The sequence below is a fragment of the Dokdonia pacifica genome, from assembly GCF_900188275.1.
Lineage (GTDB): Bacteria > Bacteroidota > Bacteroidia > Flavobacteriales > Flavobacteriaceae > Dokdonia > Dokdonia pacifica.
Map to the genome: position 1 here is coordinate 1 of NZ_FZNY01000006.1, position 57,671 is coordinate 57,671.

A 57,671-nucleotide genomic window follows, 5' to 3' on the forward strand; every position below is an offset into this window, starting at 1 on the left:
ACTGGCACAACAATTATACAGTTACCAGTATCTAATGTAAGTAAAGGACCATATATCCTTCGATTAGAAACAGATATGGGATCATTTACAGAAAAGCTTATTATTTATTAGAAGTATTTGAAATAAATTATATTAGCAATGTAGATAACCTCCTAATTTTAGGAGGTTATTTTTGTATATATAGTATCCTATATTTAAGAAATAAAAAAGCGTTTAGAATATTGATTCTAAACGCTTTTTAAAAGTATATAAACTCTTTATTAGATAGACTTAAATAAAGATTCCATTTTTTGTTGTTCTTCAGTAGCAAGTACGCTATCTACTAGGATACGCCCACTGTGCTCATCAGTTATGATTTTTTTGCGACTCGCAATCTCAACTTGTACTTGAGGTGGTATTGTGAAGAATGAACCTCCAGACGCACCACGCTCAATTGCAACTACAGCTAAACCATTGCGTACATTAGAACGTATACGCTTATAAGCTTTAACTAGACGTTCGTCTATTTCTTTTTCAAAGTCGTCACTCTTTTTGATAAGTGCTTTCTCTTCTTTCTCAGTTTCAGCTAGAATTGCGTCCAATTCACCTTTCTTGTGTTTAAGGTGTTTTTCACGTTCTCCTAAACGTTCTTTAGTCGTGGAAATAACTTCGTTTTTCTGCTCAATCTGAGCTTTAAATTCACGAATATTTTTCTCTGCAAGTTGTATTTCTAATTCTTGAAACTCAACCTCCTTACTAAGTGCATTAAACTCACGGTTATTACGTACGTTTTTTTGTTGCTCAGAATATTTCTTAATAGAAGCTTTTGATTCTTCTATTTGAATTTTCTTTGCCTTGATTTGATCTTCAATAAGGGATAGTTCATTATCCAATTTTTCAATACGCTTATTTAGACCAGCAACCTCGTCTTCAAGATCTTCGACTTCTAGAGGTAATTCTCCTCTTACATTACGTATTTGATCTATTCTAGAATCTATAAGTTGTAAATCATACAAAGCTCTTAGCTTCTCTTCGACAGTTGACTCCTTTTTCTTTGCCATACTTTATAAATAGTTGATGGGATTGGTATTTTCTTCAGATAAAACGACTGCAAAATTACGAATTTTTTCTGTAAGATAATCGGCTATAATGGTTTTTGTAAAGCATTCGCTTTCAAAATGACCAATATCAGCCAATAAAACTCGTTTTTCAGCTTTATAGTAGTCATGATATTTAAGATCTGCAGTAATATAAATGTCGGCACCACTTCGTATTGCCTGTGATATACCAAAAGCACCACTTCCTCCCAAAACAGCTACTTTTTTAATGGGCTTTCCTAATAAGGCAGAATGTCTAATTCCACCTGTTTTGAATGTATCTTTAACGTGCTTTAAAAACGCTACTTCTGAGATAGATTCTTGAAGAGTCCCTACCATTCCTAGACCAACATTTTGAAGAACGTTTTGCAGTGAAGTTATTTCATAGGCAACTTCTTCATATGGATGATTAGAAAATAATGCTTTTAAAATTTTTGATTCGTGATGTTTCTCATAAATGACATGAAGTTGTGTTTCCGGTTCTTTATGTTGTACTCCTATATCTCCAATGGTGGGATTTGCTTTTTTGCTTGCGCGAAAAGTACCTTCTCCGGAAACCCCAAAACTACACTGATCGTAATTTCCTATTTGCCCAGCCCCAGCTTTGAAAAGGGCTTCTTTAATATTCTCAACAGAAGCGTGAGGTATATAAGTGACTAATTTATTAATATGAGCTTTTTTAGGAATAAGAATTTTTGGATTTATAAGCCCTAATGCATTTGCCATCCCATAATTCACGCCATGGGATACATTATCTAATGCTGTGTGCAAGGCATAAATTGAAATGTCATTTTTAATGGCTTTTAAAATGGCTTTTTCTACATAATTTGAACCAGTTATTCTTTTTATGCCTGAAAATAAAATAGGATGAAAACAAACAATGAGATTACAATTCTTATCAATTGCTTCCTGAACTACATTTTCTAATGCATCATGAGTTACTAGAATATTTGTTAAGTTAGTAGAAGCATCGCCTACTAATAAGCCCACATTGTCAAAGTCTTCTGCATAGGGCAATGGAGCCCATTCTTCAAGTATATTGATTACATCACGTATTGTCATAATTGTATCTTAAAAAAGTAAAGATAAAAATTATACCTTCGCTCTTTATGAAACACCTACGTAAAATCTTATTTCCTTTCGCAGGGCTCTATTATATCATTACTTTATTACGAAATAAGGCATATGATAATGGGTTTATGTCCTACAAGAAATATCAACTACCTGTTATTTGTATAGGGAATTTAAATACGGGAGGTACTGGGAAAAGCCCCATGACCGAATATCTTATTCGGATTTTAAAAAATAATTATAAAGTCGCAACATTAAGTCGTGGGTATGGTAGGAAAACAAAAGGGTATTTTCAAGTAAACTCAAATAGCCTTGCCGAAAATGTAGGTGATGAGCCGTTACAGTTTGCAAAAAAATTTGATGATGTTACAGTTTCTGTATGTGAAGATAGACAATCAGGAATCTCAAAACTTTTACAATTAACGCCTCCATTAGAAGTAATCATTCTAGATGACGCCTATCAACATAGAAAAGTAAAAGCCGGGTTTCAAATTTTGCTAACGGCTTACTATGATTTGTATACAGATGATTTTTTATTACCAGCAGGAAATCTTCGCGAAGCTAGAAAAGGAGCTCATAGAGCGCATAGTATCATTGTGACAAAATGTCCAAAAAGGATTTCTCAATCGGAAAGAGATGTGATCATTTCTAAACTAAAACCTTTACCTCATCAAAAAGTATATTTTACAACTATAAATTATAGTGATATGCTTATGTCTGATACATCTCATTTGCCCGTCTCAGAATTAAAGAATCGTGCATTTACATTAGTTACAGGAATTGCAAACCCTAAGCCATTGGTAACGTATTTGCAAAACCTAGGATTGAATTTTGATCATAAAATCTATGGAGATCACCATAATTTCGCTTTAAGCGAAATAAAAGAGTTAGAAATGCTTGATCTTATCGTAACTACAGAAAAAGATTATGTGCGTCTATCACCCTTATTGGTTGATAAGAGTTTGTACTATCTTCCTATTGAAGCTTCGTTTATAGACGAAGCATCTATCTTTGATAACCAAGTGTTGAGTTTTGTCAAAGACTTTAATTAAAGACTTTAGCCTGCTTTAATCCATTATGTATTTTTTGGAAGAATTCTTCAACTTTATATGGTTTAGGAATTATATCGTTAAAGCCAGCTTCATGGAATTCGTCTATATTTTCATCTATAGTAACAGCAGTTAATGCAAGGATAGGAATCTCTTTGTCAAACAAGCGTATTTGTTCTGTGGCTTCTATACCACTTATACCTGGCATGTGGATGTCCATTAAAATAAGATCAAAATCTTGATTTCTTGCTTTTTCTACAGCAATTTCTCCATTGTCAGCAACATCACATACCATCTTATTTTTCTCCAAGATTTTACGTGTAATCATTTGATTAATCTTATTGTCTTCAACAACTAAGATCTTTCTGTTTTCTAAAGCCACATAATCTATATCATAGATGATATTATGTGGATTTGATTCTTCCCCAGCTTGTTTTGTAAGGTTGTATTTTATGTCAAAAGAAAACTTAGATCCTTTCCCTAAAGTACTTTCTAACTCTACTTTACTACCTAGTAAATCTAATAGGTTCTTAACAATAGATAATCCTAATCCAGTACCTCCAAATTTTCTATTGATTGCAACAGATCCTTGTGTGAAGTTTTGGAAAATATTTTTCTGTTTCTTTTTTGAAATACCTTCTCCTGTATCTTCAACTTCAAAATGTAGATGGGCTTCACTCTCTGTTTGACGTATTTTTTGAACGCGCACATTTACATTACCGTCACGAGTGAATTTAACAGCATTACCTACAAGATTGATTAGTATTTGAGAGATCATTAATGGGTCTCCTAAAACTTCTTCTGGAATATCTTCATCAAATTCAAAGTTTAATTTATTTCCTTTGTCTTTTGCAGATTTTCCTAGTGCAAATAATACATCTTCAATACGCTTTTTAAGGTTGAAAGCTGTTTGTTCAACTTCTACTTTGTTAGCCTCTAGTTTATTGAGATCTAGTATATTATTAATTAAGGATAGTAAATATTCTCCAGAAAACTTAAGAGAATCTAGATGTTTCTTTTGTTCAGGAGTAGGGTTTTCACTTAATAATAAATGAGTAAGCCCTGTCACTGCATACATTGGTGTACGTAGTTCGTGAGTAATCGTAGATAGGAATTGAGCTTTAACCATAGAGGCTTTCTCTGCATTGTCTTTTGCAACGATTAACTCTGTATTTTTTGCTTGAAGTAATTCGTTTGCCTTCGTTCTAAGGTTATTATTTTTATATAACGACAGAATTAATAATGATAAAATAGTAATCATAGCAATACTTAATACCGTAGTAAGTGTATTTGCTTTAGACGACCTAGCTCTTTCTAATTCTATGTCTTTTTTAAGTTGATCATTTAATGATTGATTGTCATTAAGTTGATTGATAGAAATCACTAAATCTTTATTCTTTCTATTTTTCTCGATGTAATTATTGTAAAGTGTAATATGCTCATATGCTTTAGGAATGTCGTTCTGTTCCTTAGCGATATGACTACTTATTCTATAAGATTCTGATAAAAGTGAAGGGTAATTTTCTGCAATACTTATTTCTTGCGCAGTATTTATTGCAGTACTAGCATCATCAATTTTTTTCTGAAGTAGTAATACTTCTGCTTTTTGGATATTGCTTTTTGCAATAAGAAATTTACTTCCAGCATCATTGGCTTGTGAAGTTGCCATATCAAATAACTCTCCGGCTTTTTGCGTGTTGTTTTTTGTTAGTGCAATAATGCCTTGGTTTAAATATATTTTAGAAAGCAATTCAGGGCGTCTTTTGTTTTTTAAGACTTCTGTTGCTTTTTCAAAATATTCAGAAGCTTGCGGATAGTTTCTCTCGTGTAATTCTATTTTTCCAGCTGTAATATAACTTTGCCCTAAATTTTCTTCATAATCAGTAGAGCCAAGTTGCATTTTGATAGCAAGCTCATTTTCTTCTTTTGCTTTCTTTATATTACCAGTAAGGAGGTATAAACGTGATAAAGCACTTGAGGTGATACCTATTCTACCTTTATTATTTGTTTTTTCTGCTAAGATTCTGGCTCTTGTCATAATTTGAGCAGAAGTATTGTAATCATTGTTCTCAATAGCAGTAGCAGCTACAGTAAGTAGGGAGTCAATTTTTTGATTAGTAACCTTTTGAGTAGCAAGGTCTATCTCTTGTGCCACAAGGGTTGTGGGAAGATTAAATAGCATGAAGAGCAGAATGCGAATTAAATACTTGCTCATATAATAAGTTACATTTAACAAATACGAATATATATTATTTCCTGCTAATGGATAAAATTAAATCAATAATTCGACTAGAATATCCAATTTCGTTATCGTACCAACCTATAATTTTTACCATTTTGCCAATAACAGAAGTCATCTGAGAATCAAAAACACAAGAATGTGTGTTGCCAATAATATCTACAGAAACTATAGGTAAATCAGTATACTCAAGTATTCCTTTTAGGTGTGTTTGAGATGCTTCTTTTAATGCTTTGTTTACTTCTTGAATAGTTGTGTCTTTTTTTACATTAAAAGTAATGTCTGTAAGAGACCCATTGGCTATAGGGACTCTAATACCACAACCTCCTATAACATCTGCTAGGTGCGGAAAAACCTTAGTTAGTGCTTTTGCAGCTCCTGTCGTAGTTGGTACAATACTTTGTCCAGCAGCTCTTGCTCTTCTGAGATCTCTATGTGGTTGGTCATGAAGACTTTGATCTGTAGTGTATGAGTGAATAGTGGTGATGTATGCTTGCTCAACACCACAGAGTTCATCAATAACCTTGATCATAGGAGCTGCATTATTTGTTGTACAGGATGCATTAGAAACAATGGTTTCTGAATGATCTAAAATATGATCATTCACCCCTAAAACTACCATTTTAATATGGTCATCTTGGGGAGGCACTGCTAAAATCACTTTTTTGGCCCCATTAGAAACATGATGTTCTAATTCTGGTGTTGTTTTGTATTTGCCTGTAGATTCAATAACAATATCTGGTGCAACCGTATGCCATGGGATATCTTTAATATGAGCATTATTAAATAAAGGAATCTCTTTAGTGTCTACAATAATTGTAGAAGGGCTTTGTGCGCTTTCGCGAAAGCTTACATCTGCATTAAAAATTCCGTGAATGCTGTCAAATTTTAATAAATGACTTAGTGTCTGAGCGTTTGCCAAATCATTTATAGCAACTACTTCAATATTTTTGTGATTATGAAGTAATTTGAAAAGATTACGACCTATGCGTCCAAATCCATTAATAGCAACTTTGATAGTGCTCATATATATTTAAGTAAGATGCTTTTGAGCTTTATATGATGAACGTACAAGAGCTCCACTCTCTACATGTCTAAAGCCCATATCAAGTCCGATCTCTTCATACTTTTTGAATTGATCTGGTGTGATAAATTGTTTGACAGGTAAATGTTTTTTGGAGGGTTGTAAATATTGTCCTATGGTTACGATATCTAGATGTACAGATCGCAAATCTTTGAGGGTTTGAATAACCTCTGCTTCAGTTTCTCCAAGGCCTAGCATAATACCGGACTTTGTTCTAGAAATACCGTTATCCTTAAGATATTTTAAAACACCTAAACTACGTTCGTATTTTGCTTGTATGCGTACTTCACGAGTTAATCGTTTTACGGTTTCCATATTATGGGAAACAACTTCTGGATGTACATCAATAATTCTATCAAGAAGATCTTCTCTTCCTTGAAAATCTGGAATAAGAGTTTCTAGTGTTGTATCTGGATTCATACGGCGTATAGCTTTTACAGTTTCACCCCATATAATCGTTCCCATATCTTTAAGATCGTCTCTGTCTACAGAAGTTATAACGGCATGTTTTATTGCCATGATTTTTATAGAACGAGCTACCTTTTCAGGTTCTTCCCAATCTACTGTTTCTGGTCTCCCTGTTTTTACACCACAAAAACCACAAGACCGTGTACAGATATTTCCTAAAATCATAAAGGTGGCTGTACCTTCACTCCAACATTCTCCCATATTTGGACAACTACCTGAAGTACATATGGTGTGTAAATCATATTTATCAACAAGACCTCTAAGTTCTGTATATTTTTTTCCAGTAGGAAGTTTGACACGTAACCATTTAGGTTTCGGTTGTCTAACAGGTGATACAATTGTTTCTTCTTGCATAGCTTTTATAAAGAATAACAAAGATACAAATAAAACAATTTTAGATAGGCGTTCTATTATGATAACCAAACGTTAAAAACATAATTCTAGTTCTTTTAGATCATATTCATTAATACGATTGTCTTCTTCTAGTAAAAGAAGTTTTCCTTGATCAGTTACTCCTTGGATAATGCCTACAAACTGCTCTTTATTAGCATTTAAAAAAGTAGAAGGTTTATCTTTTCTAAAAAGGAAAGACTCATAATCTTCTTTGATTTTCTCTAAATCTCCATCAAGTAGCATTTTTACATAAAAATGAAATTGTTCAAGAAGCATATTTAATATTTCTTGAAGATCAAAATGAATCCCTGTTTGTGTTTTAATAGAAGTAGCTCGAGGTACATTTTCCCAAACGGTTTGATTGACATTTAGTCCGACACCAATGACCATAGCATTTAATTCTCCTTTTTTTATGACATTTTCTATAAGAATGCCGCATATTTTTTTCTTGTCTGACAATATGTCGTTAGGCCATTTTACAGCTACATTTTTAATCAATAATTTTTTTAAAACATCTTTTACAGCTAATGATGCTGCCATTAATGCATAAAATTGTTGATCAATCGTGATTTGTTGGATTTTCCTGAAAACACTGAAAGTAAGGTTTTTACTTGGTTCTGTGGCCCATTTGGTTCCCATTTGGCCACGTCCATTAGTTTGTTCTAATGCCCATACTACAGTGTCTTCCTCGAGATTTTCTTCCTTAGCTAAAGACTTTAGATAGTCATTAGTTGAATCGGTGGTATGAAGTTTGACTATACGCATATAAGTTTTTATGTTATTTAAACTTATGTTAAGAAGGTTGATAAACGTAAATTTGTAATAACTTTGTGTAAATAAAAGGATTTAATGACAAAAAAGGAAACGAACGCAGATCAATTAATTGCAAAAATTATAGAAGGGATAGAGGAAGTAAAAGGGCAAAATATTGATATTCTTGATTTAAGGGATATTGAAAATACGGTTTGTGATTATTTTGTTATTTGTGATGGTACTTCAAATACTCAGGTAGCAGCTATAGTAAATTCTATTCAAAAAGTTGCCAGTAAAGAATTAAAAGAAAAACCTTGGCATGTAGAAGGGCTGGATAATTCTGAATGGGTACTTATGGATTATGTGAATGTTGTAGTTCATGTGTTCCAAAAACACACAAGAGAGTTTTACGATATAGAAAGTCTATGGGGTGACGCAAAGATTACCTCTATAGCAACTAGTTATTAATAAAAAAACACTGAATGTCTAAAGAAACGAAAAATACCCCCCCGGCTAATAAACCTAAATTTAGTAATTATTGGATTTATGGATTAATCATAGTCATTTTTATCGCTATTAGTATGTTTAGCGGTAATGGAGGTTTTGGAGAGCCTAAGAAAATAAATAATTCTGAATACACACAATATCTTAAAAATGGAGATATTGATTTAGTATTTATAGTTACTAATAGAAAAGAAGCAAAGATTTTCTTAACTCCAGATGCAAAGCAAAAGGAAATACACAAGAAAAATAAAGGAACCCAATTAATGCCGAAATCACAAGGCGTAGCAGATTATGTAATTAGCTATGTAGATGGAGGTGATTTTGTAAAATCTTTTGATGAAACTGTTGAGAAATATAGTTTAACGGCTACTAGAAATGCAGACGAAGAGCATAGTTTCTTTGACATGATAGCTCCTATTTTACCAATTATATTGATTGTTGGAATTTGGATTTTTATCATGAGACGTATGTCAGCTGGTTCTGGTGGAGGACCTGGAGGACAGATTTTTAATATAGGTAAGTCAAAAGCGAAGCTTTTTGATGAAAAAACTGATGTTAAAACTTCTTTTAAAGATGTCGCTGGATTAGAAGGAGCAAAAGAAGAAGTACAAGAGATTGTAGATTTCCTTAAAAATCCAGAAAAATATACAAGCCTAGGGGGTAAAATTCCTAAAGGAGCGTTATTAGTAGGGCAACCTGGAACAGGAAAAACATTACTTGCTAAAGCAGTAGCTGGAGAAGCGAAAGTTCCTTTTTTCTCTCTGTCAGGATCTGATTTTGTTGAGATGTTTGTAGGGGTTGGAGCTTCTCGTGTAAGAGATTTGTTCAAACAAGCAAAAGAAAAATCACCAGCTATTATTTTTATAGATGAGATAGATGCTATTGGTAGAGCTCGTGGAAAGAATAACTTTTCTGGTTCTAATGATGAAAGAGAAAATACACTGAATCAGTTATTAACTGAAATGGATGGTTTCGGCACTAATACTAATGTGATTGTATTAGCCGCTACTAACAGAGCAGATGTACTCGATAAAGCATTGATGAGAGCTGGTAGATTTGATAGACAGATTTATGTGGATCTTCCAGATGTAAGAGAACGTAAAGAAATTTTTGAAGTGCATTTACGTCCTTTAAAGAAGATTGATGACGAATTAGATATTGATTTTTTAGCAAAACAAACACCAGGATTCTCTGGGGCTGATATTGCTAATGTTTGTAACGAAGCCGCTCTAATAGCTGCGCGTAAAGGAAATAAAGCAGTAGGGAAGCAAGACTTCTTAGATGCTGTAGATAGAATAGTAGGTGGTCTTGAAAAGAAAAACAAGATCATTACACCAGATGAGAAAAAAGCAATTGCATATCATGAGGCTGGACATGCAACAGTAAGTTGGATGTTAGAGCATGCTGCTCCTCTTGTAAAGGTTACTATCGTTCCTAGAGGGCAATCACTAGGAGCTGCTTGGTACCTTCCAGAAGAACGTTTAATTGTTCGTCCTAAGCAAATGCTAGATGAAATGTGTGCAGCACTAGGAGGAAGAGCTGCAGAAAAAGTCATCTTTAATGAAATATCTACAGGAGCACTTAGTGATTTGGAAAAAGTAACTAAACAAGCTCGTATGATGGTTACAGTTTATGGGCTTAATGATAAAATAGGAAACCTTACCTATTATGATTCTTCAGGTCAGTCTGAATATAACTTCAGCAAACCTTATAGTGAAAAAACAGCCGAATTAATAGATAAAGAAATCTCTGCTATTGTAGAAGAGCAATATCAAAGAGCTATTGATTTACTAAAAGAGAATAAGGAAAAACTAAGCCAATTGGCAGATCTACTTCTAGAAAAAGAAGTCATCTTTAAAGATAATTTATTAGAGATTTTTGGAGATCGTCCATTTGGAAAGAAAGAAGATGTTGAAGTAATAGCATAAACTTTTCTTTAATAACAGAATTAAAACTTGATTTAATTTATCGTTAAATCAAGTTTTTTTATATTTGAAGAACTTGTACGCTCGAATCTAAATCTCACCATGAGTCTATTTAGAAAGTTATTTAAAAAAGAATCTAAATCAGACAGCACTCGTCCAGATAAAAATCATGACGAGCGCAGTAAGTATATGCCAGATATTCACACTCCGGCTGATGAGCGTTTTACAAAAAATTTTATTCTTAATGGTGGTAAGTTTTTATATGCGGTTAATTTAGAAGAACTCAAAGAAAACTTTGATGATATCTTACTGGAAAATGATTGGTATGAGCAAACAGCGTTTTGCTTTGATGAGCACTTAGAAGATACTTTTAAAGGATATAATCTAGAATTTACTCAAAAAAAAGATGCCTCATTTTTTTTAACAACATGTGAGAGCCTTATTGCAGATAATGGGTCTATACTCGTAAGTTCACACCAATTAAAAGAATTAAAACTTCAAGAATTTCCTAAATCTATGGTGGTGTTTGCCACAACAAGCCAAATTGTAAATAATATTGGAGAGGGGTTGCGACTTATTAAAAATAGAAATAAAGGAAATATACCCAGTAATATTACAACAATAAAACATTTTGAAACAGATGAAGAGGAAAAAGACTTTATGTCTTACGGAAGCAGTACAAAAAATTTATATTTGCTACTGTTAGAAGATTTATAATATGCGTGAAGTTTTCATAAGGGCACTTTCTGGATTGTTGTATGTAGCATTTTTGTTACTTGCAATATTTTCTTGGGAAACTAGCTATCTAATTTTGATATTGATTTTAGGTTGCGTGTGTATGTATGAGTATTTGAAACTTGTGCAAATAAAATCATATTTACCTTATTTTCTTCTAATTGCAATTGTACTAGCTTTATGTTATTGTGAATTGCCTAAAGAAGTAACCTTAGCTTTCTTGTCTCTTACTATTATGACAAATCTCTACCTTATTAAAAACTTAATAAGGCCATCAGAACGTTATATAACAGTAGCTCAAAAATACATATACCTTCTTTTTTATATTATAGGTGGTTTTGTATTTACAATAGTACTTCCATCATATAAAGGGGAATATACTTCATATCTAGTGGCAAGTGTATTTGCTTTAATTTGGATAAATGACACATTTGCTTTTATTGTTGGGAAAAGTATTGGAAAACACAAACTTCTAGAACGTATCTCTCCCAAAAAAACTGTAGAAGGATTTCTAGGCGGACTCGTTTTTTCTTGTATTGCTAGTATTTTTATTTATAAATTTACAGCGCTTTTAAGTATCCAGTTATGGATGACGGTTGCTGTTGTGACTTCAGTCTTTGGAACACTAGGCGATTTGATACAGTCTCAGTTAAAAAGGCAAGCCGGTGTAAAGGATAGCGGACAGTTAATGCCTGGACATGGAGGTATATATGATAGATTAGATAGTATCATTTTTGCAAGCCCATTTATTTATTTGTTTTTAATAGTATTAGATTATGTTTCATAAAGAAGGAAGTAAAATTATCACTATTGCATTAGGTCTTTTTACCATTGGGCTATTAACTGCGAGTAGATTTTTAGAGAAAGGATGGTTGTTTTACTTGATCATAACAACACTTATAGTGTTATTAATACTGATTCTTCAATTTTTTAGAAACCCAAGCCGTATTGCGCCTAATGATGAAGGGGTTATTGTTTCTCCAGTAGATGGTAAGGTAGTTGTGATAGAAGAAGTATTTGAAAAAGAATATTTTAAAGATAAGCGTCTACAAGTATCAGTTTTTATGTCTCCGCTTAATGTTCACGTAACAAGGTATCCAGGAGCAGGAGAAGTTACATTTAGCAAATACCATCCAGGTAAATACTTAGTAGCATGGCATCCTAAGGCCAGTGAAGAAAATGAGCGAACAACAGTAGTTGTAAAAACAGAAAAGTTTGGAGAGGTTATGCATAGGCAAATAGCAGGAGCATTAGCTAAGCGTATTGTAAACTATGCAGAAGAAGGAGATGCTGTTGAGCAAGGAGGTGAAAGTGGTTTTATTAAGTTTGGATCTCGTGTTGATATTTACCTTCCTGTTGGGACCAAAATTGCTGTAGGATTGAATCAAAAAGTAAAAGGTGCGTCATCTATAATAGCAACCGCATAATGGAAAAGGAAGCACTCCATACTGCATTTTGGGAGGCTTTTAGAAAAGTAGGTGAGGCAAAACAAGCGTTTCCGCCTGACGTATTATTGAGATTTTATGCACTTTATAAGCAAGCTACACAAGAAAACACCTTTAGTTATCAAAAAGGAGAACATGAGTTGGTGAGTGCATTTAAAATGAATGCGTTATTGCAAGTCAAATCAATGACAAGTGATGAGGCGAAATTGGCTTATATAGAGCAGGCAAATAAATACGTGAAATAAAAGATATCATTCATAAAAAAAAGCGCTTATTTCTATAAGCGCTTTTTTTTATGAATTTAATATAGTGAGATTAAGATAAGCTCTTTAATCTTTTTTCTAAGGTTTCAATTTTTGCTTCTGCATCGGCTTGTTTTTGTTTCTCAATGGCAACTACTTTTTCAGGAGCATTATTCACAAAACGTTCATTGCTTAGTTTTTTAGAAACAGATTGTAAGAAGCCTTTTGTGTATTTTAATTCTTCTTCAATTTTAGCGATTTCAGCGTCTACATCTATGGCTCCAGCTAGTGGAATAAAATATTCATTAGATTTTACTCTAAATGAAAGGGCTCCGTCTAATGGCGCTTTCGCGAAAGCAATCTCAGAAACATTACCGAGTTTAGCAATAATGGCATCAAAATCTGAAGAAACGTTATCATTGTTTATAACGTGTAACGCTATAGCATCTTTAAATGCAATATTCTTGCTTTTACGTATCGTTCTAATACCAGAAACAACTTGAGAAGCATAATCGAAATCTGAAATAATTTGCTCATTTATATCACTATGCTTTGGCCAGTGATTAATAATCAATGCTTCTTCTGGAGTACGATCTGTGATTGTTTGCCAGATCTCTTCTGTTGCAAAAGGAGCAAAAGGATGTAGGATACGTAGATTATTCTCAAAAGCTACTATTACGGCATCGTATGTTTTGCGATCTATAGGTTGTTGATAGGCTGGTTTAATGATTTCTAATAACCAACCGCAGAAGTCATTCCATACTACTTTATATGTTGTCATAAGTGCATCAGAGATGCGATACTTTGAGAAGTGATCTTCTATTTCAGTTAGAGCTTCATTAAAACGATTTGTGTACCATTCTAATCCTAGAGCACTATGTGCAGGTTGAGGTATTGTGTCATCTACTTCCCACCCCTTTATGAGGCTAAAAGCACTTAAATTTTTTGTTACTAGCCCTTTCCCTTGTTTTAGAAGGTCTTCATCAAACATCAGGTCATTTCCAGCAGCACTACTTAATAGTAATCCTACGCGTACACCATCAGCTCCATAATCTTCGATGAGCTTTAATGCGTCAGGAGAGTTTCCTAATGACTTAGACATTTTACGACGTTGCTTGTCGCGTACCAATCCAGTTAGGTATACATTTTCAAATGGACGTTGGTCTGTATATTCATATCCAGCAATAATCATACGTGCTACCCAGAAAAATAAGATATCTGGACCCGTTACCAAGTCATTGGTAGGATAGTAGTATTTAAATTCTTCATTGTCAGGATTACGTACACCATCAAAAACGCTCATAGGCCATAACCAAGAAGAAAACCATGTGTCTAATGCATCTTCGTCTTGACGTAAGTCTGTAAGCTTTAGGTTTTCATTCTGAGTACGCTTTCGCGAAAGCGTTAACGCCTCTTCTGCAGTTTCGGCGACTACAAAATCTTCTTTCCCATCTCCATAATAATACGCAGGAATTTGCTGTCCCCACCATAATTGACGAGAGATATTCCAATCACGAATGTTGTCCATCCAGTGACGATATGTGTTTTCAAACTTTTTAGGGAATAACTTTACTTCACCCGTTTCTAAAACCGCTTTCAGTGCTGGCTTTACCAAATCTTCCATTTTAAGAAACCACTGGTCTGAAAGTCTTGGTTCTATGACTGCTTTTGTACGTTCTGATGTTCCTACCTTATTGGTGTGGGTTTCTGTTTTTACAAGATGCCCTTTTTCTTCTAGTTCTTTTTTGATATTCTTACGGCACTCAAATCGATCTTGACCCTCGTAATGAAGTCCAAAACTATTAAGGGATGCATCTTCATGAAAAATATCAATTACTTCTAGGCTGTGTTTGTCACCTAATACTTTATCATTTTCGTCATGTGCAGGCGTTACTTTTAAACACCCTGTTCCAAACTCAATGTCTACATATTCATCTTCTATAATAGGAATCACACGCCCACAAATAGGAACAATTGCTTTTTTTCCTTTTAAGTGTGTAAAACGTTCGTCATTTGGATTGATACAGATGGCAGTATCACCAAAAATAGTTTCTGGACGCGTAGTGGCAATTGTTAAGAAGTCTTCAGAACCTTCAATTTTATAATTAAGATAGTAAAGTGTTCCTTGTCTTTCTTCGTGAATTACTTCCTCGTCAGAAAGGGTTGTTTTTGCCTCAGGATCCCAATTTACCATACGATATCCTCTGTAGATAAGTCCTTTATTGTAAAGATCTACAAAAGTTTTAATAACCGCTTCAGACATATCGGGGTCCATCGTAAACTTTGTGCGTTCCCAATCACAAGAAGCACCTAGTTTTTTAAGCTGTTCTAAAATAACACCACCGTACTCTTCTTTCCACTCCCAAGCATGCTTTAAAAACTCCTCACGCGTAAGGTCAGATTTTTTAATACCTTTTTTAGCTAGTTTTGCAACTACCTTAGCTTCAGTAGCAATAGAAGCATGATCTGTACCTGGTACCCAACAAGCATTCAAACCCGTAAGACGTGCACGTCTTATTAATACATCTTGAATAGTATTATTAAGCATATGCCCCATATGCAATACTCCAGTGACATTAGGAGGAGGAATCACAATGGTGTATGGTTTTTTTTCATTGGGTGTAGAATGGAAATAATTGTGTTCCATCCAGTACTTGTACCACTTGTCTTCTACCTGTGAAGCGTCATATTTTGAAGCTATGCTCATAGTTTGGTCTGATTATTGAATATTAATCAGCAAAAGTACTGATAACAGTAGGATTAATAAATAGTGTAAGTGAAATTTTTAATGATAAATATATTCGGTCATATCAGTTGATTGTTAATATCATTATTTGGTAGAGGCCTTATTTCTAACTATTTTTAGCGTCCTCAAATATTGGAAATTATGAAAAAACTAATGTTATTGCTGTTTGTAGGTCTGATGACTATGACCGTAACAGCCCAAGAGAAAAAAGCCGCCATTACTTTTGAAAGTGATGTTGTAGATTATGGAGAGGTAGATTATGGATCAGACGGTGTACGTGAATTTAAATTTACAAATACAGGAACAGACGTGCTTATTGTGGCTCGTGTATATTCAACATGTGGGTGTACAATTCCCAAAAAACCAAAAGATCCAATTCAGCCAGGAGAAACTGGAGTCATTGAAGTAAAGTATGATACAAAGCGCCCTGGGCCTATTAGAAAAACAATTACAGTATACTCAAATGCTTCTGAAACTCCTTATACACTTAAGATAAAAGGAGTTGTTAAACCACAAGCAGGAAAGTAAAGATGTAAAAAATTATTATGTAAAAAGCCACTCATTGAGTGGCTTTTTTGTTTCTATATTGGGGTGTTATTTTTTATATATGTAGTCTGTAAATACCAATATAAATTTGCATTTTTGTAATGCAAAAAATAAAATTACGATGCCAGCAATTTCTAATAAAGGGCAGATCATGCCACAATCTCCTATCCGTAAGTTAGTACCTTATGCAGAAGCTGCAAAAGCTAGAGGTGTAGAGATACACCATCTTAATATAGGACAACCAGATATAAAAACACCACAAGTAGCACTAGAGGCTGTTAAGAATAATGCTATAGATGTATTAGCATATTCACATAGTGCCGGTTTTGCCTCTTATAGAGAGAAGCTTGCTGCCTATTATAATAAAAATGGTATTGCTGTTACTTCAGAAGATATCATTGTGACTACAGGAGGTTCAGAAGCTTTGCTTTTTGCGATGGGAAGTGTTACCGATCCAGGAGATCAAATCATTATTCCAGAGCCATTTTATGCAAATTATAATGGATTTGCAACGGCAAGTGGAGTAGAGGTAGTCCCTGTGATTTCTGATCTTGATTCCGGATTTGCATTGCCACCTATTGCAGATTTTGAAAAACTAATCACTTCCAAAACAAAAGCAATTGTTATTTGTAATCCTGGAAATCCGACAGGATATTTATATAGCGAAGAAGAAATAAAACAACTAGCAGCACTTGTAAAAAAGCATGATCTGTTTTTAATTGCAGATGAGGTTTATAGAGAATTTGCCTATGATGGTTTAAAGCATCATTCTGTGATGACACAACGAGATATAGATGCGCATACCATTATGATAGATTCTGTATCAAAACGATATTCTATGTGTGGCGCTCGTATCGGATGTATAGTAAGCAGAAACAAGGAATTAATTAGTACAGCAATGAAGTTTGCACAAGCGCGATTGAGTCCGCCTACTTTTGCACAAGTAGCTAGTGAAGCAGCATTGGAAACACCTGCTTCCTATTTTACAGACGTGATAGATGAGTATGTGTCTAGACGTAATACATTAGTAGAAGGACTTGAAACAATTCCAGGAGTAAAAGTGGCAAAACCAAAAGGGGCTTTTTATTGTATCGCAGAACTTCCTGTTGAAAATGCAGATGCTTTTGCACAATGGTTATTGGAAGACTTTCAATTAGATGGAAAAACAATCATGGTAGCACCAGCTGCAGGGTTTTATTCAAGTGAAGGAGTAGGATTGAATCAGGTGAGAATTGCCTATGTCCTTGAGGAAAATTTATTAAAAGAAGCAGTGACCATTTTACGAGAAGCTTTACAACAGTACAATGCCTAATCTATGAGTGAGCAAAAGAAGTTTTCCTTAAAAGAATATAATACGTTTGGTATAGATGTAAAGGCACTCGCTATTTTGTCTGTAACATCAGTATCAGATTTGCAAGATGTTCTTCAAGAAAAAGAGGCTTCTGAATTATTTGTTATTGGAGGAGGGAGTAATATGCTCTTAACAAAAGATATCAATAAATATGCTGTACACATTAATATAAAAGGATACACTATTGTTGATTTGCCTTGCGGCGAAAATGAAATTATTCTCAAAGTTGCTGGAGGTGAAAACTGGCATGACTTCGTTTTATATTGTATCAATCATGGATATGGAGGTGTTGAAAATTTATCGCTTATTCCTGGTAATGTAGGTACAGCTCCTATTCAAAATATAGGTGCATACGGAGTAGAACTTAAAGATGTGTTTTATGAATGTGAAGCTGTTTCAAGAGATGATGGATCATTAAAAACTTTTTCTCTTGAAGATTGTGCCTTTGGATACAGAGATTCCATATTTAAAACGACTTTAAAAGACCAGTATGTGATTACCTCAGTAACTTTTAAACTGACTACAAAAAATCACGAAGTAAAAACAGCCTATGGCGCTATTGCTGATACATTACGCGAACAAGGAATTACAACACCTACGATAAAGGATGTATCAGATGCTGTTATTAAAATACGCCAAGCAAAACTTCCAGATCCTAAAGAAATAGGAAATAGTGGTAGTTTTTTTAAAAATCCAGTTATATCTCAAGCTGCCTTTTCTGCTTTGCGTAAGAAATATCCAGATGCTCCCTATTATCCAGTAGGTTCAGATCAAATTAAAGTCCCAGCGGGTTGGTTGATAGAACAAGCAGGCTTTAAAGGAAAGCGATTTGGAGATGCAGGAGTACATGATAAACAGGCATTGGTGTTAGTTAATCATGGAAATGCTACAGGGAGTGAAATATGGGATCTTGCGTTAAAAATTCAAGATAGTATAAAAGTAAAATTTGGATTGATCATTACTCCAGAAGTAAATGTTTTCTAAAAAGCTTGAATGATTACTAAAAACAGAAATAGCTCTATTTGTAAAATCAAATAGAGCTATTTTCTTATAAAAAGTACTTACCTACTATTTATTTAGGCAGCACGACGCTGTCTATCACATGGATTACTCCATTAGAAGCTTTTAAATCTGTTCCTGTTATAATAGAGGTATTTCCATTACCATCTATTAATACAACTTTGTCTCCCTTTAAAGAAGCGGTAAGTGTACCACCATTAACGGTTTTGATAGTAAACTTACCACCCCCTTTTTTAATAGCGGCTACAACATCGGCAGCTTTAAAGTTTCCAGCTACTACATGATACGTAAGAATAGAAGCTAATTTGCTTTTTGATTCTGGCTTTAAAAGGGACTCTAAAGTTCCTTCTGGAAGCGCATCAAATGCAGCGTTTGTAGGAGCAAATACAGTAAACGGTCCCTCGCCTTTAAGTGTGTTTACAAGGTCTGCGGCTTTTACTGCTGCCACTAGTGTAGTGTGATCTTTAGAAGATAATGCCACATCTACGATGTCAGATTGTGCAATAGATACTGTTGAAAAACAGAATGTTAACATGGTGAAGATTAAAACGATCTTTTTCATAATAAATTTTAAATTGTTGAGTTAATAATTAAAAAGTTGTTTTCATTTGTAATAGATACGCCGTAACTTTAAACAATGGATTTCTATGCATTCACAAACTTTTGTTAAATCAAAAACCAGCCATTTTTGAAACCATTTATAGAACAACATATCGTTGAGCTTCTTAAGGCTCAAGACGAGCGTGCTATAGGATTACTATATGATCATTATGCAGACGCATTATTTGGAGTTGCTATAAAAGTGACAAAAGATGAGGTGCTTGCACAAGATGTATTGCAAGAATCGTTTGTAAAAATCTGGAAGAATGCTCATAAATATGATTCGAGTAAGGCGCGTTTGTTTACGTGGCTTTTTCGTGTAGTTCAAAATACCGCTATAGATGCTGTACGAAGTAGGCAAAGAAAGACTACAAAAGAAATCCAAATAGAAGAATCTAACGTATATAGTATACCAAGCACAAAGTTTGCCATAGAGCATCTTGACATCGCATCGCATGCAGATGGCCTTGAAGATAAATATAGAGTTGTTATAGACGCACTATTTTTTCAAGGAATGACACAGCAAGAAGCTAGTGATGAGTTAAATATCCCACTAGGAACTGTTAAATCAAGATTAAAAATAGGTTTAAGAGAATTACGCAAGCTTTTTGGTATAGTGATTGTATTTTTGTCGATATGAATGAGAGAGTAAAGATATTTTTGGATGGAGATTTGCTGGAGCGCTACTTAATGGACGCCACTTCCCCTATGGAGTCTAAAGAAGTAGAACATTATATAGAAAAATATCCAGAGGTAAAGAAAACATATATAGAATTACAGGAGAACTTAGAAGAATATGCAACTTCATTTGCAGTACCGGCTCCTTCAGAACTTAAAGATAAGATTTTAAAAGAGGTTCAGTCAAAACCAAAGTCAAAAACATCTATCCCAATACTAGCAATCACAGCATGTGCTGCGACTATTCTTTTTGGAATGATGACATTTATGATTTGGAATCAAAATCAAGAATTGCTCAATGATAGAAGAGTAACCACACAACTTATTCAAGAACTTAATGAAGACATTGTTTCTAATAGAGAAACATTACAATCTGTAGAAGAGCAGTTTATGATTCTTAATAATTCTTCTACAGAAAAATATGTATTACGTGGAAATACAAAAGCTAGAAAACTAGAAACTGTTGCCTATGTAAATATGCTAGAAAAGAAATCATATGTACATGTGGTAGCACTTCCAGAATTGCCAGATGATCAAGTATATCAAATGTGGGCAGGTGTAGATGGTCATATGGTTCCTTTGGATATTCTGAAAATTACTAAAGAAAATCTAGTTGAGATTCCATATGAAGAGCGTATGGCAAGTCTTAATATCACCATAGAGCCAAAAGGAGGTAGTGAAGAAGCTACTGTAGATAATTTGGTTGCGAATATCTCCTTCTAATTTTATGTTTTTTTAAAGGATTCATCTTTTATAATCTTTGTATATTTGCATAAAATATATCCTATGAAATTACTCCTTCTTACCCTAGGACTTTTAAGCCTCGCTGTTGCAGGAATTGCAATAAAAATATGGGCAAAAAAAGATGGTAAATTTGCTGGAACATGTGCAAGCCAAAACCCCTTTCTTAATAAAGAGGGCGAAGCATGTGGGATGTGTGGGAGACTACCATCAGAAATGGGAGATTGCAATAATGATCAGTAATCGCTGACGATATTGGAAGTACTACTAACGTATTTATTTTATACTTTTATAGGGATAGTGGCTATTAATACAAGCTACTATTTGTTCTTTTATGTGTTTGCTTTCGCGAAAGCAAAAAAAACCACACCCTCATACCTTCCACCAGTTTCTCTTATTGTATGCTCAAAGAATGAAGCAGAAAACTTACGCCGAAATATTCCTCATTGGTTAGCACAGAAATATTCCAATTTTGAAATTGTACTTATTAATGACGCTTCTATAGACGAAACAAAAGACGTTATAGAAACCTTTGCAGAAAAACATCCTAATATTGTGCAAGTGCATGTAGAAAACAATGAAGCCTTTTGGGGGAGTAAAAAATATGCACTGACTTTAGGTATTAAGAAAGCAAGTTATGAGCATTTGCTTTTTACAGATGCAGATTGTACACCCGCATCAAATTATTGGATTCAAGAAATGGCAAATCATTTTGTAGGCAAGAAAGAACTGATTTTAGGATATGGAGCCTATGAAAAGATAAAAGGATCCTGGTTGAATAAGTTGATTCGTCATGAAACAGTGCTCACCGCTATACAATATTATAGCTATGCTATTGCAGGTAGACCGTATATGGGGGTAGGACGGAACTTGGCATATACAACCCATCTCTTTTATGAGCAACGTGGTTTTATAGATCATATGAAAGTACAGAGTGGTGATGATGATTTATTTGTAAATCAGGCAGGAACTAAAGAAAATGTAGCTGTAAATTTTCACCCCGATAGCTTTACTATATCAACCCCAAAGAAAACATTTGGGCAATGGTATACTCAAAAACGGAGACATGTAAGTACAGCCTCTCATTATCGTTTTAGAGATAAATTCTTCTTAGGATTATTTTATATCAGTCAGTTATTATTCTTCATTTTTGCTATTGGATTATTGGCTATTACCTATCAATGGGAGTGGGTTGCTGGTGCAATCGGAATACGATACCTATGCTCTTGGATTGCTATTGGAGCTAGTGCTAGTAAACTCAAAGAAAAAGATGTAATACTTTTATATCCAATAAACGAACTATTTTTATTATTTTTCCAATTGAGTATTTTTATCACAAATTTGATATCAAAACCTAATCGTTGGAAATAAACCCCGATACAATTCTTTCAGAAATAGAAAAAGCAAAAGAAGGCAAACAAAGTGCTTATAATTTTTTGTTGAATACCTTTTGGAATGAAGTGTATAAGTTTCAATTAAAACGAACGAAGGATGAATATGAAGCAGAAGAGATCACTATTCAGACCTTTTCAAAAGCCTTTGATAAGATACATACGTATAAAGAACAATATAAGTTTAATACGTGGCTCATTACCATATCCAAAAATATTCATATAGATCTTCTGAGGAAAAAAGAATCTTCTATTCGTTCTCAAATTACAAGAAAAGAAGAAGGAGTTTATAAGATACCTGATGAAAATCCAACCCCAGAAGATGCATTGATTAAAGAACAAAATCTAGCACAGCTTTTACGATATATTAAAATGCTAAAACCTCATTATCAAGAAATGATCAACTTGCGATATTTTCAAGAGATGAGTTATAAAGAGATGGAGGAAACGCTAGATGAACCTATGAATAACGTAAAAGTAAAATTACTGAGAGCAAGAAGACTTCTTGCAGACATTATTCAAAAAGCAGAAGGATGAGTGGTATTTCTCTTAAAAAATTAGGGCCAGGACTCCTCTTTGCAGGAGCGGCGATAGGGGTTTCTCATTTAGTACAAAGTACAAAAGCAGGAGGGTATTATGGATTTGGATTATTATGGGCTTTACTACTTATTAATATTATAAAATATCCTTCATTTCAGTTTGGGCCTCGATATGCTGCGGCAACAGGTAATAGCTTATTACATGGTTATCACAAACTAGGGAAAGGAGTACTGGTTACATATTTCATTCTGTCATTACTTACCATGTTTACAATCCAGACGGCTGTTACTATTGTAACTGCAGGATTGGCCGTACAACTTTTTGGACTTGATTGGGATATCGCTGTTTGGAGTGTTGTTATTACGCTGTTTTGTGCAGCAATTTTAGCATTAGGACGTTATAAGCTTCTGGATAATCTCATGAAAGTGATCATTCTAGTATTAACTGTGAGTACGTTATTTGCTGTTTTATTCGCTTTTCGCGAAAGCATAGCCACAGAGGGTATGGGTTCTTCCGATGGTTTGATACAATTACTACCTACAGATGCTGTAGGAATTGCATTCTTAATAGCATTTATGGGGTGGATGCCTGCTCCTTTGGATATTTCGATTTTCCATTCTTTATGGACTGTAGAAAAAGGGAAAACTCAAAAAAATGATGTCAAAACATCACTTTTTGATTTTAATGTGGGATACCTAGGTACTGTAGTATTAGGAATCTGTTTTGTGACGCTCGGTGCCTTAGTGATGTTTGGAAGTGGCGATACATTTTCAGATAAAGGCGGTGTTTTTGCAGGACAACTTATCAGTATGTACACGACAAGTTTAGGAGATTGGGCAACCATACTTATAGGCGTTGCTGCTTTTACAACCATGTTTAGTACTACCTTAACTACCTTAGACGCCTCTCCAAGAGCGATGTCTACAGCAACAAGCCTTTTAGGAGTGAAAAGTATATTTAAAAGCTATTTATTTTGGTTGATCCTACTTATTGTTGGAACCTGTATCATCCTATTCTTCTTTGTAAGTGAAATGGGACTATTAATTAAAGTAGCTACGATATTATCATTTTTGACAGCACCATTTTATGCAATTTGTAATTACTTGGTGTTTAAAGATCCTGATGTCCCTGAAAAAGCACGATTGGGCATACCTATGAGAATCTATAGCATTGTAAGTATCGTACTTTTAATAGCTTTTAGTGGTTATTATGTGAGTACGTTGCTTTAACTCAGCTGGCAAATCATTAATCTTTTTGCTAAATCTATGAGAAGGTGTGGTCAACACAATGACCTTCTTACTATTCCTCTATTCTTTCATTGATTTTTAAAGCGTGATTTTTCAAGATTTTGATGCGTCGCTTTTTTGAGTATGTAGCTGTGAGACTAATAGCTAATAAGATGTATAGAAATGTTAATTATACACTCTGTTTTAATTAAGGTTTGGTAGAAATTTCTGAAAATCAGGTGTTTTCACTCGATTTTATATACATCTTTATTAAGAGATTTGTGGAAATGACTTACACCAAAAAGCAAGTATTATGACTAAAGCAGAATTAAACAGCCCTGATTTTCCATCTATTATCGCCGAACCCGTTTGGGATAATGAAGTTCAATATTTCTTTGATGAGCAAGATTATAATTGCATGATGCATGCAGATAGTGGCAATAGGACTATTGATCTTAAAAGTTATTCTCAGGTAAGTGGCTTGAGTGCCAAAATATATTATTATGTGTATTATAAACTCATGCCTATGGGAAAGACTAAATGGAACCAGAACAAGTTGTTCTCTTTTCGAAATTGGCTTACTCATGGTTGTCCAGAAGATCAAGCAGCTTTAGAAGCATTTAAAGACAAACAAACGGCTATAGCTCAAGACACTAGCCTACGACAGCGAAAAAATATAAATGATGTCCAAGGTACTGAGAAGGAAAATCTCATTAAAGCGTTTCAGGGCATTATGGCACTAGATAATGATGATCCGAATAGTTTTTACCAATTAGGAGGAATCCATTGGTATCCAGGCACCACCTATTGTGAGCATCATATCCATCCATTTTTAGCTTGGCATCGCGCCTATATTCTCCAATTTGAAAACGCACTACGCTCTATTCCAGGGTGTGAAGATGTGACGTTGCCATATTGGGATATTTCAGATGATCAATATCCTGAAATCTTTTCAGAAGCACCATTTAATACATATACAGTTCCACAGGAATTTCTTGATCAGTACCCATTTGAAGCTGGTGCTGGGAATCAGCCATTTACACCAAATGGAACCATTAAGAGATATGATGAAGCAACATACAATACGAAAAAATGGACATACTTCAGAGATGCAAATCATAATCCTACAGACAAGACTAAAATAGATTTAGCTAAACTCGTTCATTTTCCATCATGGAATACTTTTAATGGATTGGATACAAATGGAAATTTTCTAGGTACGTTAGAATCCTTAATGCATGCGCATGATGTAATCCATGATATTAATGGACTTACTACCGCTAGTCAGGATGTGACTGGTTTTGAACCTGTATTCTGGTTATTCCATGCAAATTGGGATCGTATGATGTGGCAATGGCAAAAGTTACAGAATACAACAACTGTAGAAGGGTTTAAGCAAAATGTAAAAGCTGCTGGTGATAGTACTGATTGGATTGACGGAGCTGGATTAAATATTATAGATCCTTTTACAAAAACCTTAGGACTAACTTTAGATCAGACCATCAATCTAAATGATATGGGGGTCAACTATGTGGAACCTGCACTTCCGCTTACAGCGCCTGAAAATTTTTCAGAAGATGAAATAGCGTTACATCGTAAAACTAATAAAGGACAGTCCAAAAAAAGTAAATTTAAAATAAATGATTTCTCTCATGTATCGCTGAGAGTGAAAAATGTAGACCGCCTTAAAATACCTGGTGCTTTTACAGTTTCCTTGTATTTAGGAGGAGAATTATTACAAAAGAGAGCCTTTTTTCAGGCAACAAAACCCGGAAATTGTGCAAATTGTGTAAAACAAGCACTAGTGAGCTTTGATTTTGAATTTGAAAAAGAAAGACTGCAAGAAGCAGATGGAGAAGTGAAGGTAGAGATACAGCTTTCACGAGCAGATGAAAATGGTAAACGTCCTGTAATTCCTTTTAGAGAAATAGGCAATCCTACTATTAATATTCGCCTCATTCATTAATAATTATAACATATAAGAAGTAAGATGTTTATTTCGCTTTAAGCGAAAATGGATAATTCTTTACATATAACATAACTATAATATCAAATATCATCTATTATGAGACGCTCTTTTGATTTTAAACGAATACCTATTTTACGTACAACCAGCCTAAGCATCGTTTGTGTTATGTTGGTAAGTATGGCTTTCTTCTCATGTGAAAAAAATGAGGGCTATGATAAAATTCCAGCACCTGTGGCATTTTCACCTACTATTCCAGTAGATGTAGATCCAGCACTTCAGGATAAATTAAAACAAGCAGGAGATATCTACCAGCTAAATGAAGTTTTCAACGAATACAGTTGGCAGGCCTTTGTGGCGATTCATTGGCCATTAGACGCAGACGGAAATCCAATGCCGAACTTTACGGATCAAGGAGCACCAACATGGCTAGGTTGGAAAGAAGCATTTCAAGTATATCGTGCCGATGGACAGAAACCAGCACCTTGGGGAGCCCCAAGAACAGCATCAGGTTTAGGACTTCCTTCGCATTTAATTGGAGAAGCTCAATCGAGACTAGTGTTGTCTTCTAAGACACCCACACATCCTGGAAATTTCAATATCGCTGATGAAGTAGATCAAGCATTTGCAGGAGAATTGTTCGATCAGAATGGGAATCTTGTGGTATACGAAGTGCTTATGAATAAAGAAGAGTTTGACTATGTGGTAAATAATTCATTGTATAATATTAATGGACAGATTAATTTTTCAGAAAAGAACGATTCCATTGCTAATTTTCCTAAAGGGAATTATGAAAATGGTGAATTAGGAGCTATCGAGATTAAGTTCGCATGGAAAGTACTAGAGAAGACCGATATCAAAGAACGTTATTATAGTGAAGAAGGTTATGTAATTGGTCCTGATAGTGTGCTTGTAAAAAAAGATTTAGGAATGATTGGAATGCATATTAGTCAGAAAACCCCAACAGGTAAACAATGGGTTTGGTCTACGTTTGAGCATGTTGATAATTTAAGACAGAATGTAATTGAAAAAGATGGTAAGAAAATTATGATCCATCCTACCTTACGGGATCCAGATTGCGAAATTTGTCCAGCTAATCTAGATCTAACGAATAGTGTTAGTTACGAATTTATTGATGATAATGACCGTCCTCACTGGTTAGTAAAAACACTAAATCCTAACGATCAGAAAGATACGATTAGCACGAAATATTTCTCACCAACAAACATAAAGAAAACTCAGGCTAAAAGAATGGTGGATATACCTGTTCGTGTACAAAATATCAATAAAATGATGCAAAAATATTTCCATCAACAGAATAGTGTTTGGCAGTATTATGAATTGATTGATACGCAATACCCATTGGATCAAAATATACTACCTGCACCAAATTTAGCCTCTAATTATGTGTTACCAACATCGGTAACTAATAAACCTGGTGGCGATCCAAACATTGCTTTATTAACGAATATGACTATGGAAACCTTCTTTCAAAAAGGAGGGCAAGGAGCAGGAGGGCTTATTGAAAATGGTGATCCAGCGGTAGAGGATATTCAGATTTTTGGAACAGAGAGTTGTATGGGATGTCACTCTAGTGCTGCTATTTATGATGGATATTACTTTAAAGGAGATGTCCTTAAAACCAGATCTGCAGGACAAACCTCAGGAGATTTTAGCTGGTTATTAGGAAAAGCAAAATGGAATCAAGATTCTATCCCCGTTATTAGTAATTAAGTAGTTTGGAGATTTTTTGCCATACTTAGTAGTAGGGTAGCGATTCTTTCTTTAGAAAATTAATTTAAACAGAAAATGCTATGAAAGTAACAGCTAAAAAAAATGCCTGTGACTGCGGTTGTAGTACTTCAGAAGAAACAAAGCCAAAAGGAGCTAAAAGCATGAGTATGCTAAATATAGGAACAGGTATTTTATTTTTCCTGTTTCCAAAATGCCCTTTTTGTTGGGCGGCCTATGCTTCTTTTTTTAGTTTTATTGGGTTAGATACCGTAGCTTATAATTCAAGCTGGAAGTATATTATATTATCTATTTTTCTAGTAGGTAGTCTCTTTGTATTGTGGCGACACTATCGCAATAAGTCTTGGCTCAATATCATTTTATATACAGCAGGGTTAAGTCTCTTAATGGTTACTTACTATTTGAATTTCAATCAAACATGGTGGTTGTATGTAGTGGCGGTGTTAATGTTGCTGAGTAATTTAAAAATGCAAAAAATGAGTCAGCTATTTGGATTTGGCGCTAATCATTAAAGTAATATAGAGACTGTCTCAACTTTTTAGACAGTCTCTATTTTTATAGACAGATATCAGAAAACTATTCTTAAACACGCAATTCTTAGAGCGTTTGTTTATTTCTTAGACATCTATCTATAGTTATTAGAATATGACACATCTTCCATTATCTGGACCAGAATTTGCTCCAAAGTAGCAACGGTCTGTTCCTGCTGCAAGACAGTCAAAAATGTTAGAACATCGTATATTAGTTATAATGAAGTTACTACCTCCGTTAATAGAAGTTTGTTCGCTCTTACTCAATTCTTGAGCTCCGTTTAGTTTTAAAATGTTTTTTAACATAATTAAAAATATATTAGTTAATAAAGTACCTACTCTAGTAAAAGGTTTTCGGCTCCCCCTTATTAAAAACTGGTTGTTAACAATACCCTGATTTTGATACTAAAGTAGTTTAGACTGAAAGGCTAGGAAAGTAATGTATCCGTATTTTAAACAAAATACCGTATGAAAATGTGCTGTAAATCAGTGCTTTTTAAAATAGTTCGGTACTTTTAAAATTTTGAATGATTAGAACCTTCAAACGAATTCCTCTCTACAACCCAACCTCTCTTTAACGAGATTTTATTAAAACAGCTATAGCACATCGTATTTATAAAAACTATCTTTGCGCTCTATGCAATTTGACCTTCTTACAACAGATCCTGCAAGTAAAGCCAGAGCAGGAAAGCTTACAACAGATCATGGAGTGATTGAAACTCCTATTTTTATGCCTGTAGGAACAGTAGCTTCTGTAAAAGGAGTACACCAACGTGAGTTAAGAGAAGATATCAATCCAGATATTATTCTTGGAAATACTTACCATTTATACTTACGTCCAGGAACAGGAACTTTACAAAAAGCAGGAGGCTTGCATAAGTTTATGAATTGGGATCGACCTATTTTAACAGATAGTGGTGGTTTTCAAGTGTATTCTTTGTCTAATCGTAGAAAAATTAAAGAAGAAGGTGTGCGATTTAAATCACACGTAGATGGATCCATGCATTTATTTACACCAGAAAATGTGATGGAAATCCAGCGTCAGATAGGTGCCGATATTATCATGGCTTTTGATGAATGTACACCCTACCCATGTGATTATAGATATGCAAAACGATCTATGCATATGACACACCGTTGGTTGGATAGATGTATTACACACTTTGAAAAAACACCTGCATTGTATGGATATGAGCAAGCCTTATTTCCAATCATTCAAGGAAGTACCTATAAAGATTTAAGAACACAATCTGCAGAGTATATTGCAAACTCAAATGCATTTGGAAATGCTATAGGTGGACTCTCAGTAGGAGAGCCTGCTGAAGAAATGTATGCCATGACAGAAGTGGTGACCGCAGTATTACCAGAAGAAAAACCAAGATATTTAATGGGTGTAGGAACGCCTATTAATATATTAGAAAATATAGCCTTAGGGATTGATATGTTTGATTGTGTCATGCCTACACGAAATGCACGTAATGGAATGTTATTTACAGCCCATGGAACCATTAACATCAAAAATCTAAAATGGGCAGAAGATTTTTCTCCTATTGATGAAATGGGTATTACGTGGGTAGATACAGAATATAGCAAAGCCTATTTACGCCATTTATTTAAATGCCATGAGTTATTAGGTATGCAAATTGCAACCATTCATAATTTAGGTTTCTATCTTTGGTTAGTACGAGAAGCTAGAAAACAAATTCTTGCGGGGACTTTTACAGCATGGAAAGATAAGATGGTAAAACAAATGGATAAACGATTATAAGTATATACATGAAAATTCTAGATTGGTATATTTTAAAACGTTACGTCGGGACTTTTGTCACGATGCTTTTGCTATTTATACCTATTGGAATTACTGTAAATCTTGCAGAAAAAATTGATAAGATTTTAGCCAATGAAGTTCCATTTATAGAAGTCGCTATCTATTATTTAAACTTTACGGTATATTTTGCCAATCTCTTATTTCCACTATTTCTTTTCCTTTCTGTAATTTGGTTCACCTCCAAACTAGCTAACAATACAGAAGTGATAGCCTTTTTGAGTAGTGGGGTTTCCTTTTGGCGTTTTTTACGTCCGTATATGATAGGAGCTACCTTAGTTTGTTTTGGAGCTTTTGTTCTAGGTGCCTATTTAGCACCAAAAGCAAATAAAGGCTACAATGAATTTATTTATGAGTATCTCAAAAGTCAACAGAAAAAGAATAAAGCACAAAAAACCAAAGATGTATATCGTCAGATAGCCGAAAACGATTATATCTATGTGAGTTCGTTTAGTACTAAAACAAAAACAGGACGAGACTTTACATGGGAGCATTTTGAAGACAATATAATGACCTACAAAATCTCTGCTAGTAAAATAAAATATAACCCTAAGGATACAACGTATACCTTGTTTACCTATAAAAAGCGTACCGTTGGAGTAGATGCCGATATTTTAGAAACTAGAGCCAAAGTAGATACCACATTTGCTTTTGATATAGACGATTTAACACCGGTAGAATATATTGCAGAAACTTTGGCTACACCAGAATTACGTGAGTTTATTAAAAAAGAAGAGTTAAGAGGCTCATCCTATATAAGCCGTTATAAAGTAACCCTTCAAAAGCGCTATAGTTTACCCGTTGCTGCATATATACTTACCATTATTGCGGTAGCCGTATCGGCGATGAAGCGTAGAGGAGGGATGGGGGCCAATCTAGCTTTTGGGATCATGCTAGCCTTTATTTTTATCTTTTTTGATAAAGTATTTGGTACACTTGCAGAGCAATCAGATTTCCCACCCTTTATTGCAGTGTGGTTTCCTAACTTCTTGTTTGCTATTTTAGCAGTATATCTATTGCGCAATGCAAAACGCTAAACTTCGCAGTTATCTCCATTTTCATCTCATTGTATTCATATGGGGTTTTACCGCTGTATTAGGATCTCTTATTAGTATAGATTCTGTGCCGCTGGTGTGGTTTAGAATGGGAATAGCCTCTATCTTTATATTTATATATATCAAATGGAAAAAAATAGATATTTCGCTTTCGCGAAAAGCGTTCCTTTCCTTTTCCATTGCGGGAATCATCATTGCAGTACACTGGCTCACTTTTTTTGGCGCCATCAAAGTATCTAATGTCTCTATTACATTGGCTATGATGAGTACAGGTGCTTTTTTTACAGCTTTATTAGAGCCTATTTTCTATAAACGAAAACTTATTTGGTATGAAGTCTTATTTGGCGTGATTGTTATTGGGGCACTTTATCTCATTTTTGAAGTACAACCCGAATATCGATTAGGTATCGGGCTCGCATTACTATCTGCGTTACTTTCGGCGATATTTACATTAGTCAATGGAAAATTTGTGCATGACCATAACCCTACTAAGATTTCGTTTTATGAACTAGTAGTGGGTACCCTTTTTATTACGGCGTATTTAGCTTTCGCGAAAGCGGACACCTTCTTTTCAACGTCCTTTTTTGATCTCCCTTATACAGATTGGATCTATCTCTTCATACTTGCATCTGTTTGTACGGCCTATGCATTTATTGCTTCGGTCAAAGTGATGAGACATTTGAGTCCGTATACCATAATGTTAACCATAAACCTGGAACCTGTTTATGGGATTTTACTAGCATTTATGGTGCTAGGAGATAAAGAGCAAATGAGCCCAGAATTCTATTATGGAGCGATTGTGATCCTACTCGTGGTGATTGCAAATGGAATTCTGAAAAATAGAAATCTTTTACGTTCAAAAAAAGAGACAGCAGTCAAATAGAAACTATTATATTTGTAAGATAAACCTAACAACTCATTACGAGCAATCGTAATAGGTAATACACTGAAAATGGAATATTTAGATTTCGAATTACCCATTAAGGAGCTAGAAGAACAACTAGACAAATGCGTTATTATAGGAGCTGAGAGTAATGTAGACGTAAGTCAGACCTGTAAGCAAATTGAAAAAAAGCTCGCACAAACTAAAAAAGATATTTATAAAAACTTGACAGCATGGCAACGTGTACAATTGTCAAGACATCCTAACCGTCCATATACATTAGATTATATCAATGCGATTTGTGGTGATACATTTCTTGAACTACATGGAGATCGTAATGTAAAGGATGATAAAGCAATGATCGGAGGTCTTGGTAAGATTGGTGATCAGAGCTATATGTTTATAGGACAACAAAAAGGATATAATACAAAAACTCGCCAGTACCGTAATTTTGGAATGGCAAACCCTGAAGGATATCGTAAGGCATTACGTCTTATGAAAAGCGCAGAAAAATTTAATGTACCTGTTGTAACGATCATAGATACTCCAGGGGCGTATCCAGGATTGGAAGCAGAAGAACGAGGCCAAGGAGAAGCTATTGCTCGTAATATCTTAGAGATGACACGTCTTAAAGTACCTATTATTGTACTAATTATAGGAGAAGGAGCCAGTGGAGGAGCTTTAGGGATAGGTGTAGGTAATAAAGTAATGATGCTTGAAAATGCATGGTACTCTGTAATCTCTCCAGAAAACTGTTCTTCTATCTTATGGAGAAGTTGGGAGCAAAAAGAAATTGCTGCCGAAGCATTAAAACTTACCGCAAAAGATAGTCTAAAACTAAAGGTAATTGATTCTATTATTAAAGAACCTTTGGGAGGTGCGCATGCAAATAGAGAAGAAACATTCAAAACCGTAAGAGAAGCAATTGCGTCTTCTTTTAACGATTTGAAAAACTTATCACCAGAAGAATTGGTGAATGATAGGATGAAGAAATATTCAGAAATGGGAGTCTTTAAAGGCTAGTCCCCATTTTTTCACTTACTACCAAATCCGAAGCTATTTGAGTTTCGGATTTTTTTATGACTATTAACAATAAAAGAGAGTTATTAACAGTTGAATTGTTAATGAGGTGTGGAGATTCATCCCTTAGGAAGGGTTTCAACCACTTAACAATTTGTTTACATTCGTAGCCATGGAAAAAATCAAGCCCACTCCAGCATATAATGTATCTTCAGGACAAGTAATTTCTTTGGAAAAAGGAAAAATACCACCACAAGCACTTGATTTAGAGGTGGTTGTGCTTGGTGCTTTAATGATTGATAAAAAAGGAGTCGATGAGGTGATCGATATTCTTTCACCAGATGTTTTCTATAAAGAACAGCACAAACACATTTTTGAAGCCATTAGAATTCTCTTTGAAGAAGGGCAACCCGTTGACTTATTAACGGTTTCTGAGCAATTGAAGAAAATGGCAAAATTGGATATCGTAGGGGGGGATTATTATTTGATTCAGCTTACGCAAAAAGTAGCCTCTTCTGCTCATATTGAGTATCATGCACGTATTATTTTACAGAAATATATTCAACGCTCTTTAATTAAGATTTCGAATGAAATTATTGAAGAAGCCTATGATGATACTACTGATGTTTTTGATTTACTAGATACCGCAGAAACCAAACTCTATGAAGTAACACAAGGAAATGTAAAACGTAGTAGTGAGTCTGCACAAAACTTAGTAATCCAAGCAAAGAAAAAAATTGAAGAGATTTCTAATAAAGAAGGACTTTCTGGAATTCCTACAGGATTTACTAAAGTAGATGCCTTAACCTCTGGATGGCAACCTAGTGATTTGATTATCGTAGCAGCACGTCCAGGTATGGGTAAAACAGCAATGACCTTGACTATGGCACGTAATATGGCTGTAGATCAAAATGTGCCTGTAGCATTCTTTTCGCTGGAGATGTCCTCTGTACAGCTAATTACGCGTTTGATTTCTTCAGAAACAGGATTGTCTTCAGAAAAATTACGTACAGGTAAATTAGAGAAGCATGAGTGGGAGCAGTTAAATGTAAAAGTAAAGAGCTTAGAAAAAGCTCCTTTATTTATAGATGATACACCATCGTTATCTATTTTTGACTTGAGAGCAAAGGCGAGACGTCTCGCTTCTCAATTTGGAATTAAGATTATTATGATTGATTACCTGCAGTTAATGACAGGTGGATCTGCACAAAAAGGAGGTGGAAATCGTGAACAGGAAATCTCGATGATTTCGCGTAACCTAAAAGCATTAGCAAAAGAACTTTCAGTTCCCGTAATTGCACTGTCACAGTTATCACGTGCGGTAGAAACCCGTGGAGGAAGTAAGCGTCCGTTACTATCGGATCTTCGTGAATCTGGAGCGATTGAGCAGGATGCCGATATTGTATCCTTTATTTACCGTCCAGAATACTACAAGATAGAAGAATGGGATGATGAAGAGCGTAGCCCAACTGAAGGACAAGGAGAATTTATTGTAGCTAAACACCGTAATGGTGGATTGGATAATATTCGTTTGAAATTTATCGGACACTTAGGTAAGTTTGATAACCTCGATGATTTTAGTACACCGTACGAGTTTGCAAGTAGTATGAATGCTGCGGCCAATGATGATACCTTTAAACCAGATAGTCTCCCTTCGCCAGATCAAGCTTTTGGTAGCGAAGAAGAAGATGATGGGGTTCCTTTTTAATTAAAATCGTATAATACAATAGAAATAGAGTAGTATTCTAATGTAGAGTATTACTCTATTTTCAAAACGTGATTTCCCCTCATTACTGAAACGAGTTCAGCACAGGCACTAACCTTCTCCCCAAGGAGAAGGGATTCATTAGAATTAATAATGAGATTTGTGTTTAGTCTTGATTCTTTAAATACAGTACAACTGTTAACTAGATGCTAATCTCTGAACATGGCATCACTTTTGTCATAAGAAAACCGTATTTTTAAACGTTACATACTATATGAATACCTAGTGTGTATTATTGCTTATGAAAAGAATAGTTACAATACTTCTGTTGGTGCTGTCGTGCCATTTCGCGCAAGCGTCATATATCTTAATACCTATGGATGTAGACAGTCAGCGAGAGCACTTAAAGGCATATGGGATTACCTATTGGACGCTCGATCAACAAATCAAAGTAAAATGGTTACTCAATTATAGAGGAGGTTCCTTTTTAGTGCCCGATACTGAAGAGATTCGAAGAGAATGTACCATCCGAGGTGTTTCCTATGAAGTTCTCTCTGATGGAAAAACAGAAGAGTTACTTACCATGATTAGTAGTCCTTCTCAAAACATGGAGGCAGTAGTACTTGAAAAAGCACCTAAAATTGCCGTATATACTCCTGATAGTAAAGTACCATGGGACGATGCCGTGACAATGGTATTGACGTATGCTGAGATTCCTTATGAAACTATTTATGATGAAGAAGTGCTCAGTGACCAGTTGATACTTTATGATTGGTTGCATTTACATCACGAAGATTTTACAGGACAATTTGGAAAGTTTTATGGCGCCTACCGAGCAGCACCTTGGTATATAGAAGAAAAGAAAGCTGCTGAAGACTTAGCTACAAAACTAGGATACGATAAAGTATCTGAAGCCAAAAGAGACGTCTCTTTAAAAATACGCGACTATGTAGTAGGTGGTGGTTTTATGTTTGCTATGTGCAGCGCCACCGATAGTTTTGATATTGCATTGGCGGCCGAAGGTGTAGATATTTGTGAGCCTATGTTTGATGGAGATGCATCTGATGCCGATTACCAATCTAAAATTGATTTTAGTAAAACCTTTGCCTTTAAAAACTTTACGCTAGAACGCTCACCAACAGTATATGAATTTTCATCTATCGATATGACACGTAAACGTCGTATCCCTTTTGAAACCGATTACTTTACCCTAAAAGATTATAGCGCAAAATGGGATCCAATTCCTACGATGCTGTGTCAAAATCATACTGCTTTAGTAAAAGGATTTATGGGGCAAACAACCTCATATGATGCTAATGTCCTGAAGTCAAATGTACTTGTGATGGGAGAAAATCTTACCAATGGAGAGGCGCGTTATATTCATGGAATTAAAGGAAAAGGGTTCTTTACTTTTTATGGTGGACATGATCCAGAAGATTACCGTCATCGTGTAGGTGATCCCAAAACAGAATTGGAATTACACCCTAATTCTCCGGGATACCGTTTAATACTAAATAATGTACTCTTTCCAGCTGCTAGAAAGAAAAAACAAAAAACTTGATATGAGCACACGACACTATAAAGTACTTGGGATCGCATTGGTGATACTATGTTCTTTTACAGTAGCACCAGAGCGTATTGCGTGGCAACCGAATAAGACTTTATCTTGGGCAGATTTTAAAGGAAGTCCTAATGGAGATGGCAGTTTTGTAGCAAGCACTAGTAGTGGAATGAGTCAGTCGTATGTCATAGATGGTAAAGGAATGTTAGATAAAAATGAAACCTATGTAGTAGCTCATTTCTACCCAGAATATTCTTGGTATAGAGAAAAAGATACGACGGCACGTTTATTAAAGCATGAGCAAACCCATTTTGATATTACAGAGATTCACGCGCGATTATTAAATACCCGTATTCAATCCTATAATTTTACTTCAAATTCTAAAAGTGAAGTAAAGGCATTGTATGAAGAAGTAGAAAAGCAACGACGTGCCATGCAACGAACTTTTGATGAAGAAACCAACCACTCTATAAACAGGGAAGTCGAAAAAAAATGGGAAGAAAAAATCGCTAGATTATTACTTCCTCAATAGGTAATTATTAGTTCCGTCAAGCTGAACTTGTTTCAGCTTCGCATTACAATAAAATTTCTTCCAAGACTTTAAAAATTTTTGACGAAAACACCTTGTTGTAGATTAGAAAAAGAGGCAATACTAATATCTAATTACGTACTTAAAATACCAACTACGCAAAATCATTTCGTTGTTACAAGCTACTATTGCCATTTTAAAACCAATAGTAACGAAAACAAATGAATGATTTATACGATAGAAAAAGCAAACTTAGTTGCAACACAATTAAAGAAGTTTACTACAGGATATGCGCATCATGTAGTAGGGCAGTATGCTAATATTGACTTTTGGCTAGAAGAAGTCATTACAGCTCAAAGAACCATAGATGCATATAGATATCGATTTAATGATATGCGTGATGCTCAGAAAGAATGGGTAGAAAAACACGATACACAAGTATTTAGTTACTGTCATATCTGTAGAGGGAAATGTGAACTAATTGGCGATAATCCGCTACCGCCATCACCGCCTAAGCGTATGTCTAGCGCTGTATTGGATACGACACGAAAAGAATTGGTCAATGCAATGTATTATTTTTTAACCCGCTGTTATAGAATGGGACTTCTAAATGATATACAGTTAAAGCAAAAATGTGACAGGATAGGTACGAGTATTGATCCAAGTGATTTAGAAACATAAAAAAAGCCTTCCAAAATGGGAAGGCTTTTTCTATATAAAAAATGTGTTTCTTAGTTGTAGAAAGGCACTTCAACAAGTGTCATGTCCCATCCTAATACCATATGGTATCCTTTGTCTACAGGCTTAAATCCAATAGAAAATGCTTCTATAGTCTCTTTTGCTTGTGATACAGGTACTGTGATACGAGCTACATCTTTACCTTCATCATATGAGTATGCACCCCAAGAATCAAGATCAGAATTAATAATAATTGTCCATTCTTTTTCTCCAGGAATTGTAAATAAAGAGTATGTTCCCGCTTTTACGGTTTTGTCTCCAAATTTATAATCCTTCATTAATTTGATTTCAGTAGCTTCATCTGCACCTGTACGCCATACTTTTCCATAAGGCTCAAGTTTTCCAAAAATCTCACGTCCTTTTTTCTGAGGACGACTATAGATTACTTTAATAGTTGGTTTTGCACGACGATCTGCTTTTGCATAAGCAATATCTGTTGGGCTTTTTTGAAGACCTGCAAACTGAGCGTTAACCGAAGGAGCAACCATAAAAGCCATAGCTATAAGAGCTAGTGTAAATAATTTTTTCATTGTGAGTTTAATTTTGGTTTAAAGATACTATAGGCTATAAATCTATGATGTTAAATAAAGCTTAAGATTTATCCCTTTATAATAGGTCGTAATTACTGATCAAAACTTTCAAAATTTTTCTAAATACGCTTTCGCGAAAGCGTATATCTTATGTATTGAACTTATAATGTTGTTTTTTGTTTCATATTGTAATTGAAAATACATTTATAGTTTTATTAATGAAACTATAATGAGACATTTGAACTATAAATTATAAAAAATATTAGTTATGTGTGGAATTGTATGTGCCTTCGAACTAAAACAAGATATGACAACCTTACGTCCTCAATTATTAGAAATGTCGAAAACAATTCGTCATAGAGGACCAGATTGGAGTGGGATTTATGCTACTGAAAAAGTGATTTTAGCCCATGAGCGTTTAGCTATTGTAGATCCAGCTTCTGGAAAACAACCCTTAGTAGATGTTTCTGGAAATTTAATTCTTGCAGCTAACGGAGAAATATACAATCACAAAGAACTTAAAAAAGAACTTACTACTGATTACGAATTTCAAACGGAATCAGACTGTGAGATTATATTAGCCCTATACCAAGAAAAAGGAGTTGACTTCTTAGATGACCTTAATGGTATTTTTGGATTTGCGTTGTATGATACAAAAACAGATAGCTATTTGATTGCCCGAGATCATATGGGAATCATTCCTTTATATATGGGGTGGGATGCTCACGGAACTTTTTATGTAGCATCAGAATTAAAAGCATTAGAAGGTGTTTGTTCAAAAATCGAATTGTTTCCTCCTGGGCATTATCTTTCTAGTAAAGATGGTGAGTTGGTACGATGGTACAAAAGAGATTGGATGGAATATGACGCTGTAAAAGATAATGAAACAAGTATAGAAGAGTTGCATGATGCACTTGCAGCTTCTGTTAAGCGTCAGTTAATGAGTGATGTACCATATGGAGTATTATTATCAGGAGGACTTGACTCTTCTATCACCAGTGCTGTTGCAAAATTATACTCAGAAAAACGAGTAGAATCTGGAGATGAGCAAGATGCTTGGTGGCCACAATTACACTCATTTAGTATTGGGCTTAAAGGGTCTCCAGATCTCGCAGCGGCACAAGTAGTTGCAGATCATATAGGAACGGTACATCACCCTATAGAATTTACGATTCAAGAAGGACTAGATGCTATACGAGATGTGATTTATCACCTAGAAACCTATGATATCACAACGATACGTGCTAGTACACCTATGTATTTGATGGCGAGAGTCATTAAATCTATGGGAGTAAAAATGGTACTCTCTGGAGAAGGTGCCGATGAGATTTTTGGAGGATACTTATATTTTCACAAAGCACCCAATGCTAAAGAATTTCATGAGGAGACCGTACGTAAATTAGATAAACTCCATATGTATGACTGTTTACGTGCAAACAAATCACTTGCTGCTTGGGGAATTGAAGGGCGTGTACCATTTTTAGATAAAGAATTTATGGATGTCGCTATGCGTTTAAACCCAGTAGATAAAATGATTACCAAAGAGCGTAGAGGTATGGAAAAGTGGGTATTGCGTAAAGCATTTGAAAAATACTTACCAGAAAGTGTTGCTTGGAGACAAAAAGAGCAGTTTTCTGATGGAGTAGGGTATAGTTGGATAGATACACTAAAAGAAGTAGTGGAAAGTGAAGTAAGTGACGTGCAAATGGAAAATGCACACCATCGTTTCCCTGTCCACACACCTCAAAATAAAGAAGAGTTTTATTACCGTTCTATTTTTGAAGAACATTTTCCAAGTGATGCTGCTGCATTATGTGTGCCATCGGTACCATCGGTGGCGTGTAGTACACCTATTGCATTAGAATGGGATGAGGCATTTAAAAACATGAATGATCCATCAGGTAGAGCAGTAGCCATGGTGCATGAAGATGCCTATTAAAATAATGACTTTCCTCCCCCTTTTAAACGCCGGCATTTGCTGGCGTTTTTTGCTTGATTTTATGCCATTTACAAACAAAACAGAATTTGAATGTATACGCTTTCGCGAAAGCGCATAAATACTACACTTCCCGCGTTTTTACTTTTTCACAAATTGTTGATAACTTCAAAGGTTTTGGCATGCTTTTAACCCTATAGAAGAAGCCCTTTTTTTATATTTGTTAACCTTAGATTTTTAAGACAATTTTAAGAAGACTATATATGAGCGAAGACGCTAACAAAAAACAGTATTCAGCAGATAGTATTCAGGCCCTAGAGGGGATGGAGCACGTACGTATGCGACCATCGATGTATATTGGGGATGTAGGTGTAAGAGGACTACACCATTTAGTATACGAAGTTGTTGATAATTCAATAGATGAGGCGCTTGCAGGACACTGTGATACCATTAATGTAACTATAAATGAAGATAATTCAATTACGACACGTGATAACGGTCGTGGAATCCCTGTAGGAATTCATAAAAAAGAAGGGGTATCTGCACTGGAGGTAGTAATGACCAAGATTGGTGCAGGAGGTAAATTTGATAAAGATTCATACAAAGTTTCTGGAGGACTTCACGGAGTTGGGGTTTCTTGTGTAAACGCACTTTCAGATCATTTAAGAGCTACCGTATACAAAGAGGGTAAAATCTGGGAACAAGAATATGAAAGAGGAAAAGCATTATATCCTGTAAAGGCTATTGGAGATACTGATTTTACAGGGACAGAGGTTACATTCTTGCCAGATAGAAGTATTTTCCAACAAACAATAGAGTATAATTATGATACGCTAGCATCTCGTTTAAGAGAGCTTGCCTACCTTAATAAAGGGATTACTATAACACTTGTTGATAAACGACATAAAAAGGAAGATGGAGAGTTTGAAGGAGAAACATTTCATAGTACCGAAGGGCTTTCTGAATTTGTGCGATTCTTGGATGGTACGCGTAATGCAATCATAGGAGATGTAATCTCTATGGAAGGAGAGAAAAATGGTATTCCTGTAGAAGTCGCTATGATTTATAATGATAGTTATTCTGAAAATTTACATTCTTATGTAAATAATATCAATACGCATGAAGGAGGGACACATTTAGCAGGTTTCCGTCGTGGATTAACTGGGTCGCTTAAAAAGTTTGCGGATAATTCTGGAATGCTAGACAAGTTGAAGTTTGATATAGCAGGAGATGATTTTAGAGAAGGACTAACAGCAATTATATCTGTAAAAGTTGGAGAGCCTCAGTTTGAAGGTCAAACCAAAACAAAATTAGGAAACCGTGAGGTAACATCAGCCGTTTCGCAAGCAGTTGCAGAAATGATTGAGATATACATGGAAGAAAATCCAAACGATGCTAAAACCATTGTTCAAAAAGTAATTCTTGCAGCACAAGCACGTCATGCCGCTAAAAAAGCGCGTGAGATGGTACAGCGTAAGACTGTCATGAGTATTGGAGGTCTTCCTGGGAAATTATCAGATTGTTCAGAAACCGATCCTGCATTATGTGAAGTATTCCTTGTAGAGGGAGATTCGGCAGGTGGTACTGCAAAGCAAGGTCGTGATCGTGAGTTTCAAGCAATTTTACCATTACGTGGTAAAATTTTGAATGTAGAAAAAGCAATGCAACATAAAGTTTTTGAAAATGAAGAAATCAAAAACATATTTACAGCATTAGGAGTAACTATTGGAACCGAAGAAGATAGTAAAGCTTTGAATCTTTCAAAATTACGTTACCATAAAGTAGTGATTATGTGTGATGCCGATGTAGATGGTAGTCACATTTCTACCTTAATTCTAACGTTCTTCTTCCGTTATATGAAAGAATTAGTAGAAAATGGATATGTATATATTGCTACACCTCCATTATATCTTGTTAAGAAAGGACAGAAAAAACAATATGCTTGGGATGATGAGCAGCGTGATCAAATAGCGGCTTCTTTTGGAACTCAAGGAGTTTCTATACAACGATACAAAGGTCTTGGAGAGATGAATGCAGAACAACTTTGGGACACTACAATGAATCCTGAGTTTAGAACACTTAGACAAGTAGCTATTGATAATGGTACCGAAGCAGATCGTATATTCTCAATGCTTATGGGAGATGAAGTTCCACCTCGTCGTGAGTTCATAGAAAAAAATGCAGTTTATGCAAATATTGATGCTTAATAATAAGTGTCATTTATATGCTGTAATCTGATAATTAATGGGTTGCAGTCATTATAAAGAAAGGTGAGTAACTATGCGGTTATTCACCTTTTTTATTGCAGAAATATTTATTAAATGTGTCTATAGTTTGATTTAATTAAATTCTCTTATTTTCGCTCGATAATAAACTATATTTATGCAAGCTAAAATCCTACTTATGCTTTCCTTTTTGGGAAGTACTACCTTACTATTTTCTCAAAACAACCTATTAGAAACAGAACTTATTTTAAGTGATATGTTGCTCATTTCTGAACGTTATGTCGCCCCTGGAGCAGATGCAGCTGCATACCAAGCAACAGGCGGTTGGGCAAGTACAGCAAAGAGTTTAGAATTATTTGAAATAGATGCTTCTGTACATGTGAATGCCTTATTTATTCCTAATAGACGAAGGTCATTTACGGTCGCTAATAGTGACTTTAATGCATTGCGTATTAGAGGCGGTGAGACAGCGAGCATTCCTACAGTGTTAGGAGGTGATACTGCAGTTTTCTTTGATTTTGAATTAGGAGGAGAACCTAATGAACTTCAGGCGTACGAAGGGATCAATGAAAATCAATTATATCATCCTTTTCTTCAAGCCTCTATTGGACTTTGGAAAGAAACAGATCTTACAGTGCGGTATTCACCAGATATAGCAATTTCTGATACTGAATATGGTATTTTAGGACTAGGTGTTAAACATTCAGTGAGTCAGTATTTTAATAGAAGTCAAGATCAAGATGGAGCTATTAAAAATCAGCTTGAAGTAGCTGTGCAAGTTGCATATTCAAGATTTAATTCAGGGCTTACATTTGACCCTTTTCAAATTGAAGACCCAGATGCAGAAGATGGAGATTCTCCTTTATTATTAGTTAATCAATTAGATGTAGAAGTAGACTCGTGGTTGTTTCAAACAATAGCTTCAAAGCGATATCAAAATTTTGAATTTTTTGGAGGAGTTGGAGTAGTCTTTAATGACGCTCGTTTTATTATGAATGGAGAACCAGGTCTTGTATTAGGACTGTTGAATAGTCTTTTGGGTAACCTAGATGCTTCTAGAACAGTTGTAAAAGGGGATGTAGGGGTAAACTATCACATAGGTGATTTCTATTTGTCAAATGCATTTACTTTTGGTGAATTTGCTAATTATAATTTATCTATTCATTATAAAATTTAAGGAACCTATTTTTAGTTACCTATAACTGCGTTTATTACTCTAGTTCTTTTAAAAGCTCTTTTGCAGAAGAGTACTTATAATATGTAGGATTCTCCATTATAGTTTTTAATGTTTTTACGGCATTTTCTTTGTCTTCTTGTTTTAAGAAGGTTAATACTTTGTACCAATACCCTTTATGGAAATCTAAGCCATCACTTTTTGTGAGACGGTCAAAAGTCGTTAATGCATTTTTATATTGATTTGTTTCTAAGTAAGATACTCCTATAAATAATAATACTTGTGGATTGGTTTCATAAATAGTAGGATCTAATGTTTGCGACAGTGTTATAATATTTTGATACTTTTTAGAACGAAATGTAGCTTCTATTTCTTCTAAAATTTGATCTGTATTTTCTCCTTTAGAAACATAAGAAGGCAACTCTTCCCAATTGTGATATTGTTCATATAAATCTGGTAAGTCAGATGATCTTGGATACAAAATAAAAACACCAATAATTACTATAGCGGCAATAGCACTCCATCGTTGCATCTTGAACATTGATTCTTTTTCCTTAGTATTTGCTTGTCTGTATTGTTTGAGAGATTTTGAAAATTCTTTAGTCTCTTGAGATCTAAATAATGCTATTTCTTTCTTCAGTAATTGAGGGTTATCTTCTATAGTAATCCAATCGTCGTTATCTTGGTCAATATTATAAAGTGCTTTGTATAATGCAACCTGTTCTTTTAGTTCAGGATTTTGAATCATTTCTTCTTCAAATTCTTCCCGTTCATTAACTGTCATCTTTGTGAGTAGATAACGCTCAATTGCCTCATTTTTTAATTCGTCATCATTCATAATTCAGGGTTTAAGTCGCAGATATCTACTGTCATTTTTTATGAGTTTTATTAAACGTGATTTGCACTTAAAAACACGTTGTCTCGCTACTGTTTCGGATGCATAATTGAAAATCACTACAATCTCCTTGTATGGTATCTTTTTAAAACTCAGTAATAGTAATTTTCTACAATTCTCTGATAATTCTTTTAATTTTTCTTGGTATAAGTCCCATTGCTTTTGCTCAATTGAAAATTTAGCTAAGTCAACCTCCTCGTCCATAAGAGGTGTAGCGGGTAAATTTGTTACCCTATTTTGTGAGCATTCTCTTCTCCACAAATTTTTGCATATGGTAAATAGGTAATTATTAAATGATTGTATTTGTAATTCGTCATTCTTTAATTTGACAAAAAGTGTGACTAATGCATTTTGAAAAATATCTTCAGCAACAGCTTTAGAGCCACCTCTTCTCAATATATAGCTTAGTACGGCAGGGAAAGATTCTGTATATAGTTTGGTAAACGTTTCTGGTTTCCCTTTTAGAAAACCATCAATAAAAGGATCTTTTTTATTCATAAAATAAAATGCCGTGAAATGGCGTGATTAAAATTACTTGAAAAATATCGGGTAACAAAATGTTTATACAAGCTCTTAAAGGTAAATCGGTTTTTTGAAAGGCGATATCTGAAAAGCCTGTAATAGAGTAAGAATTAAACTAATACAATTATTATGAAAAAAAGACAAATACTATTTTTATTTATATGTATTACCATACTTTTTTCTAGTCAGAAGGGATTATTTGCTCAAAATTGTACACCTTCGAGTACGCAACAAGAAGCATGGATTTCTTTAGTTCAATCTAGGGATTTTTTACAGTCACTATCTTTACTTTATGAAAACCCAAGCGGTGCTTCTGCCTATTCTGATTTTACTGGAAATTGCATGCCTGTTAATTATGATAGTACATCACAGCAAATTAATATTACCGTAAATAGAGAGGAACTCTTTATTGGAGTATGGGTAGATGTAAATAACGATGGAGATTTTGATGACCCAGGTGAAGAACGAATTAATATTCAGGATACTGGAAGTCCAGGTATAGGAACTAATCTTAATGGTTTGAACCTAACTGGAGGACATCTCTTGCGTATTATTGTAAGTGATCAACCTATTACAGGACCTTGTGACCCTGTTATTAATGGTGAAATAGAAGACTATATTCTTTGTGGCGGTGAAGAATGCCCTTGGATATCACGTGTGCGCTTATTTGACAATAGTTATGTGAATGAATCTGAAGCGTCAGACGGAAACTATGCTGACTATAAAGATCCGTGTATTCCAGTATTTGAGTCAACTTTTAATCAAATTAATGTTCATCTTTCTCAAGATAATGTATATAGAGCATTATATATTGATATAAATGGTAATGGAGATTTTAGTGATCCTGGAGAACAATTTGTAAATGGTCAAGGTGATGGTTTTGGATTAGGATTGTCTGGTCAAATTAATGATGGAACAATTCAAGGAGGAGAGATGGTACGTGTTATTGTAAGCTCAGAACCAATAACCGATCCTAATGCTATCCCAGCATGTGGTGAAGTAGAAGATTATACACTTTGTGGAGGTAAAGAATGTCCTTGGATTTCAAAAGTTCGTTTATTTGACAATAGCTATGTGAATGAATCTGAAGCGTCAGATGGTAATTATTCTGACTATAAAGATCCTTGTATACCAATACTAGAGTCAACTTTTAATCAGATTAATGTTCATCTTTCACAAGATGATGTATATAGAGCACTATATATTGATCTAAATGGGGATGGTGATTTTAGTGATCCAGGAGAACAATTTGTAAATGGTCAAGGCAATGGATTTGGGTTAGGACTAAGTGCTCAAATTAATAGTGGTATTATAGAAGGAGGGGAGATGGTACGTGTTATTGTAAGCTCAGACCCAATAACTGATCCTAATGCTATTCCAGAATGTGGAGAAGTAGAAGATTACACGCTTTGCGGTAAACCTAATTGTGAAAATATAGAAGTATCTATAAGTAATATTCAATGTTATAATCAAGGAACTTCAAATCCAAATGATGATTACTGGACTTTTGAAATTACGGTGACAGATCTAAGCGGTGATGGTACATTTTGGAGAGCAGGAGATCCAGTAGGAGAAGCAGGTTCTTATGGAACAAAAACCATTTGGATGGATGGTGCTATTGTAGATTATGATGATACCATAACATTTGATGTGTATGATGATGCCGATCCAGATTGTGTATACACAGTTACTGTAGACACACCAGAACCTTGTTCAGCGCCTTGTGAATTAGACATATCCTATGAAATAGGCAAATGTGAAGGGAATGATGAATATTTTGTAACCTTGAATGTTACAGGAACTAATGGACAACCATGGATGGCCAAGCAAAAGCTTGAAAGTGATGGTAGTGAGACCGTATTGTTTAATGGTACTGGAGATATGTCAAATGTTCAATTAGGCCCCTTAGATATCAATGATGGTGATTGGACACTTTGGGTGCAAATAGTTGGATATTATGATTGTTTAATTGATGTATATATAAATGCGCCAGAAGCTTGTGAAGATGAGTGTAATTGTAGTGCTACACTACAACCAATACAAGCAAGTCAAGCTCGAGGCTGTGTTTATTTAGTAGCAGCAGCTTCTGTAGGCGGTTGTGATGGTGATCAGTTTAGTGAATCATATACTATCGATTATGGAGATGGATCACCTATAGAAACTACAAATTCTAATGGAGGCTTCCATGAGTATCCAGGAAGCGGTGCCTATACCGTTACGATGACTTATACCGTAACAAATCTAGAAACTGGATGTGAGACAACCACAAGTCGAACAGATCCAGTTACTATTAATTGTGAAGGAGGAGAGCCTGGTAAACCTAGATTTAATGCATATCCAAATCCGAGCAAGGATGTTGTAAATTTTGAAGTTACTACTACAAGCAAAGAAGCTGTAACAATTCAAGTGTATAATATATATGGTAGAGAAGTATATACATATAATGGAACTGCAAATAATCAACGTTTAATTGATAGTGTCTGGGATGCTAGAAAATTACAATCAGGTATTTATATTGCTATTCTTACCATAGGAGATACTAAAATTCATAAAAAGATTATTATAGAATAATGATTTTGTAATCGAGAGTATATATCTATATTGATATTTTTATGAAAACGGGCATTCAAATAGAATGCCCGTTTGTTTTTTGTGCAATATGAAGATAGTAGAAAGGAAAAGTTTAATGGCTATTGGATATTACAATTTGATGTATGTAAAAGCTTATTTATAAATAAGAAGTGGTATAAGTAAAATGGGTTCAAGAGATAAGATGTAATTTCCTCTTAGATAATAATATATCTATGATTGTTTTAGAAAAGAAATACTTGGTTTGTATAAAGGATAGTATATCTAGCAATCTACTAGCTTAATACATTAAATTCATAAAAGTCTTTTCTATTGTTTTGAATTATTTACGTAATGCTTTTTTAGTCAATAAAAACAGTAGTATTAATACACAAATAACGATGAGCACCCATACTGTAGGACTCATAGAAGTGATACTTAAATCTAATGTGTTGTCATGCCCCGTTAAAGTAATACCACTCCAATAATATGGAGAAGCTTCACTTGTATTTGCATGTTTTTTAAGATAGGATAATTTTGCATTTCTAAGAGCTTCCGATTTTTTCTTTCCAGCTGTAATTTCTTTATAAAAAGAAGTGGTAATCTCCATATTTGCTTTTTCATTTACGTCCCATAGCGTTGAGATTACACTTCTTGCTCCAGCTTTAAAAAAACCTCTTTTAATACTAAAAACCCCTTCCCCTTTTTTAATGTCTCCTACATCTGTCTTACAGGCGCTTAGTACAACAAGTTCCTTCCTTTTTGTTGTGGAGTAAAGCTCTTCCAATCGTAATTTATCGTCATAAAAAGCAAGCCATGGGCCATTCAGGTCGGTTCCTCCATGTGTCGAAATATGAATAATACTATGATGATCAAATTGATTTAAAAATGAAGATTTATTGGCCTTTTTCTCAGTATAAATATGATCTTGGTAATATTCAATAATTTCATCAGCTTCTTTTGTGCTGTTTGGAAGAGATGCTAAGTAGTCGTCTTTGAAATGAGTAGGTAAGAAACTAGTACTTTGATTTTTTGAAGGCTGTAATTGTGTGATGTGTTCGTCTAAGGAATGAGAGTATTTATACGATATAGTGTAGTTATTGATAAGATAAGCGTCGGCTATGATTGCTTCTTCAGATAACATAAGTGCTTCAAAAGGCACTTTTTGAATACTCCCATCAGGAATAATAATTAATGAAGTTGCTGGTACGCTTTCGCGAAAGCGTATAAAGGGAAGTAAATTACTAGATAGATGGGTCGCAATTTTTTTATAATCTGTAGTTTCTTGAAGTGTTGTAAGTGGACGTGTTAGTACCTGTTGGAATTCCTCAATCTGTTGTTGAAGAATTGGAATAGAAACAGGGATTTCTTTAAGTTGAATCTCATTTTTTGTGATGTTCATCACATATCCCAAACTATCCCCTAAAGCATAACTAACAATATGCTCATTAGTACTGAGTGCATTCTGAATCTCTTTTAAAGAAGAGATATTGAATTGTCTTTTAGAGTTTACATACACAGGATATAAAACTTCTATAGAATCTATAAACTTTCGATAACGCCTTTTGATAGAAAATAATTCTGTTTGTAACACCTTCGTTTCTTTAGATTGTGTTTCTGTAGCAGAAGTATTTTCTATGGAATTTAAGTGACTTCTAATGTTTGATAGCATGCTTTCTTCAATATCCAGAATCTGTTTAGGTATATTTGCTCTCTGTTTGGCAAGCGTTTCGGTGGTGTTTTCCAATAGAAGAAGCCCTTTCTTTTTTTCCATGTAATAGAAGGCAATATCATTTCTTTTAAGGAGATGAGCCACTTTAATAGCACTCATATATATATCTGATGCTTTCTTACGCCAGTTTAATTTTGATAACTCCTCTTGGCTTTCTAAAAAAAGTTCGTCTATAGTTCTATCCGTATATGCCAAAATATCAAGTGCTTGTAATAAGTATTCTTCTTTTGGATGCTTTTGATAATATTCCATCCACCCATTTGAAACATCATATAAATACGTAAACAGACGTTTTTTGTCAGGTGAAATACTTATTTCTTCTTGGCTAGGCAGTTGTCTTTTAGGGGATGCTGGAGCTCCATTATTTACCAATGAAATAGCATCATAAAAATGATCTAATGCTTTTTCATAATTTTCAGATTTTAACTCAAGACTACCTAGATTATTTGAAATGTTGCTTAACAAAATCTTATTATTTACAGCATATGAGGAAGATTCATTGAAATAGTTTCTGGCCATTTCGAAATCACCTTTTTTGGTAGCTATAATACCTAGAAGACTTATTGATTTAAATGTTTCATCTGGATCATTTAAACTTTTACGCAATGAGAAAGCATGAAGTGCACTTTCTTCAGCTTCTTTTACGTTTGCAATATGATACATGACAGCCGTATTATAAATAATGTCTGCCTCACTTTTTTCAGATATGGTATCTTTTGGTAATGCATCTATCTTTTCTTTAATTTTTATAAAATCAGGCAGGTATATGGGGTCGTTTAATTCTACATAGCTCGCTAGCATATTATTTAAATTATCTACAACTCCTTTATAATATTCTTGATCACGAAAAATCTGTTCTGATAATAAATAATGTTCAAAAGCATTTTGAAAATCTCCCCACTGTTTATAGATATTTCCTAATACTTGGTACGTCTTTGCTATGCGTAAATCGTTCCCTTTAGAGACAGAAACTAAGGTGTCAAAATAGGCCTTGGCACTCCATAAATCTGGTGATGTGGAGCGACTATGAAAGAGCCCCAGATTATATAAATTCCGTGTGGTGTGATTTGCTGTTTTAGTATATTTTTTTACTCGTATAACACGTTCTTTTTTAGCATACAGCTGTGCTTTTTCATAATTTCTATAATATTGATAGCACCATTTTGAATATTCGTAATATGCATCTTCTAAGTGAGCAGTGTCCTTAGGAAGAGATAAAAAATAGTGTTCTATTTGTGAAGCTATCTCATCATAACTGATTTTTTGTGCTTTAATAGAATCAACATAGGCAACAGGTGAACTTTGAGAAAATACAGAATATGCAAAAAGATATAATACTAATGTGAAAATTACTTTTTTTATCTCTCTCATAAGTAGTGTTTTATATTGTAAATATATACTAATTTAGGGAAGAGGTATTACCCCCTTCCCTAGTGGTTTAAACAATAAAAGTCTACCTAAACCTAATTATTCAAACCTGATTAATAGTATAAGTATGAACCGTATTTAATACTCGTTAAACTGTCATGCGGAATAGTAGTAGAGAGTATCGTTGAGATATGTTGATCTGGAGTAATATTGGGAGTGTATAACTTCCCTGCAATAGCAGCGGCATATGCAGCAGCATATGAAGTTCCAGAAATCATAATATATTCATTTTCATTGATGAAAAAAGGAATGTTTTCTCCTGGAGCTGCAATATCAACAGATTCGATTCCAAAGTTTGAAAATCTCGACAATTCAAAATCATAGAAACTCCCATTCCATGATGTGACAGAAAGAATATTATGCATATCATATGAAGATAGGTAGTGAGGAATAATATCATTATCATTAGTATCATTACCTGCAGAAGTCACAATAATAACATCATCTTGTGAGTCTTCTATAAAATGCTTCAAGAGTGTATAGTCTGTATTATACCATCCAAAACTCATATTAATGATATCTACATCACTATTATTTGTCGCATATTTAAAACCACAGAGAATATCAAAAATACTAGCTCTTCCATTTACATCAAAGACCTTTATAGGGAGTATTTGAAAATTATTATTTTGTGCTTTTAATTCATCATATATCATAGAAATAGCTTTAGTTCCATGGCCATGATCATCATGAGGATCATTATCACTATTTACGAAATCCCATCCAAAATAGTCTGTCATGCCATTTTCTGAACACACGTTTGTATTTAATTGACTGTTGTAGAGAAAACCAGCATCAAAACCAAAGTAATTATAATCAATACCTGTGTCCATAACAGCAATCGTTACACCACTATTAGATGAAGCTAGTAGATTAGACGCTAGAGCTATATCTGGAGATCCAAAAAGGTCGTCTAGTTTGGAGCCATCGTGTTTGATATAAGTGTCTATTTGAGATCCTTCTACATCGGGAACCGAGGTAGAAGACTCGGCAACTGTCTCTAGGGAAATTCCACTAGATAATATATTGCCATTATCATCTAGATCAAAAAACCATTGCTCAAGAGTAGGATCAGCACAAGTACATTTTTTATAATCAGTGACTTGAAATAGATCTCTTATCACTTGTTTTTCGGCTTCATTAGTACCAACTACATATTTTATGACAATTTTCCCAATGGCAAACTGAGAACTAGTAGTTACAAAGTTGGCAGTAGTGTTTTCTGTGTCAGCATCTAAGATGTTATCTATGGTATCATCTTTTTCACATCCAGTGATACTACATAAAAAGAATAAGGCTACTAAAAAAAATAATTTGTTCATAATTTTGAATTTAAATTAGGTTTAGGATTTTAATAAACTTCTCAAGTTTTAGATACGTGATAAGCCTATATAATGGGTAGAGACAGATCCTATATTTTTGTTACCCATCATTTTATTAGTAATTTAAAAAAATGAATAGTTTCCAATGTCTTTTAACCCTTAATTAGTAATTAAATGTTAAAGAAGCCGTATTTTTGCGACTAGTTGAAAAAACAATAACAAATTCAAAAAAATAAATTTATGAAAGTTACCGTAGTAGGTGCAGGAGCAGTAGGAGCAAGTTGTGCCGAATATATCGCTATTAAAGATTTTGCAAGTGAGGTTGTATTATTAGATATTAAAGAAGGATATGCCGAAGGTAAGGCTATGGACTTAATGCAAACAGCTTCTCTCAATGGTTTTGACACAAAAATTACTGGTTCTACTAGTGATTATAGTAAAACAGCAGGGAGTGATATTGCGGTAATTACTTCTGGAATTCCTCGTAAACCTGGAATGACTCGTGAAGAACTTATCGGAATCAATGCTGGAATTGTAAAATCTGTAGCAGCTAGTTTGGTTGAGCATTCTCCAAACGTGATTTTAATTGTGGTTTCTAACCCAATGGATACCATGACATATTTAGCACATAAAGTAACAGGACTTCCTAAAAACCGCATTATAGGTATGGGAGGAGCATTAGATAGTGCACGTTTTAAATATCGTTTAGCCGAAGCATTAGAAGCTCCTATTTCTGATGTAGATGGTATGGTGATTGGAGGGCATTCTGATAAAGGAATGGTACCTTTAACACGCTTAGCTACTCGTAATAGTGTTCCAGCTTCAGAATTCTTAAGCGAAGAACGTTTACAACAAGTACTTGAAGATACTAAAGTAGGAGGCGCTACTTTAACTAAGTTATTAGGAACATCTGCTTGGTATGCACCAGGTGCTGCAGTATCAGGACTTGTACAAGCAATTGCTTGTGATCAAAAGAAAATATTCCCTTGCTCTACTTTATTAGATGGAGAGTACGGACTTTCAGATTTATGTATCGGAGTGCCTGTTGTATTAGGTCGCAATGGGATTGAAAAAATTGTAGAAATTAACCTAAGTGATGCAGAAAAAGCACACTTAGAAGAAAGCGCTGCAGGGGTTAAGAAAACCAATAGCCTTATATAAACGTATAATTTCTATATCACATAATATATCAATAAAAGCTATCTTCGGATAGCTTTTAGTATTTAAAAACAATATGTAAATGTCTGTAAAATCAATAAGTATTATTTGTTTTATGCTTTGCTTGATGTCTTGCACACGTCAACCTAAATATGCATATGAGATCCAAGTCACTTCAAATTCCATAGAAGATAGTACCATAGAGCGTCTTAAACAACGATTACAAACCATTACGGGTACTGGAGAAGTTCATATCGCCAAAGAGAATGATACAGACATATCCATCAATTTTAAAAGTTCTGCGATAGATAGTATTGTAAGAGATATCATTACCACCAAAGGGAATCTTTCGTTTTATGAAACCAAAAATTATATGGATATATATCAAGTTCCGGAAGAACTTCTTAAGATGATTTCTTCAGATACAGTATATATCGAAAATACTTTTTCACCTTCTATATATTTGTCAGACATTGGAATTGCAGATGTAAGAGATACTATTATACTTAATAAACTACTCAATACGTCAGAAATTAATCATATTCTCAATAAAGAGAAATTACGAATCAAGTTTGCTTGGGGAACTCGAAATCCAGGAACATCATTAGTATCATTATATGCTTTAGATATAGGAGCAAAAAGACAACCCGCAATGTATGGCAATATCATCTCTCAAGTAAAAGCGGGACGTACCCAAACAGGAAGACCTAGTATTTTAATTAGTATGGAAGGCTTACAAGCCGAAAAATGGGAGCGATTAACAAGACGTGCGGCAGAAGAAGACTTTGCTATTGCCATTGTGATAGACGGAACGGTAGTTATGGCACCAGTAGTATCTCAGGCTATTAAAGGTGGAAAAGCCGAAATAAGTGGCGATTTAAAAGAAAGAGAAGTATTTGCTTTAGCTGTTATTTTAGAAAGTGGCCCTATACAACAACTGGAAATTGTACAATTTGATAAACAAGTATTATAATTTATGTATTCCTGAGTACGCTTTCGCGAAAGCGTATAAAGCCAGATATAATTAAGCAGAATCAAAATGTATTTTTAAAGTAAATAGTCACTAAATTTAGAACGTGAAAAATATTGGCAAATCATAATTGAAACCCTATATTTGCACGTTTTGTAAAAAGATTGGTAACAACGAAAAACAAAACAGAACTCTTATTTTTTGAAAATTAGACGCGTGAAAAACAAATGGTACATCAGTGCTTTTATTTTTACTCTAGCTATTCTTGGGATTAGCTTAGAGCGTGTTAATGTGCCTAATCAAGAGATTGTTATTCAGTTTGCAGATATTGAGGTTACGCCTAACGAAACTCAAAATGCAATAGCACTTGTTAAAAGCCAGCTAGAAACTGTAGCGGTAGATAACATAAAAATTCAAGAATTAAGAAATGGAACCTTAAAAATCACTTACTACAGTGATGTTAAAGTTTCTGAGATTAAAAAAATATTTTCAGAAGGAATTGAAATTGCATTCAATACAACTTCAGACAAAAAGGATACAGAAAAACCTTCCGAAAAAGAACTAACATCTTATCAACTTGATGTTTATGAGATTCAAAATGGGAGTGATCTTGTTGGGTCTAGCGGAAATGTTTTAGAAGCTAAATCAGAAATCATTCGTTTTTTTACTCCAGATGTATATGCCACAATAGGTAAACAGAGTAGTGAAGAAAAAGACAAATTAGAGAAAACAGCATATGTGCGTTACAGAAATAACGCCATTGCAATAGATAATACTACCTACAAAATTCCAGAAGTGCGAGCTGGACCTATAGCTTAAAGAAATTCTCAAATTAAGTGATTTACATCTTAATATCACTTACATACGGCTTATAGAATAAGCCTCAACTAAATTACCTAATTAAATCATTATCAAAAAAGTGTTGGAAATCATAGATTTTCTGTCACTATTATTTGAATACTAAAAACAACAAAATGCAAAATAAAGGACTTGTAAGAGTATTTGCTATTATTTTTGGATTGGTATGTTTATACATACTCTCATTTACATTTATAGCAAATAATAAAGAAACAGCAGCAAAAGAATATGCCATTAGTAAGGCAGGTGACAATGCTGATGAGAGAGATGCGTATGAGCGTATCTACCTAGATAGTATAGGGAAACAAAATATCTTTGCTGGAATTACCTATAATGAAGCAAAAGAAAAAGAACTTAATAAAGGTCTTGACCTTAAAGGAGGAATTAACGTAATTCTTCAGATTTCTGTTAGAGATATCTTAGGAGGATTAGCTAATGGAAAAAGAGATCCAAAATTTATCGCTGCTTTAGATGCTGCAGACGAAGCACAAAAGAACAGTCAAAACACCTACCTAGATGATTTCTTAACAGCTTTTGAGGCTCAAGGAGGTGATAAGAATCTAGCAGATCCAGACATTTTCTCAAATGTAATTCTTGGAGATAAAGTAAATAATACGATGAGCAACGATGAGGTTGCTGGCGTTCTGAGAGAGCAAGTGAAAGAAACGATTAAATCTGCTTTTGAGACATTACGTAATCGTATAGATAAGTTTGGGGTTACACAACCTAATATTCAAAGTCTTGGAGATAATGGTCGTATCCTTGTAGAACTTCCAGGAGCAAAAGATATCCAACGTGCCGTACGATTTGTAACGGCAAAAGCACAATTAGAGTTTTATGAAACACATTATGCTGAAGATGTATACTTGTATTTGTTATCTGTAGACCAAGCATTAGCGGCTAAGATTAAGGTAGAAGAAGAAAAAGAAGCAGCAGAAGTAGTACAAGATTCTACTGAAAATTCAGATAATGTTGTAGATGAATTACTAAAAGACGTTGAAGAAGATGTTGAAGAGGCTGCTGCACAGGCGTCTCCACTTTTTGATATTTTAAAACCAAGTATACAATACAGAGAAGCAGCAAGAATAGCATATGCGGCTGTAAAAGATACTGCTCAGATAAATGGATATTTAAGAACTCCAGAAATGGTACGTTTGCGTCCAGCAAATCTACGTTTTGCTAAGTTTGCTTGGGGAGATATAGAAACACTTCCAGTACCAGAAGGGGAAGATGAAGAAGAAGGAGAAGAAGTGGTGTATTTATATGCATTAGAATCTAACCGTTCTGGAGAACCAGCAATGAGTGGTGATGTAGTAAATGGAGCAGTTCAACAATTTAAACAAACAGGAGAGCCAGCTGTAGGTCTTGATTTTGAAGGTCAAGGAATAGGACAGTGGGCTAAATTAACACGTACCGTATCACAAAAAAGAAATGCGATTGCCATTGTTCTTGATAATACAGTACAATCTGCACCTACTGCTAGACAAGAAATTAAGGGTGGTGGTACAGAAATCTCAGGAAGCTTTACCGTACAATCAGCACAAGATCTTGCAACGGTATTAAATGCAGGTAAATTGCCAGCTTCTGCAGATGTCATTGAAGCAGAAGAAATTGGAGCAACATTAGGAAAAGAAGCTATTAATAGTGGTGTGATCTCATTTATTATTGCACTTGTATTAGTACTAATATGGATGGTATTTTACTACGGTAAAGCAGGATTATTTGCAGATATCGCCTTGATCGTAAATATCTTATTCATTTTTGGAGTATTAGCAAGTATCAAAGCTGTATTAACACTTCCTGGTATTGCAGGTATTGTACTTACTATTGGTATGTCTGTAGATGCGAACGTACTTATCTTTGAGCGTATCAAAGAAGAGTTGCGTAAAGGGAAATCTCAAAAAGATGCAATTAAAGATGGATTTAATAATGCATTGTCATCTATTCTTGATGCCAACATTACTACTTTCTTAACAGCATTAATCTTATTCTTATTTGGAACAGGACCTGTACAAGGATTTGCAACAACCTTAATGATAGGTATTGCAACTTCTTTATTCTCTGCAATATTCATTACACGTCTTTTCATAGATAACTATGGTAAGAATGGAAAGTCACTTGAGTTTGCAACAGGAATGACTAAAAACCTATTTGCAAATACAAAAATAGACTTCTTAGGAAAGCGTAAGATTGCTTATATCATTTCTACAGCATTAGTAGCTATAGGTATTTTCTCTCTAGTTACGGGAGGATTAAATGCAGGGGTTGACTTTGTAGGAGGACGTTCGTATACCGTTCGTTTTGAAAAAGCAATGAACTCTTCAGAAGTAGGAGAGCTTTTAGCAAGTGATGCTGTATTTGGAAGTGCGATTGTAAAAACATACGGAGCCGATAATCAATTAAAGATTACTACTAAATATAGAATCCAAGAAAGTGGATTAGAAGTAGATGAAGCAGTAGAGCAGAAGTTATATGAAGCACTTAAAACCTACTTACCTGCAGATTTAAATTTTGCAGACTTTAGTAGATCATTTGATGGAAAGGAAATAGGTAAAATGAGTTACAACAAAGTAGGACCTACCATTGCAGATGATATTAAGAGAGGCGCTTTATTTGCTGTCATAGGATCATTAATCGTTGTATTCTTATATATCTTATTACGTTTCCGTAGATGGCAGTTCTCTTTAGGAGCAGTTGCGGCGGTATTCCATGATGTATTATTAGTACTTGGAATCTTTGCTATTTTCAAAAACATCATGCCATTTGATATGGAGGTAGACCAAAACTTTATCGCGGCTATCCTAACGGTAATTGGATACTCTCTGAATGATACCGTGGTTGTATTTGACCGTATTCGTGAATATATTAAAGAACATGGGTCAACACGTGGATTTGGAAAGCTTATCAATCAAGCATTAAATAGTACATTAAGTCGTACATTAAATACATCGGTAACTACATTAATC

The 57,671-nt window shown here is 34.5% G+C and carries 49 protein-coding genes (1 of these 49 running past the window's edge); 35 read left to right on the plus strand and 14 right to left on the minus strand.

Annotation, left to right across the window (positions count from 1 at the left end):
- Positions 1-260 precede the first annotated feature (260 nt).
- Together CHB80_RS16580 and CHB80_RS16585 are read right to left on the minus strand one after the other, a co-directional pair.
- Entirely contained in the window at positions 261-1,040 is a 780-nt protein-coding gene (locus CHB80_RS16580) for a zinc ribbon domain-containing protein (RefSeq protein WP_089372629.1), read from the minus strand.
- 3 nt (positions 1,041-1,043) lie between these two features.
- A complete protein-coding gene (locus CHB80_RS16585; protein ID WP_089372630.1) occupies positions 1,044-2,138 on the minus strand; it encodes a Nif3-like dinuclear metal center hexameric protein in 1,095 nt (364 codons plus the stop codon).
- Positions 2,139-2,185: 47 nt separating this feature from the next.
- Here CHB80_RS16585 and lpxK point away from each other — a divergent pair, with 47 nt between their 5' ends.
- Entirely contained in the window at positions 2,186-3,199 is a 1,014-nt protein-coding gene (lpxK, locus tag CHB80_RS16590) for a tetraacyldisaccharide 4'-kinase (RefSeq protein ID WP_089372631.1), read from the plus strand.
- On the opposite strand, the gene CHB80_RS16595 is transcribed toward lpxK, so the two are convergent.
- From CHB80_RS16595 to CHB80_RS16610, 4 genes are all read right to left on the minus strand, one after another.
- Positions 3,192-5,411 carry a response regulator gene (locus tag CHB80_RS16595; RefSeq protein ID WP_089372632.1) on the minus strand — a complete coding sequence of 740 codons (2,220 nt, stop codon included), beginning with the start codon at positions 5,409-5,411 and terminating at the stop codon, positions 3,192-3,194. The genes lpxK and CHB80_RS16595 overlap by 8 nt on opposite strands.
- A gap of 34 nt (positions 5,412-5,445) precedes the next feature.
- Entirely contained in the window at positions 5,446-6,462 is a 1,017-nt protein-coding gene (gene gap, locus CHB80_RS16600; RefSeq protein ID WP_089372633.1) for a type I glyceraldehyde-3-phosphate dehydrogenase, read from the minus strand.
- Positions 6,463-6,468: 6 nt separating this feature from the next.
- Complete coding sequence (lipA, locus tag CHB80_RS16605) at positions 6,469-7,341, minus strand: lipoyl synthase (protein ID WP_089372634.1); 873 nt, start codon at positions 7,339-7,341, stop codon at positions 6,469-6,471.
- Between the two features lie 72 nt (positions 7,342-7,413).
- Positions 7,414-8,145 carry a biotin--[acetyl-CoA-carboxylase] ligase gene (locus CHB80_RS16610; protein ID WP_089372635.1) on the minus strand — a complete coding sequence of 244 codons (732 nt, stop codon included), beginning with the start codon at positions 8,143-8,145 and terminating at the stop codon, positions 7,414-7,416.
- 84 nt (positions 8,146-8,229) lie between these two features.
- On the opposite strand from CHB80_RS16610, the gene rsfS reads away from it, so the two are divergent.
- The 6 genes from rsfS to CHB80_RS16640 all read left to right on the plus strand — a co-directional run bounded on the left by rsfS (position 8,230) and on the right by CHB80_RS16640 (position 12,987).
- Positions 8,230-8,601 (plus strand): ribosome silencing factor, encoded by a 372-nt coding sequence (gene rsfS, locus CHB80_RS16615; protein ID WP_089372636.1) that lies wholly within the window; start codon positions 8,230-8,232, stop codon positions 8,599-8,601.
- A gap of 14 nt (positions 8,602-8,615) precedes the next feature.
- Entirely contained in the window at positions 8,616-10,565 is a 1,950-nt protein-coding gene (gene ftsH / locus CHB80_RS16620; RefSeq protein ID WP_089372637.1) for an ATP-dependent zinc metalloprotease FtsH, read from the plus strand.
- Positions 10,566-10,664: 99 nt separating this feature from the next.
- Positions 10,665-11,279: an LUD domain-containing protein gene (locus tag CHB80_RS16625; protein WP_089372638.1), complete on the plus strand. Its 615-nt coding sequence runs from the start codon at positions 10,665-10,667 to the stop codon at positions 11,277-11,279.
- Position 11,280: 1 nt separating this feature from the next.
- Positions 11,281-12,084: a phosphatidate cytidylyltransferase gene (locus CHB80_RS16630; RefSeq protein ID WP_089372639.1), complete on the plus strand. Its 804-nt coding sequence runs from the start codon at positions 11,281-11,283 to the stop codon at positions 12,082-12,084.
- On the plus strand, positions 12,074-12,724 hold the full coding sequence (locus CHB80_RS16635; protein ID WP_089372640.1) for a phosphatidylserine decarboxylase family protein: 651 nt from the start codon (positions 12,074-12,076) through the stop codon (positions 12,722-12,724). The genes CHB80_RS16630 and CHB80_RS16635 overlap by 11 nt, the downstream gene beginning before the upstream one ends.
- Positions 12,724-12,987, plus strand: a complete 264-nt coding sequence (locus tag CHB80_RS16640) for an acyl-CoA-binding protein (RefSeq protein ID WP_229746927.1) — start codon at positions 12,724-12,726, stop codon at positions 12,985-12,987. The genes CHB80_RS16635 and CHB80_RS16640 overlap by 1 nt, the downstream gene beginning before the upstream one ends.
- A gap of 70 nt (positions 12,988-13,057) precedes the next feature.
- On the opposite strand, the gene CHB80_RS16645 is transcribed toward CHB80_RS16640, so the two are convergent.
- On the minus strand, positions 13,058-15,691 hold the full coding sequence (locus tag CHB80_RS16645) for a valine--tRNA ligase (protein ID WP_089372642.1): 2,634 nt from the start codon (positions 15,689-15,691) through the stop codon (positions 13,058-13,060).
- A 180-nt stretch (positions 15,692-15,871) separates the two neighbouring features.
- Here CHB80_RS16645 and CHB80_RS16650 point away from each other — a divergent pair, with 180 nt between their 5' ends.
- The 3 genes from CHB80_RS16650 to murB all read left to right on the plus strand — a co-directional run bounded on the left by CHB80_RS16650 (position 15,872) and on the right by murB (position 18,611).
- Positions 15,872-16,258, plus strand: coding sequence for a DUF1573 domain-containing protein (locus tag CHB80_RS16650; protein ID WP_089372643.1), 387 nt, complete (start codon positions 15,872-15,874; stop codon positions 16,256-16,258).
- 139 nt (positions 16,259-16,397) lie between these two features.
- On the plus strand, positions 16,398-17,588 hold the full coding sequence (locus CHB80_RS16655; RefSeq protein WP_089372644.1) for a pyridoxal phosphate-dependent aminotransferase: 1,191 nt from the start codon (positions 16,398-16,400) through the stop codon (positions 17,586-17,588).
- A 3-nt stretch (positions 17,589-17,591) separates the two neighbouring features.
- Complete coding sequence (gene murB, locus CHB80_RS16660) at positions 17,592-18,611, plus strand: UDP-N-acetylmuramate dehydrogenase (RefSeq protein ID WP_089372645.1); 1,020 nt, start codon at positions 17,592-17,594, stop codon at positions 18,609-18,611.
- Positions 18,612-18,699: 88 nt separating this feature from the next.
- On the opposite strand, the gene CHB80_RS16665 is transcribed toward murB, so the two are convergent.
- On the minus strand, positions 18,700-19,209 hold the full coding sequence (locus CHB80_RS16665; RefSeq protein ID WP_089372646.1) for a fasciclin domain-containing protein: 510 nt from the start codon (positions 19,207-19,209) through the stop codon (positions 18,700-18,702).
- A gap of 126 nt (positions 19,210-19,335) precedes the next feature.
- Between CHB80_RS16665 and CHB80_RS16670 the strand changes: the two genes are divergently transcribed.
- The 9 genes from CHB80_RS16670 (at position 19,336) to CHB80_RS16710 (ending at position 28,053) form a co-directional block, all read left to right on the plus strand.
- Positions 19,336-19,887, plus strand: a complete 552-nt coding sequence (locus tag CHB80_RS16670) for an RNA polymerase sigma factor (RefSeq protein ID WP_089372647.1) — start codon at positions 19,336-19,338, stop codon at positions 19,885-19,887.
- Complete coding sequence (locus CHB80_RS16675) at positions 19,884-20,648, plus strand: anti-sigma factor (protein ID WP_089372648.1); 765 nt, start codon at positions 19,884-19,886, stop codon at positions 20,646-20,648. Before CHB80_RS16670 ends, CHB80_RS16675 begins: the two co-directional genes overlap by 4 nt.
- A gap of 63 nt (positions 20,649-20,711) precedes the next feature.
- Positions 20,712-20,909 (plus strand): membrane or secreted protein, encoded by a 198-nt coding sequence (locus tag CHB80_RS16680; protein WP_089372649.1) that lies wholly within the window; start codon positions 20,712-20,714, stop codon positions 20,907-20,909.
- Positions 20,910-20,921: 12 nt separating this feature from the next.
- On the plus strand, positions 20,922-22,037 hold the full coding sequence (locus CHB80_RS16685) for a glycosyltransferase (RefSeq protein ID WP_089372650.1): 1,116 nt from the start codon (positions 20,922-20,924) through the stop codon (positions 22,035-22,037).
- The gene (locus CHB80_RS16690; RefSeq protein ID WP_089372651.1) at positions 22,028-22,594 is read left to right on the plus strand and encodes an RNA polymerase sigma factor; all 567 of its coding nucleotides are present in this window, start codon (positions 22,028-22,030) and stop codon (positions 22,592-22,594) included. Before CHB80_RS16685 ends, CHB80_RS16690 begins: the two co-directional genes overlap by 10 nt.
- On the plus strand, positions 22,591-23,826 hold the full coding sequence (locus CHB80_RS16695) for an NRAMP family divalent metal transporter (protein ID WP_089372652.1): 1,236 nt from the start codon (positions 22,591-22,593) through the stop codon (positions 23,824-23,826). The genes CHB80_RS16690 and CHB80_RS16695 overlap by 4 nt, the downstream gene beginning before the upstream one ends.
- A 310-nt stretch (positions 23,827-24,136) precedes the next feature.
- Positions 24,137-25,789 carry a tyrosinase family protein gene (locus CHB80_RS16700; protein WP_089372653.1) on the plus strand — a complete coding sequence of 551 codons (1,653 nt, stop codon included), beginning with the start codon at positions 24,137-24,139 and terminating at the stop codon, positions 25,787-25,789.
- Positions 25,790-25,888: 99 nt separating this feature from the next.
- Positions 25,889-27,523: a hypothetical protein gene (locus CHB80_RS16705; RefSeq protein ID WP_143337164.1), complete on the plus strand. Its 1,635-nt coding sequence runs from the start codon at positions 25,889-25,891 to the stop codon at positions 27,521-27,523.
- A gap of 80 nt (positions 27,524-27,603) precedes the next feature.
- Positions 27,604-28,053: a hypothetical protein gene (locus CHB80_RS16710; RefSeq protein ID WP_089372655.1), complete on the plus strand. Its 450-nt coding sequence runs from the start codon at positions 27,604-27,606 to the stop codon at positions 28,051-28,053.
- Between the two features lie 126 nt (positions 28,054-28,179).
- On the opposite strand, the gene CHB80_RS24430 is transcribed toward CHB80_RS16710, so the two are convergent.
- Complete coding sequence (locus CHB80_RS24430; protein ID WP_143337165.1) at positions 28,180-28,377, minus strand: hypothetical protein; 198 nt, start codon at positions 28,375-28,377, stop codon at positions 28,180-28,182.
- A 331-nt stretch (positions 28,378-28,708) separates the two neighbouring features.
- On the opposite strand from CHB80_RS24430, the gene tgt reads away from it, so the two are divergent.
- The 8 genes from tgt (at position 28,709) to CHB80_RS16750 (ending at position 37,330) form a co-directional block, all read left to right on the plus strand.
- A complete protein-coding gene (gene tgt, locus CHB80_RS16715; protein WP_089372656.1) occupies positions 28,709-29,839 on the plus strand; it encodes a tRNA guanosine(34) transglycosylase Tgt in 1,131 nt (376 codons plus the stop codon).
- Between the two features lie 8 nt (positions 29,840-29,847).
- Complete coding sequence (locus CHB80_RS16720) at positions 29,848-30,933, plus strand: LptF/LptG family permease (RefSeq protein WP_089372657.1); 1,086 nt, start codon at positions 29,848-29,850, stop codon at positions 30,931-30,933.
- On the plus strand, positions 30,920-31,834 hold the full coding sequence (locus CHB80_RS16725; RefSeq protein WP_089372658.1) for a DMT family transporter: 915 nt from the start codon (positions 30,920-30,922) through the stop codon (positions 31,832-31,834). The genes CHB80_RS16720 and CHB80_RS16725 overlap by 14 nt, the downstream gene beginning before the upstream one ends.
- Positions 31,835-31,903: 69 nt before the next feature.
- Positions 31,904-32,857 carry an acetyl-CoA carboxylase carboxyltransferase subunit alpha gene (locus CHB80_RS16730; RefSeq protein WP_089372659.1) on the plus strand — a complete coding sequence of 318 codons (954 nt, stop codon included), beginning with the start codon at positions 31,904-31,906 and terminating at the stop codon, positions 32,855-32,857.
- A gap of 169 nt (positions 32,858-33,026) precedes the next feature.
- Entirely contained in the window at positions 33,027-34,562 is a 1,536-nt protein-coding gene (dnaB, locus tag CHB80_RS16735) for a replicative DNA helicase (RefSeq protein WP_089372660.1), read from the plus strand.
- 373 nt (positions 34,563-34,935) lie between these two features.
- Complete coding sequence (locus CHB80_RS16740; RefSeq protein WP_089372661.1) at positions 34,936-36,120, plus strand: asparagine synthetase B; 1,185 nt, start codon at positions 34,936-34,938, stop codon at positions 36,118-36,120.
- Position 36,121: 1 nt separating this feature from the next.
- Positions 36,122-36,652: a DUF922 domain-containing protein gene (locus tag CHB80_RS16745; protein ID WP_089372662.1), complete on the plus strand. Its 531-nt coding sequence runs from the start codon at positions 36,122-36,124 to the stop codon at positions 36,650-36,652.
- 222 nt (positions 36,653-36,874) lie between these two features.
- Positions 36,875-37,330 (plus strand): hypothetical protein, encoded by a 456-nt coding sequence (locus CHB80_RS16750; RefSeq protein WP_089372663.1) that lies wholly within the window; start codon positions 36,875-36,877, stop codon positions 37,328-37,330.
- A 50-nt stretch (positions 37,331-37,380) separates the two neighbouring features.
- Here CHB80_RS16750 and CHB80_RS16755 read toward each other — a convergent pair whose 3' ends face one another.
- The gene (locus tag CHB80_RS16755) at positions 37,381-37,917 is read right to left on the minus strand and encodes a DUF2911 domain-containing protein (protein WP_089372664.1); all 537 of its coding nucleotides are present in this window, start codon (positions 37,915-37,917) and stop codon (positions 37,381-37,383) included.
- A 268-nt stretch (positions 37,918-38,185) separates the two neighbouring features.
- Between CHB80_RS16755 and asnB the strand changes: the two genes are divergently transcribed.
- The 3 genes from asnB (at position 38,186) to CHB80_RS16770 (ending at position 43,255) form a co-directional block, all read left to right on the plus strand.
- On the plus strand, positions 38,186-39,856 hold the full coding sequence (gene asnB / locus CHB80_RS16760) for an asparagine synthase B (RefSeq protein WP_089372665.1): 1,671 nt from the start codon (positions 38,186-38,188) through the stop codon (positions 39,854-39,856).
- Between the two features lie 260 nt (positions 39,857-40,116).
- On the plus strand, positions 40,117-42,060 hold the full coding sequence (gene gyrB / locus CHB80_RS16765; RefSeq protein ID WP_089372666.1) for a DNA topoisomerase (ATP-hydrolyzing) subunit B: 1,944 nt from the start codon (positions 40,117-40,119) through the stop codon (positions 42,058-42,060).
- A 175-nt stretch (positions 42,061-42,235) separates the two neighbouring features.
- The gene (locus CHB80_RS16770) at positions 42,236-43,255 is read left to right on the plus strand and encodes a DUF6588 family protein (protein WP_089372667.1); all 1,020 of its coding nucleotides are present in this window, start codon (positions 42,236-42,238) and stop codon (positions 43,253-43,255) included.
- A 34-nt stretch (positions 43,256-43,289) separates the two neighbouring features.
- Here CHB80_RS16770 and CHB80_RS16775 read toward each other — a convergent pair whose 3' ends face one another.
- Together CHB80_RS16775 and CHB80_RS16780 are read right to left on the minus strand one after the other, a co-directional pair.
- Complete coding sequence (locus tag CHB80_RS16775; protein ID WP_089372668.1) at positions 43,290-44,090, minus strand: tetratricopeptide repeat protein; 801 nt, start codon at positions 44,088-44,090, stop codon at positions 43,290-43,292.
- A gap of 3 nt (positions 44,091-44,093) precedes the next feature.
- Entirely contained in the window at positions 44,094-44,645 is a 552-nt protein-coding gene (locus CHB80_RS16780) for an RNA polymerase sigma factor (RefSeq protein ID WP_089372669.1), read from the minus strand.
- A gap of 153 nt (positions 44,646-44,798) precedes the next feature.
- Here CHB80_RS16780 and CHB80_RS16785 point away from each other — a divergent pair, with 153 nt between their 5' ends.
- Positions 44,799-47,240 (plus strand): GEVED domain-containing protein, encoded by a 2,442-nt coding sequence (locus CHB80_RS16785; protein ID WP_089372670.1) that lies wholly within the window; start codon positions 44,799-44,801, stop codon positions 47,238-47,240.
- Between the two features lie 340 nt (positions 47,241-47,580).
- Here the strand turns inward: CHB80_RS16785 and CHB80_RS16790 are convergent, their stop codons facing one another.
- The gene (locus tag CHB80_RS16790; RefSeq protein ID WP_089372671.1) at positions 47,581-50,340 is read right to left on the minus strand and encodes a CHAT domain-containing protein; all 2,760 of its coding nucleotides are present in this window, start codon (positions 50,338-50,340) and stop codon (positions 47,581-47,583) included.
- Positions 50,341-50,450: 110 nt separating this feature from the next.
- A complete protein-coding gene (locus tag CHB80_RS16795) occupies positions 50,451-51,719 on the minus strand; it encodes a S8 family serine peptidase (protein ID WP_089372672.1) in 1,269 nt (422 codons plus the stop codon).
- Between the two features lie 240 nt (positions 51,720-51,959).
- Between CHB80_RS16795 and mdh the strand changes: the two genes are divergently transcribed.
- The 4 genes from mdh to secDF all read left to right on the plus strand — a co-directional run.
- Positions 51,960-52,880: a malate dehydrogenase gene (gene mdh / locus CHB80_RS16800; protein WP_089372673.1), complete on the plus strand. Its 921-nt coding sequence runs from the start codon at positions 51,960-51,962 to the stop codon at positions 52,878-52,880.
- Positions 52,881-52,959: 79 nt separating this feature from the next.
- A complete protein-coding gene (locus CHB80_RS16805; RefSeq protein ID WP_143337167.1) occupies positions 52,960-53,850 on the plus strand; it encodes a SecDF P1 head subdomain-containing protein in 891 nt (296 codons plus the stop codon).
- Between the two features lie 198 nt (positions 53,851-54,048).
- The gene (locus tag CHB80_RS16810; RefSeq protein ID WP_143337168.1) at positions 54,049-54,666 is read left to right on the plus strand and encodes a hypothetical protein; all 618 of its coding nucleotides are present in this window, start codon (positions 54,049-54,051) and stop codon (positions 54,664-54,666) included.
- 155 nt (positions 54,667-54,821) lie between these two features.
- Positions 54,822-57,671 carry the 5' portion of a protein translocase subunit SecDF gene (gene secDF, locus CHB80_RS16815; protein WP_089372676.1) on the plus strand. Its footprint extends 183 nt past the window's final position, so the window shows 2,850 of its 3,033 coding nt (coding positions 1-2,850); its start codon is at positions 54,822-54,824; its stop codon lies beyond the right edge, outside the window.

Coding starts and splice junctions, on each gene's coding strand:
- gyrB (WP_089372666.1), top strand. CDS start 40,117: ATGAGCGAAGACGCTAACAAAAAACAGTATTCAGCAGATAGTATTCAG.
- CHB80_RS16730 (WP_089372659.1), top strand. CDS start 31,904: ATGGAATATTTAGATTTCGAATTACCCATTAAGGAGCTAGAAGAACAA.
- CHB80_RS16705 (WP_143337164.1), top strand. CDS start 25,889: ATGAGACGCTCTTTTGATTTTAAACGAATACCTATTTTACGTACAACC.
- CHB80_RS16695 (WP_089372652.1), top strand. CDS start 22,591: ATGAGTGGTATTTCTCTTAAAAAATTAGGGCCAGGACTCCTCTTTGCA.
- CHB80_RS16790 (WP_089372671.1), bottom strand. CDS start 50,340: ATGAGAGAGATAAAAAAAGTAATTTTCACATTAGTATTATATCTTTTT.
- CHB80_RS16775 (WP_089372668.1), bottom strand. CDS start 44,090: ATGAATGATGACGAATTAAAAAATGAGGCAATTGAGCGTTATCTACTC.
- CHB80_RS16655 (WP_089372644.1), top strand. CDS start 16,398: ATGCCAGCAATTTCTAATAAAGGGCAGATCATGCCACAATCTCCTATC.
- CHB80_RS16645 (WP_089372642.1), bottom strand. CDS start 15,691: ATGAGCATAGCTTCAAAATATGACGCTTCACAGGTAGAAGACAAGTGG.
- CHB80_RS16795 (WP_089372672.1), bottom strand. CDS start 51,719: ATGAACAAATTATTTTTTTTAGTAGCCTTATTCTTTTTATGTAGTATC.
- CHB80_RS16725 (WP_089372658.1), top strand. CDS start 30,920: ATGCAAAACGCTAAACTTCGCAGTTATCTCCATTTTCATCTCATTGTA.
- CHB80_RS16680 (WP_089372649.1), top strand. CDS start 20,712: ATGAAATTACTCCTTCTTACCCTAGGACTTTTAAGCCTCGCTGTTGCA.
- CHB80_RS16750 (WP_089372663.1), top strand. CDS start 36,875: ATGATTTATACGATAGAAAAAGCAAACTTAGTTGCAACACAATTAAAG.
- CHB80_RS16630 (WP_089372639.1), top strand. CDS start 11,281: ATGCGTGAAGTTTTCATAAGGGCACTTTCTGGATTGTTGTATGTAGCA.
- CHB80_RS16780 (WP_089372669.1), bottom strand. CDS start 44,645: ATGAATAAAAAAGATCCTTTTATTGATGGTTTTCTAAAAGGGAAACCA.
- dnaB (WP_089372660.1), top strand. CDS start 33,027: ATGGAAAAAATCAAGCCCACTCCAGCATATAATGTATCTTCAGGACAA.
- CHB80_RS16665 (WP_089372646.1), bottom strand. CDS start 19,209: ATGAAAAAGATCGTTTTAATCTTCACCATGTTAACATTCTGTTTTTCA.
- CHB80_RS16740 (WP_089372661.1), top strand. CDS start 34,936: ATGGATGTAGACAGTCAGCGAGAGCACTTAAAGGCATATGGGATTACC.
- CHB80_RS16755 (WP_089372664.1), bottom strand. CDS start 37,917: ATGAAAAAATTATTTACACTAGCTCTTATAGCTATGGCTTTTATGGTT.
- CHB80_RS16650 (WP_089372643.1), top strand. CDS start 15,872: ATGAAAAAACTAATGTTATTGCTGTTTGTAGGTCTGATGACTATGACC.
- CHB80_RS16585 (WP_089372630.1), bottom strand. CDS start 2,138: ATGACAATACGTGATGTAATCAATATACTTGAAGAATGGGCTCCATTG.
- CHB80_RS16610 (WP_089372635.1), bottom strand. CDS start 8,145: ATGCGTATAGTCAAACTTCATACCACCGATTCAACTAATGACTATCTA.
- CHB80_RS16805 (WP_143337167.1), top strand. CDS start 52,960: ATGTCTGTAAAATCAATAAGTATTATTTGTTTTATGCTTTGCTTGATG.
- CHB80_RS16635 (WP_089372640.1), top strand. CDS start 12,074: ATGTTTCATAAAGAAGGAAGTAAAATTATCACTATTGCATTAGGTCTT.
- murB (WP_089372645.1), top strand. CDS start 17,592: ATGAGTGAGCAAAAGAAGTTTTCCTTAAAAGAATATAATACGTTTGGT.
- CHB80_RS16770 (WP_089372667.1), top strand. CDS start 42,236: ATGCAAGCTAAAATCCTACTTATGCTTTCCTTTTTGGGAAGTACTACC.
- mdh (WP_089372673.1), top strand. CDS start 51,960: ATGAAAGTTACCGTAGTAGGTGCAGGAGCAGTAGGAGCAAGTTGTGCC.
- CHB80_RS16675 (WP_089372648.1), top strand. CDS start 19,884: ATGAATGAGAGAGTAAAGATATTTTTGGATGGAGATTTGCTGGAGCGC.
- CHB80_RS16720 (WP_089372657.1), top strand. CDS start 29,848: ATGAAAATTCTAGATTGGTATATTTTAAAACGTTACGTCGGGACTTTT.
- CHB80_RS16745 (WP_089372662.1), top strand. CDS start 36,122: ATGAGCACACGACACTATAAAGTACTTGGGATCGCATTGGTGATACTA.
- CHB80_RS24430 (WP_143337165.1), bottom strand. CDS start 28,377: ATGTTAAAAAACATTTTAAAACTAAACGGAGCTCAAGAATTGAGTAAG.
- CHB80_RS16625 (WP_089372638.1), top strand. CDS start 10,665: ATGAGTCTATTTAGAAAGTTATTTAAAAAAGAATCTAAATCAGACAGC.
- CHB80_RS16710 (WP_089372655.1), top strand. CDS start 27,604: ATGAAAGTAACAGCTAAAAAAAATGCCTGTGACTGCGGTTGTAGTACT.
- tgt (WP_089372656.1), top strand. CDS start 28,709: ATGCAATTTGACCTTCTTACAACAGATCCTGCAAGTAAAGCCAGAGCA.
- lipA (WP_089372634.1), bottom strand. CDS start 7,341: ATGCAAGAAGAAACAATTGTATCACCTGTTAGACAACCGAAACCTAAA.
- gap (WP_089372633.1), bottom strand. CDS start 6,462: ATGAGCACTATCAAAGTTGCTATTAATGGATTTGGACGCATAGGTCGT.
- CHB80_RS16640 (WP_229746927.1), top strand. CDS start 12,724: ATGGAAAAGGAAGCACTCCATACTGCATTTTGGGAGGCTTTTAGAAAA.
- rsfS (WP_089372636.1), top strand. CDS start 8,230: ATGACAAAAAAGGAAACGAACGCAGATCAATTAATTGCAAAAATTATA.
- lpxK (WP_089372631.1), top strand. CDS start 2,186: ATGAAACACCTACGTAAAATCTTATTTCCTTTCGCAGGGCTCTATTAT.
- CHB80_RS16595 (WP_089372632.1), bottom strand. CDS start 5,411: ATGAGCAAGTATTTAATTCGCATTCTGCTCTTCATGCTATTTAATCTT.
- CHB80_RS16580 (WP_089372629.1), bottom strand. CDS start 1,040: ATGGCAAAGAAAAAGGAGTCAACTGTCGAAGAGAAGCTAAGAGCTTTG.
- CHB80_RS16785 (WP_089372670.1), top strand. CDS start 44,799: ATGAAAAAAAGACAAATACTATTTTTATTTATATGTATTACCATACTT.
- CHB80_RS16700 (WP_089372653.1), top strand. CDS start 24,137: ATGACTAAAGCAGAATTAAACAGCCCTGATTTTCCATCTATTATCGCC.
- asnB (WP_089372665.1), top strand. CDS start 38,186: ATGTGTGGAATTGTATGTGCCTTCGAACTAAAACAAGATATGACAACC.
- ftsH (WP_089372637.1), top strand. CDS start 8,616: ATGTCTAAAGAAACGAAAAATACCCCCCCGGCTAATAAACCTAAATTT.